General features: G+C 42.7%; 46 protein-coding genes, 1 tRNA gene, 3 pseudogenes and 1 CRISPR repeat array (2 of these 51 cut by a window edge). Of the genes and pseudogenes, 21 read left to right on the plus strand and 29 right to left on the minus strand.

Annotated features, from left to right (window positions below; genetic code table 11):
• On the plus strand, positions 1-531 hold the 3' end of the coding sequence (locus tag CDG79_RS02445; RefSeq protein WP_094340275.1) for an amino acid permease. It extends 780 nt beyond the left edge of the window; only the last 531 of its 1,311 coding nucleotides appear in the window; its start codon lies off the left edge, out of view; the stop codon is at positions 529-531.
• 61 nt (positions 532-592) lie between these two features.
• Entirely contained in the window at positions 593-1,138 is a 546-nt protein-coding gene (locus CDG79_RS02450; RefSeq protein ID WP_094340277.1) for an RNA 2'-phosphotransferase, read from the plus strand.
• On the opposite strand, the gene CDG79_RS43330 is transcribed toward CDG79_RS02450, so the two are convergent.
• From CDG79_RS43330 to CDG79_RS02470, 4 genes and pseudogenes are all read right to left on the minus strand, one after another.
• Complete coding sequence (locus CDG79_RS43330) at positions 1,124-1,348, minus strand: SDR family NAD(P)-dependent oxidoreductase (protein ID WP_223277993.1); 225 nt, start codon at positions 1,346-1,348, stop codon at positions 1,124-1,126. The two genes, CDG79_RS02450 and CDG79_RS43330, sit on opposite strands and share 15 nt — an antisense overlap.
• 225 nt (positions 1,349-1,573) lie before the next feature.
• A complete protein-coding gene (locus tag CDG79_RS02460) occupies positions 1,574-2,392 on the minus strand; it encodes an NADPH-dependent oxidoreductase (RefSeq protein WP_094340400.1) in 819 nt (272 codons plus the stop codon).
• A gap of 103 nt (positions 2,393-2,495) precedes the next feature.
• On the minus strand, positions 2,496-2,675 hold the full coding sequence (locus CDG79_RS02465; RefSeq protein ID WP_223277982.1) for a hypothetical protein: 180 nt from the start codon (positions 2,673-2,675) through the stop codon (positions 2,496-2,498).
• A gap of 97 nt (positions 2,676-2,772) precedes the next feature.
• Positions 2,773-3,426: pseudogene (locus CDG79_RS02470) on the minus strand (IS5 family transposase); the annotation flags it as partial.
• Positions 3,427-3,662: 236 nt separating this feature from the next.
• Between CDG79_RS02470 and CDG79_RS02475 the strand changes: the two are divergent.
• Positions 3,663-3,989 (plus strand): hypothetical protein, encoded by a 327-nt coding sequence (locus CDG79_RS02475; protein WP_189524853.1) that lies wholly within the window; start codon positions 3,663-3,665, stop codon positions 3,987-3,989.
• 378 nt (positions 3,990-4,367) lie between these two features.
• Here the strand turns inward: CDG79_RS02475 and CDG79_RS02480 are convergent, their stop codons facing one another.
• The 4 genes from CDG79_RS02480 to CDG79_RS02495 all read right to left on the minus strand — a co-directional run bounded on the left by CDG79_RS02480 (position 4,368) and on the right by CDG79_RS02495 (position 7,292).
• A complete protein-coding gene (locus tag CDG79_RS02480; protein WP_094340279.1) occupies positions 4,368-5,129 on the minus strand; it encodes a class II aldolase/adducin family protein in 762 nt (253 codons plus the stop codon).
• Positions 5,113-5,787, minus strand: a complete 675-nt coding sequence (locus CDG79_RS02485; RefSeq protein WP_094340284.1) for a hypothetical protein — start codon at positions 5,785-5,787, stop codon at positions 5,113-5,115. The genes CDG79_RS02480 and CDG79_RS02485 overlap by 17 nt, the downstream gene beginning before the upstream one ends.
• A gap of 39 nt (positions 5,788-5,826) precedes the next feature.
• Positions 5,827-6,036 (minus strand): RRXRR domain-containing protein, encoded by a 210-nt coding sequence (locus CDG79_RS02490; protein ID WP_094340287.1) that lies wholly within the window; start codon positions 6,034-6,036, stop codon positions 5,827-5,829.
• 134 nt (positions 6,037-6,170) lie between these two features.
• A complete protein-coding gene (locus tag CDG79_RS02495) occupies positions 6,171-7,292 on the minus strand; it encodes an LLM class flavin-dependent oxidoreductase (protein WP_094340289.1) in 1,122 nt (373 codons plus the stop codon).
• A 12-nt stretch (positions 7,293-7,304) separates the two neighbouring features.
• On the opposite strand from CDG79_RS02495, the gene CDG79_RS44695 reads away from it, so the two are divergent.
• Positions 7,305-7,427 (plus strand): hypothetical protein, encoded by a 123-nt coding sequence (locus CDG79_RS44695; RefSeq protein ID WP_262985770.1) that lies wholly within the window; start codon positions 7,305-7,307, stop codon positions 7,425-7,427.
• A gap of 31 nt (positions 7,428-7,458) precedes the next feature.
• Here CDG79_RS44695 and CDG79_RS02500 read toward each other — a convergent pair whose 3' ends face one another.
• Entirely contained in the window at positions 7,459-8,508 is a 1,050-nt protein-coding gene (locus CDG79_RS02500; protein WP_223277983.1) for an aliphatic sulfonate ABC transporter substrate-binding protein, read from the minus strand.
• Between the two features lie 414 nt (positions 8,509-8,922).
• Between CDG79_RS02500 and CDG79_RS02505 the strand changes: the two genes are divergently transcribed.
• On the plus strand, positions 8,923-9,990 hold the full coding sequence (locus CDG79_RS02505; RefSeq protein WP_094340291.1) for a trypsin-like peptidase domain-containing protein: 1,068 nt from the start codon (positions 8,923-8,925) through the stop codon (positions 9,988-9,990).
• 34 nt (positions 9,991-10,024) lie between these two features.
• A complete protein-coding gene (locus CDG79_RS02510; protein ID WP_094340293.1) occupies positions 10,025-11,287 on the plus strand; it encodes an SUMF1/EgtB/PvdO family nonheme iron enzyme in 1,263 nt (420 codons plus the stop codon).
• A gap of 38 nt (positions 11,288-11,325) precedes the next feature.
• Here the strand turns inward: CDG79_RS02510 and CDG79_RS02515 are convergent, their stop codons facing one another.
• The 3 genes from CDG79_RS02515 to CDG79_RS02525 form a co-directional block, all read right to left on the minus strand.
• Positions 11,326-12,660, minus strand: coding sequence for a DUF4041 domain-containing protein (locus tag CDG79_RS02515; RefSeq protein ID WP_094340296.1), 1,335 nt, complete (start codon positions 12,658-12,660; stop codon positions 11,326-11,328).
• Positions 12,661-12,758: 98 nt separating this feature from the next.
• The gene (locus CDG79_RS02520) at positions 12,759-14,426 is read right to left on the minus strand and encodes an RluA family pseudouridine synthase (RefSeq protein WP_094340298.1); all 1,668 of its coding nucleotides are present in this window, start codon (positions 14,424-14,426) and stop codon (positions 12,759-12,761) included.
• A gap of 116 nt (positions 14,427-14,542) precedes the next feature.
• Positions 14,543-14,845 carry an acylphosphatase gene (locus tag CDG79_RS02525; RefSeq protein ID WP_094340299.1) on the minus strand — a complete coding sequence of 101 codons (303 nt, stop codon included), beginning with the start codon at positions 14,843-14,845 and terminating at the stop codon, positions 14,543-14,545.
• 268 nt (positions 14,846-15,113) lie between these two features.
• Here CDG79_RS02525 and CDG79_RS02530 point away from each other — a divergent pair, with 268 nt between their 5' ends.
• The 10 genes and pseudogenes from CDG79_RS02530 to CDG79_RS02570 all read left to right on the plus strand — a co-directional run bounded on the left by CDG79_RS02530 (position 15,114) and on the right by CDG79_RS02570 (position 30,028).
• A complete protein-coding gene (locus tag CDG79_RS02530) occupies positions 15,114-19,781 on the plus strand; it encodes a beta strand repeat-containing protein (RefSeq protein WP_094340300.1) in 4,668 nt (1,555 codons plus the stop codon).
• Positions 19,782-19,940: 159 nt separating this feature from the next.
• Positions 19,941-20,318: a DUF1823 family protein gene (locus CDG79_RS02535; protein WP_094340301.1), complete on the plus strand. Its 378-nt coding sequence runs from the start codon at positions 19,941-19,943 to the stop codon at positions 20,316-20,318.
• Positions 20,319-20,656: 338 nt separating this feature from the next.
• Complete coding sequence (locus CDG79_RS02540; protein WP_094340302.1) at positions 20,657-22,315, plus strand: alpha-amylase family glycosyl hydrolase; 1,659 nt, start codon at positions 20,657-20,659, stop codon at positions 22,313-22,315.
• Between the two features lie 198 nt (positions 22,316-22,513).
• Positions 22,514-23,578 (plus strand): 3-deoxy-7-phosphoheptulonate synthase, encoded by a 1,065-nt coding sequence (locus CDG79_RS02545; protein WP_094340303.1) that lies wholly within the window; start codon positions 22,514-22,516, stop codon positions 23,576-23,578.
• 301 nt (positions 23,579-23,879) lie between these two features.
• Positions 23,880-24,260: a hypothetical protein gene (locus CDG79_RS02550; RefSeq protein ID WP_143855396.1), complete on the plus strand. Its 381-nt coding sequence runs from the start codon at positions 23,880-23,882 to the stop codon at positions 24,258-24,260.
• 525 nt (positions 24,261-24,785) lie between these two features.
• Entirely contained in the window at positions 24,786-26,465 is a 1,680-nt protein-coding gene (locus CDG79_RS02555) for a Mu transposase C-terminal domain-containing protein (RefSeq protein WP_094340305.1), read from the plus strand.
• Positions 26,466-26,500: 35 nt separating this feature from the next.
• A pseudogene (locus CDG79_RS02560) lies at positions 26,501-26,926 on the plus strand (hypothetical protein); the annotation flags it as partial.
• Between the two features lie 347 nt (positions 26,927-27,273).
• Positions 27,274-28,284: an AAA family ATPase gene (locus CDG79_RS02565; RefSeq protein WP_094340306.1), complete on the plus strand. Its 1,011-nt coding sequence runs from the start codon at positions 27,274-27,276 to the stop codon at positions 28,282-28,284.
• A 19-nt stretch (positions 28,285-28,303) separates the two neighbouring features.
• A complete protein-coding gene (locus tag CDG79_RS43335; RefSeq protein ID WP_223277984.1) occupies positions 28,304-28,825 on the plus strand; it encodes a hypothetical protein in 522 nt (173 codons plus the stop codon).
• Positions 28,826-30,028 carry a S8 family peptidase gene (locus CDG79_RS02570; RefSeq protein WP_223277985.1) on the plus strand — a complete coding sequence of 401 codons (1,203 nt, stop codon included), beginning with the start codon at positions 28,826-28,828 and terminating at the stop codon, positions 30,026-30,028. It abuts the gene before it with no gap.
• On the opposite strand, the gene CDG79_RS02575 is transcribed toward CDG79_RS02570, so the two are convergent.
• The 11 genes and pseudogenes from CDG79_RS02575 to CDG79_RS02620 all read right to left on the minus strand — a co-directional run bounded on the left by CDG79_RS02575 (position 29,993) and on the right by CDG79_RS02620 (position 39,841).
• The gene (locus CDG79_RS02575) at positions 29,993-30,277 is read right to left on the minus strand and encodes a hypothetical protein (protein WP_094340309.1); all 285 of its coding nucleotides are present in this window, start codon (positions 30,275-30,277) and stop codon (positions 29,993-29,995) included. The genes CDG79_RS02570 and CDG79_RS02575 overlap by 36 nt on opposite strands.
• Positions 30,270-30,581, minus strand: a complete 312-nt coding sequence (locus CDG79_RS02580; RefSeq protein ID WP_094340311.1) for a hypothetical protein — start codon at positions 30,579-30,581, stop codon at positions 30,270-30,272. Before CDG79_RS02580 ends, CDG79_RS02575 begins: the two co-directional genes overlap by 8 nt.
• A gap of 254 nt (positions 30,582-30,835) precedes the next feature.
• The gene (locus CDG79_RS02585; protein ID WP_189524854.1) at positions 30,836-31,132 is read right to left on the minus strand and encodes a hypothetical protein; all 297 of its coding nucleotides are present in this window, start codon (positions 31,130-31,132) and stop codon (positions 30,836-30,838) included.
• Positions 31,133-31,556: 424 nt separating this feature from the next.
• On the minus strand, positions 31,557-33,416 hold the full coding sequence (locus CDG79_RS02590) for an RNA-binding domain-containing protein (RefSeq protein WP_094340313.1): 1,860 nt from the start codon (positions 33,414-33,416) through the stop codon (positions 31,557-31,559).
• 85 nt (positions 33,417-33,501) lie between these two features.
• Positions 33,502-34,692 (minus strand): restriction endonuclease subunit S, encoded by a 1,191-nt coding sequence (locus CDG79_RS02595; RefSeq protein WP_143855397.1) that lies wholly within the window; start codon positions 34,690-34,692, stop codon positions 33,502-33,504.
• Positions 34,689-35,303, minus strand: coding sequence for a hypothetical protein (locus CDG79_RS43340; RefSeq protein ID WP_223277986.1), 615 nt, complete (start codon positions 35,301-35,303; stop codon positions 34,689-34,691). Before CDG79_RS43340 ends, CDG79_RS02595 begins: the two co-directional genes overlap by 4 nt.
• Positions 35,290-35,760 (minus strand): type I restriction-modification system subunit M N-terminal domain-containing protein, encoded by a 471-nt coding sequence (locus CDG79_RS43345; protein WP_223277987.1) that lies wholly within the window; start codon positions 35,758-35,760, stop codon positions 35,290-35,292. The genes CDG79_RS43340 and CDG79_RS43345 overlap by 14 nt, the downstream gene beginning before the upstream one ends.
• 5 nt (positions 35,761-35,765) lie before the next feature.
• Positions 35,766-36,440, minus strand: coding sequence for a hypothetical protein (locus tag CDG79_RS02605; protein ID WP_094340317.1), 675 nt, complete (start codon positions 36,438-36,440; stop codon positions 35,766-35,768).
• Entirely contained in the window at positions 36,440-36,886 is a 447-nt protein-coding gene (locus CDG79_RS02610) for a hypothetical protein (RefSeq protein ID WP_143855398.1), read from the minus strand. The genes CDG79_RS02605 and CDG79_RS02610 overlap by 1 nt, the downstream gene beginning before the upstream one ends.
• Before the next feature lie 9 nt (positions 36,887-36,895).
• A pseudogene (gene hsdR / locus CDG79_RS02615) lies at positions 36,896-39,387 on the minus strand (EcoAI/FtnUII family type I restriction enzme subunit R).
• A 25-nt stretch (positions 39,388-39,412) separates the two neighbouring features.
• The gene (locus CDG79_RS02620) at positions 39,413-39,841 is read right to left on the minus strand and encodes a MerR family transcriptional regulator (protein ID WP_094340322.1); all 429 of its coding nucleotides are present in this window, start codon (positions 39,839-39,841) and stop codon (positions 39,413-39,415) included.
• 68 nt (positions 39,842-39,909) lie between these two features.
• Here CDG79_RS02620 and cas12k point away from each other — a divergent pair, with 68 nt between their 5' ends.
• Positions 39,910-41,820, plus strand: a complete 1,911-nt coding sequence (gene cas12k / locus CDG79_RS02625; protein ID WP_094340324.1) for a type V CRISPR-associated protein Cas12k — start codon at positions 39,910-39,912, stop codon at positions 41,818-41,820.
• 458 nt (positions 41,821-42,278) lie between these two features.
• Positions 42,279-42,780: a CRISPR direct-repeat array (repeat unit 38 nt; unit sequence GGTTTCAACACCCCTCCCAGCTAGAGGCGGGTTGAAAG).
• 314 nt (positions 42,781-43,094) lie between these two features.
• Here cas12k and CDG79_RS02630 read toward each other — a convergent pair.
• Together CDG79_RS02630 and CDG79_RS02635 are read right to left on the minus strand one after the other, a co-directional pair.
• Positions 43,095-43,167, minus strand: a tRNA-Arg gene (locus tag CDG79_RS02630).
• Positions 43,168-43,233: 66 nt separating this feature from the next.
• Positions 43,234-44,430: a murein hydrolase activator EnvC family protein gene (locus CDG79_RS02635; RefSeq protein ID WP_094340327.1), complete on the minus strand. Its 1,197-nt coding sequence runs from the start codon at positions 44,428-44,430 to the stop codon at positions 43,234-43,236.
• Positions 44,431-44,940: 510 nt separating this feature from the next.
• Between CDG79_RS02635 and CDG79_RS02645 the strand changes: the two genes are divergently transcribed.
• Together CDG79_RS02645 and CDG79_RS02650 are read left to right on the plus strand one after the other, a co-directional pair.
• Complete coding sequence (locus CDG79_RS02645) at positions 44,941-48,297, plus strand: efflux RND transporter permease subunit (protein WP_094340331.1); 3,357 nt, start codon at positions 44,941-44,943, stop codon at positions 48,295-48,297.
• Between the two features lie 87 nt (positions 48,298-48,384).
• On the plus strand, positions 48,385-49,716 hold the full coding sequence (locus tag CDG79_RS02650; RefSeq protein ID WP_094340333.1) for an efflux RND transporter periplasmic adaptor subunit: 1,332 nt from the start codon (positions 48,385-48,387) through the stop codon (positions 49,714-49,716).
• Between the two features lie 382 nt (positions 49,717-50,098).
• Here the strand turns inward: CDG79_RS02650 and CDG79_RS45355 are convergent, their stop codons facing one another.
• On the minus strand, positions 50,099-50,347 hold the full coding sequence (locus CDG79_RS45355) for a hypothetical protein (protein WP_442946163.1): 249 nt from the start codon (positions 50,345-50,347) through the stop codon (positions 50,099-50,101).
• A gap of 249 nt (positions 50,348-50,596) precedes the next feature.
• Between CDG79_RS45355 and CDG79_RS02660 the strand changes: the two genes are divergently transcribed.
• Entirely contained in the window at positions 50,597-52,252 is a 1,656-nt protein-coding gene (locus tag CDG79_RS02660) for an NAD(P)H-hydrate dehydratase (RefSeq protein WP_094340337.1), read from the plus strand.
• 67 nt (positions 52,253-52,319) lie between these two features.
• Here CDG79_RS02660 and fdhD read toward each other — a convergent pair whose 3' ends face one another.
• Positions 52,320-53,168, minus strand: a complete 849-nt coding sequence (gene fdhD, locus CDG79_RS02665; protein WP_094340339.1) for a formate dehydrogenase accessory sulfurtransferase FdhD — start codon at positions 53,166-53,168, stop codon at positions 52,320-52,322.
• 142 nt (positions 53,169-53,310) lie between these two features.
• On the opposite strand from fdhD, the gene CDG79_RS02670 reads away from it, so the two are divergent.
• A complete protein-coding gene (locus CDG79_RS02670; RefSeq protein WP_094340342.1) occupies positions 53,311-54,492 on the plus strand; it encodes a serine hydrolase domain-containing protein in 1,182 nt (393 codons plus the stop codon).
• 213 nt (positions 54,493-54,705) lie between these two features.
• On the opposite strand, the gene CDG79_RS02675 is transcribed toward CDG79_RS02670, so the two are convergent.
• Together CDG79_RS02675 and CDG79_RS02680 are read right to left on the minus strand one after the other, a co-directional pair.
• Positions 54,706-55,395, minus strand: coding sequence for a Uma2 family endonuclease (locus CDG79_RS02675; RefSeq protein WP_094340345.1), 690 nt, complete (start codon positions 55,393-55,395; stop codon positions 54,706-54,708).
• Positions 55,396-55,451: 56 nt separating this feature from the next.
• Positions 55,452-57,671, minus strand: the 3' portion of a protein-coding gene (locus CDG79_RS02680; protein WP_094340348.1) for an FdhF/YdeP family oxidoreductase. Its footprint extends 6 nt past the window's final position; the window shows 2,220 of its 2,226 coding nt (coding positions 7-2,226); the start codon falls outside the window, past its right edge — the gene reads right to left on this strand; its stop codon occupies positions 55,452-55,454.

The following is a 57,671-nucleotide window of genomic DNA, read 5'->3' on the forward strand; positions in this document are numbered from 1 at the left end:
CTAATTATGTTCTTGGCGTGGAATGCCGTAATTTTAGGAAGCGTCACTCCCGATATGCTACATGGCACATCTGACGGTAGAACTGTTCTCGATCCATTACAAATTCTCCGAGCAGGTGGAGCGGGAGAATGGTTAGGAGTGCTTGTATCCATTTTTTCAGAGTTTGCGATCGCTACATCATTCATTGGATTTGTGTATGGTTTGCTGGATTTGTTCAAAGATATTTTCTCCATCACACAGGGCAAATTTTCTAGTCGCCTCCCTCTATATTCCCTAGTTCTTTTCCCTCCGATGACTCTCGGAACGCTCAATCCCAGCATCTTTTTTACTGCCCTAGATTACACTGGAACGTTCAGTATCTCAGTTCTAGGTGGAATTATTCCGGCGTTAATGAGTTGGAAGCAAGGTCAAGCACAAGAAAAATCAGATAGTACAAATCAACCACTCGTCCCTGGTGGAAAGGTGACGCTGATTGTGATGATTGGAGTGGCATTAGCGATGATGGGAAGACAAATTCTGTCAATTTACTAAAAATCTAGATGTAACATCATAAATATATACTTGTAGTATAATTCCGTCCAACCACAATCTTATGAGTGATACTCGCCTCGTCAAAATCAGCAAATATCTCAGCAAATATCTGCGACACACACCAGATGCAATTGGAATTAAACTTGCTCCCGGTGGTTGGGTTGCTGTTGATGAACTACTTACCGCTTGTGCTAAAAACAAGTTTCCCATTACCCGTCAGGAATTAGAGGTGGTAGTTGAATACAACGAGAAACAACGCTTTTCTTTTGATTCTACAGGTACTCTAATTCGTGCTAACCAAGGACATAGTGTAAAAGTCGATTTACAGTTAGAACCTGTTACTCCCCCAGATCAGCTTTATCACGGTACGGGACGCAAATCTGTAGAGTCAATTTTGCAAACAGGACTTTGCAAAATGTCACGACATCATGTCCATTTATCGAAGGATATTGCAACAGCACAAACTGTTGGTGCAAGACATGGAAAAGCAGTAGTTTTTATTGTAAATACTGCGGCAATGCATCAGGCGGGTTACATCTTCTATTGTTCTGCTAATGGTGTTTGGTTAGTAGATCGTGTGCCACCTGAGTATCTAGAAAGAATTTGATTTTTTAGAGAAAGTAAGAATCACTGGTGCTGGAGATTGGCGTAAGTGAGGTAAAGCGTACTTTACCAAATGTACCGCACTCAGCAAAGTCAAGTCGATCGAAGTTTCCCAGGATGCCAAATCGATATCATCAAAAGTACCTGCGGCATTGGTAACAAGGATATCCAACCCGCCGAATTTTTCCACTGTAGTATTAACTACCCGCTCAATATCTGCTTAACTAGTAACCTTTGCACGCAGAGATAGCACCTCTGTACCTATTTCGCTTGCAATTTCCGCAGCAGTTTGGTCAATTAACTCACTGCGGGCGCAGATGGCAACTTTTGCACCCTCACGGGCAAATTGCCTCTTTGCCTAAACCTTTCCTTTACTAGCATCTGTCACTAAGGCGACTTTGCCACGGAGTTGCAAATCCATAATCTTGATTCTGCTTGTTTAGAGTAACTTGAAGCCAAGGTGATTAAGAACTTCACGCAAGCGATCGCGTCCTTTCAATGATTCAACAGTGGCGATCCTTTGGGCTGAGTGTTCTGACCAATCACCAGCAACATTCATCTGTTGTTCAGTATAGAATTCTTTGATGATGTCATTGTAATGAGCGATCGCTTCTTCTCGATCCGCCAATTTATAAGTTTCACGGTGCAGCACAGCTGATTGTGGCAACCTTGGCTTAATCGCTGCTTCTACCTCTGGATTCGGATAGCCTACACACAGCCCAAACACAGCAAATACAGAGGAAGGTAAATTTAATATCTCTGCTACCTCTTTCGGGTGGTTGCGGATTGCGCCAATATATACTGTTCCTAAACCGAGTGACTCGGCTGCGGCTGTTGCGTTTTGTGCCGCCAAAGCTGCATCAACTGTTGCCGTCAAAAACATTTCCAAATATTCCAGGGCATCATGAGATATGCCGCGACTGTCAGCAACGTAACTTAGACGCGCCAAGTCTGCTAACCAAACCAAGAATAAAGGAACCTGTTTAATATGTGCTTGGTTCCCCGCTAATCTAGATAACTTCTCTTTGCGTTCTCGATCTTCGACTGCTACCACACTCCAGGTTTGCAAATTAGAGGAAGTAGAGGCAGATTGGGCGGCTGCAATGAGTAACTCCAGAGTTCCTGCTGGTAAAGGATCGGATAGATAAGACCGGATGGAACGGTGAGATAATAGTGTTGTCAGAGAATCATTCCATTCTTCGGGATTAAAGGGAATTTCACCGTAGCGCGATCGCAGTAGTTCTGTAGGATTAGTCATAATCAACTCCCAAATTTTCAGATATTTTATTACTAACACCAATTCCATCTGTAGAGGCATACATCCATTACACCTCTACAGCCGATTTATGATTCTGATCTATCTAAATTTTTGGTGAAAATGCTGCATATTGTTCTTTCGTTAGCACTCCATCTCTGACATTAACTTTTTTAGGAATCAGCTTCAACTGATAATATGTATCAGCTACCTTTTGTTGTAAATTGATGAGATTGTCATCAATTGGCACAATCCCAAAATTTCTCCTATTAGTAGCTTTTCTCATTGTTACTATATCAATTGCTAGCACAGATGATAGAGTTTGCGCTACTTCTTCTCGATGCTGTTTAGAGGTTGTTTGAAAAGTTTTGAAAGGTCAAATTTTATGCTAATCGCCTCACCACGATCCGGATCGTGGCAAGGTAGATAAACGTTTCCGATGTTTCCGGTAATAACTCATAGTCTCTGACCAAACGCCGACATCCCATCAGCCAACCAAAAGTGCGCTCGACTACCCAACGTTTTTTGAGCAACACAAAGCCCTTGGTTTGCTCAGGTCGCAGAACCACTTGCACAATCCAACGGCAAAAGTCCATCACCCACTGCATGAACGGCTCACCGTCAAAGCCGCCATCAACCCAGAGGGTTGTCAAACGAGATACCTGCTCCCCGCAAGGTGTTTGACCCGTTTGAGAACTTGTTTACCCCCTTCACGCTCACCCACATTGGCTGCTGTTACCAAGACCCGCTGTGACTTTCCCCAAAGTATCAACTGTCATAAATCGCTTGCGTCCTTTTATTTTCTTGCCCGCATCAAAGCCCACGGATTGACTAACCATTGCCGCACTCTTAACGCTTTGACTGTCGATGATTCCTTCCGATGGACTTCGATGGCGCTCCTGTTCAATCCGTGTCCACTGCCGGAGACTATCGTGAATTTTCAACCACGTTCCATTTTTACGCCAGTTGCGAAAATATGTGTATACTGTCTGCCATACCGGAAAATCTCCTGGCAGCGATCGCCATCTAACTCCTTCTTACGGATTTCCATTAGTCGGTAATACCTGTGATATTGCTCATATTCATCACCCACCCTCTTAAGTATTTACTCGTAAAGTAAATAGCAAGATTTAGTACTGATACATATATTACAAAATGAAGTGCGGAATGTGGGTTAAAAACAGCAGAAGCAAATCTCCATTCTACTGAGGCTGCTTGGAATGCAGCGAAGTCAAAGCAAAACCGATATGAGGGTGTAGCCCAAGCAGGAGCTTTGTCTAGGGATAAATTAGAGGAAGCGCGGTTAGCTACAAAACAGCAACAACAAGCTGTAGCGGCACAAAAAGCAGTTGTAGAGGCGCAAAAGCAAACAATTGAGCGATTAAAACAAAGTATATATGCAGCGATCGCTAAAAAGCAACGTGCGAAAGCCGCCTTAAATCCCAGTCATGCAGATGTAGAAATTGCTACTGAGCGGATAGCCCAAGAAAAAGCCGCAGGTGAAAGCAACAAAGCAGCTTTAGACAAAGAACTGCAAGGAATGATCAAGCAAGAGTGGATATTATTTCCCGTGAAGAAACGGTACTGCGATTTTTCTTGAGAAAAGCGAGGTTAATTGCAGATTTCTAATTTTATCAAAACAGAATTCAGGAGTCAGAATTCAGAATGGATTGGAGTCCGACTAGTGAATAGCGCAGCCTAAAGCTAACGGAACAGCTTCTCTACGAGACGCTGGGCGTAGCTTGCTTCCTCGCAGGGGTACGCTTAGAGCGAGTCCGCAAACGTCGAGAGCAACGCGAAAAAGTGAGATCATCGTTCAATGAGCAGGGGGAGCAGGGGAAGAAAAGAGGAGTATCAGTAATTTTTACTACTAAAATAACCTAAAATACACTTAATTTATTTTTCTCCCCCTGCCTCCCCTGCTTACCCATTTTACAAAATCGCATTGCTCCCATGCCCAATCCCCAATCCCCAATCACTAATTGAGGAAATCAGGCTCCTCACGGACAATTCTGTCATAAAGGGGCTGGAAACCGAACCATCCACTTGTACGTGACCCCACTTGAGTTTGGGTTAAACGGGCTGTTTCGTGTTTGATAGTTGTTGGTCTACCCGCAGCTTCTGCCAGCAGTTGGGCTTGGCACGATCGCTCTAAGCTAATGTACCAATAGGCAGCTTCATCTACCGTATGTCCCACAGTTAAAATACTGTGGTTACGGAGAATTATCGCTTTATTTGGCCCCAAGGCTTGCGCCAGTCGTTGACCTTCAGAAGTTTCTAAAACCACACCTGTGAAATCGTCAAATAGCGCGTGATCTTCGTAAAAAGCACAGGAATCTTGAGTCAAGGGGTCAAGGAGACGACCTAAACTAGACCAGGCTTTACCATAAAGTGAATGGGCGTGAGCCGCCGCAATGACATCAGGTCGAGCTTCATGAATTTGAGAATGGATGGCGAAAGCGGCTCGATTTACTTCAGCATCGCCTTTAACCACCTCACCTTCTCTGTTAACTAAAAGCAGGTCAGAAACTCGAATATGACCGAAATATGTTCCTAATGGATTGACCCAAAAATGGTCTGTAAATTCTGGATCGCGAGCCGTAATATGCCCTGCGATGCCTTCGCTGAAACCAAACTTACCAAACAGGCGAAAAGCAGCAGCTAGACGTTGTTTGCGGTGGAGACGTTCGTCTTCAACTCGCTCGAATATCGGAGGTTGTGGTCTATCGTACCTGGGCATGTTCTTTTTCTTCTTCCTCTTTACAGGGAGCGTTAGAATATCCAGAGCGAAAGGATTTGACGCTATGAGATTCTGGGATGAACTGGTGACGCAAAATGCAGCCAGTATCATTACCCAAAATATGAATAGATACAGATGCGCTCTGGGATGTAGTTTTGACGGCGTGGATATCACCGTCTGGGGGTAAGAGGCGGTAGATATCCCCTGGTTGAAGCCTACGCACTTCAGTTATTTGTAATTGTGCGTGTCCTTCAGCATCGCCGTTATCTACACGGCGATAGACTGTTTCTTCTTGATTGCCTTTGTATAAACCAATCAATCCCCAGGCTAAATGGTCGTGGACAGGAGTCGTGGAACCTGGGGGAATCACCAAACTAAAGACTGACAGAGAACGGTCTTTAGCGCGATAAAGTAGCCACTGACCTATACCGCCACCCATCTTGCTTTCAGGATTAATTTGGGCAAACTTTTCAGGTAGCCATTCCTGTTGGGCAAGGAGTTCTTGGAAATATGGTTCTAATCTGGCGAGAGTTTGGGAGCGATCGCTAGCAGTGATAGCGCTAATTTCTCGCACTGTTGCTACAAAGGATCGTAATTCCTGGCTCTGAATAAACCATTGGTCTTCTGGTAATGGTTCCAAAGTGGTCTGGTTTGTCATCTATATTCCTCGATTTCGGAGGTGACTAAGATTAACTAATTACGGATTACGAATTATTTTAATGCTGGGGTGAATCTTGAAGCCAAGTTGCTCAAGTTTTAGATGAGATAGAGACTCCTTGAGAATGATAGTAAAGGGATATCGTTGAAATACAGTAGCTTTACCTTGTGACAATAGCAGCCTAGCATGGCTAATGCGTACTGGATACAACGGTTGTTGGTTGGCATCAAGAATTAATACTTTAGTCATGCAGTTTGGAAATAATCAAATTATTTACAACAGTTTTCAGGTATTTAAGCTAGGAATGGCGAGTAGTTAAATTGCTTGAAAAGACTCTGCGTACCTCTGCGTTTAAAAATACTACAATTTTCCGCAAAGCTTTACTAAGCAATAACAGCTGCTTGTCGCTCCCGCTTTTGCACTTCTGCCCGGACTAGGGGAATCACATCACGACCGTAAGCGATCGCATCTTCTAATGGATCGAATCCCCGAATCAATAGAGTCGTTACCCCCGCATCATAGTAATCTACAAGGGACTCTGCTACTTGCTCCGGCGTACCAACGAGGGCGGTAGTATTACCATAAGCGCCAGTCGCGGCAGCAATTGGAGTCCACAAACGCTTATCAAAAATTTCGCTTTCTTGGGCAAACTGTAATAAGCGACTCGAACCCACTGCTTGCGGACGCGCTGAATTCAAGTAGGGAGTTAACTGCGGTTGATTGTCTGTTTTTGCCGCCCTAATTTCCTTAACACGCGATAGAATCAAGTGCGCCCGTTCCCAAGCCTTCGCTTCAGTATCACCCAAAATCGGCCGCAAAGATACACTGAACCGTGGCGATCGCCCTAGTGGTGTTACGGCTTTTACTTCACGTATCCGTTCCTTAATTGCCGCAATGGGTTCTCCCCACATAGCATATACATCACTGTGCTTTGCCCCCACAGGTACTGCTGCACCAGAAGCACCGCCAAAGTACACGGGTACATGGGGCTGTTGCAGAGGCTTCACATCTGAGTAAGCATCTTTTACCCGATAGAATTCGCCCTCATAGTCGAAGGGAGTATCACTTGTCCATACCCGACGCACAATGTCAAGGTATTCATCTGTACGGCGATAGCGAGTATCGTGGTCAAGCCAATCACCATCGCGTTGTTGTTCAGCATCACTACCACCCGTAATAATGTGTACGGCAATGCGACCATTAGTAAAATGATCCAAAGTTGCTGTCTTGCGTGCAAACAGCGTTGGAGCCACGAAACCAGGGCGATGAGCGATTAAAAATTTCAACCGTTCTGTTGCTGCCGCCGCAAACGATGCCACAGTTAAGCCATCGGGGCCAGTTGAACCGTAACCAACCAGCACGCGGTCAAAGCCACCATCTTCATGTGCCTGAGCAAACTTGCGAACATAAGCGGCATCTATGGAACCACCAGTAATTGCAACTGTTGGCCCATCTAACTCAGATATTTGTCGCGTTCCAATCATTCCAATAAATTCAATCGGCATGGTGCATCTCCATTGGGAATTGGGAATTGGGAATTGGGAATTGGGAATTGGGAATTGGGAATTGGGAATTGGGAATTGGGCATTGGGAATTGGGCATTGGGAATTGGGAATTGGGAATTGGGAATTGGGCATTAATTTAGTTATTCTTTCTTCCCCTGCCCCCTTCCTACTTAGCCGTGGGGCAGATAGTCGCGGCAACATCTACCCTTTTCGATAGAATTTTTTGCTCTAGCATCCAGTCAGCAGTCTTCTGAATTTTGGCAACATCATCAGCATTAGGTGTTACAAGTAGCTGTGGCCCTTGATTCTCAGTTACCCGCTTGGCTACGGCTGGGGAAATTTTGATGTCCTTGACTAGAAATTCCTCTGATTTTGCTGTATTTGCATTCAACCAATTGTATTCCTCGCTTAAACCACTAAAAGCTGCTTTTACAGCCTCTGGAGATTTAGCCGCAGCCTCGTTACGCACCAGCATTACACTGTAGGTTGGCGCTGGATGGGTTGTAGTGATTCTTCTAGCACCATGCTCTAATTCAGCAACAGAAACATAAGGTTCCCAAACTGCCCAAGCGTCTACAGTCCCTTGGTAGAGGGCGGGTGCAGCATCAGTTGGAGCTAAGAAGACACGCTGAACTTTATCTTTAGGAATCTTCTCTTTTTCTAATACTTTTAATAATAGATACTCACCTGCACCAGCCTGATTGACCGCAACTTTTTTACCTACAAGGTCAGCAGGCTTACGGATAGGAGAATTACCACGCACTACGATCGCATTTGCCAATGATTCTGCTCTGGGACGCTGGACAGCACCAATGCAAAGCTCCTGACCGGCAGCGATCGCTGACAATCCAGGAATGTCCCCACACCCGCCTATATCGGCTTGATTAGCGCTAATTGCTTGGAGTAAGGTAGCACATCGATCGAAGGGGCCAGCCCATTCAACTTTGATATTCTCAGCTGCCAGCCTCTTTTCTAGCTCTCCTCTTTGACGTGCAATTGGTACTACACCTCCTTTTTGGTATCCCAACCGAATCAAACTGTTTTTCTCTTGAGTTTGGTTACTGACAGGAATGGCAGTGATATTAGTATTTGTAGAGTTACTTGCAGCGCAGCCAGAAATCGCTAAACCTAACCAGGAAGTAGCAACTAATAAGGCATTAAGGGACTTAATTGAGTGTTGTGGCAAGAAAAATAATAAATTTTTGAACTCATTCAACAACTTTTTTATTACTCCTTTGATTAAAGAAAAGATAAGAATGAGAGTCTAAAAGTAAATTCCATAACTCTCGTTCTTATCACTCACTAGGGATTTTTAAGGAATAAATCATCCAATCTTGTGAGGTAATCTCACAAGAATTCGTTGGATATTTTTATTAGGAAGTCTTTTAGCTGTGATATTGATTCTTTTAAATACGGCAAGTCGGTCGGATAACTGTTGAATTAACTACAAGCAAAAATTATCACATCCAAATTAAAAAAGCAAGTCGATTCTTAGTATCTCCAGGTGAGAACAACGCGAAAAAGTGGAATTGTCCATCTCAACTACAGTTTATCGTTCGTTTAGAATGCCAAAAAGCAAGGAAAAGCTTTATTCGTACCAACTTATCAACTTCACTCAAAGACTAAAAACATGCTCAACTTAGAAGTAGAAGATCGCAAACAATTAATAACTCTCCTAAAAGATTTACCTGAACTGGCTACAGAGCGATCACGTCAGCAAATTTTGGAGCTAGCAGGTTTGAAACAGGTAATACCCATGATCAATCTTTCGGGTGCTTCATTTGTGGCAGTTAGTGAGATCGTTAGCTATCTATCTAATTACGGGCGTTTAACCTATGACCATGAGGCGCTGGGACTGTTATTGAATACTTTGAAAAGCCTTATGGGAGTTCAGCAGCAAGAGTTTTTGGATATGCTGCTGACTAAGTATGACATGATGACCCCGATCGCAAGATTACCTGCTATCAATGAGTGGCAAGGGGGAAAAACAACTTCAGATGTATTAGAGAAAATAATTGGTGAGAATACTCTACGCCCAATCTCATTTTTACAGCAGGGACTTCAGGTAGCGCGGTCAGTTGCCTATATTGGGGTAAGAACTAGCCAAGAACGCTGGTCAGGAACCGGATTTCTTGTGGCTCAAGATTTATTATTGACTAATAATCATGTTCTGCATAGCTCAAATCTACTGGCAGATACAATTTTTCGTTTTAACTACGAAGAGAATTTTCAGGGAGAAGCTCAACAAACTGATGAGTATCGCCCTAAACCTAATGGAGCTTTTCATACTAGCCAAGCACTTGATTACACTTTAGTTCAACTCGGAGGAGAACCTGGAAAAAAATGGGGTTGGTTGCCACTTGTATCTAAACCAATTAGTGTTGGTAGTCGAGTTAATATAATTCAACACCCATCAGGACAATCTAAGCAGATTTCGCTTCAGAATAATTTTGTTCAATACGTGGGTGGTAATGTGGTGCAGTATATAACCTCTACTTTACAAGGCTCCTCTGGTTCTCCAGTTTTTAATGATGGTTGGCAGATTGTGGCTCTACACCATGCTGGGGGTAATATCCCTGAACCAACAACTCAGCAGCGTTACTTTAGAAACGAGGGGATACAGATAGAAAGCATCTTAGCCGATTTACCCCTGGAGCTTGTAAACTTGCTTAAAGCGGCAACTAATACCTCATTTTAAAGAGCTTCTACAAGTATCTAAAGTTCAATAAACTATGAATATCAAATCCCAGTTGCTACAGTTACTAGTAAAAATGCCAAATACTCAAACTGTTGGAGAGCGTAGAGCGCTATTGACTTTCACGGGATTTGATTATCTAAATACTAGGATAAATGAAATTCAAAGCAGTAATATTGCCTTTTTTAATGAGTTGATTGAACTTATATTTTCGGAAGGACAAGATAAATTATTATATTTCATTAAAACACTTGCAGATAGTGAATTTATTGGGTTAGAAGTTAGGCAAAAACTCAATGATATCATTACAAAAATTTCGTCTTTAGAACATCAACAATGCAATACTGAATTTATCGAGCAGAAGAATACTCAATCAGTTAGTATTATTTATACTAGCAGCCGAAATGAGGAAAGCTTAGAGGAACAACAAGATAAAAAGTTGCTTGTTCCACCAATTCTGGGAACTCAGCCTTTTGAATTTACAGTTGTGATAGTAGATTCCCAAGGCAAAGAGATTAAACGTAGTCGAAGGCAAAACTACTACTTAACTCAAGACCTTGGTAACGGGGTAACTTTAGAAATGGTCTATATTCCAGGTGGAGAATTTTGGATGGGTTCACCAGAATCGGAGGGAAAGCGATACTCCAACGAAAGACCTCAACATCAAGTAACAGTCAAACCATTTTTGATAAGTAAGTACGCGATTACACAAGCACAATGGAGAGAAGTTGCTACTTTGCGAGAAGTTCGTCAAAACTTAAAACTTCGCCCGTCACGTAACGGAGGCAAAAGCCATCCTATTACCCAAGTTTCTTGGTTTGATGCTGTTGAGTTTTGCGATCGCTTATCTGAAAAAACAGGTAAACAGTATAGTCTTGCTACCGAAGCAAAGTGGGAATATGCTTGTCGTGCTGGAACGACAACTCCTTTTCATTTTGGGGAAACTATTACTTCCGACCTAGCTAATTATGATGGTAGTTACTCTTATGGGTCAGAAAGAAAAGGAATTTATCGTGAAATAACTACTTTCGTAGGTAGTTTGCAGGTTGCTAATTTCTTTGGACTATTTGATATGCACGGTAACGTTTGGGAGTGGTGTTTAGACCATTGGCATGAGAATTATCATAATGCACCGAATAATGGAGATACTTGGTGGGATCGCAGTGATAATCAAACTCGTGTAATGCGTGGTGGATCATGGCGCAACGACCCGCACCTGTGCCGATCAAGTTCACGCTTACAAAAAAATGCGAGTGACATGTCCAACCATGTTGGTTTTAGAATTGTTTGCTCTCTATAGACTGATGTATTGTAAACTTTTGTGAATTTATTCATAACTTATGCTAGTTTATCCTCCTCTAAAGATGAATTGTCGATGGTGAGGTGTTGATGCTTTTTGCGTGCTGCAAGAGTTTGGCGATATTCGTATGCTTGAGGCGCTGGTTCAAATATATCAATCCTCAAAACGCCAGTTGCTTTCTGAATTTCTTTAACAGCTCGCTCAATCTCATCCATTGAAACTTTGAAAAAATCTCTCTTTGGGTTAACTGTATTCACCTTTTTATCATCAAAACGTTGATGCAAGCGCTGCAATGTATCAAAAGCATCTTCAGAGAATATTTTGAAGTGAATATCAAATTGAAATGGAACTGCGGGGTTCATATCCCTAATATATTCATCTTCTTTATTACGAATAGTTCTACATATTCGGTATACATCCCGCTCAAGAGAGCCTATATTAGAAATTATATAAATGTATCCCGATTTGAGTCTTCTAGATTCAGAAAGAGCATTTTCTTTATCATTTCGATCTTCAGCAACTTGTTGTTCTAGTTCCTGAATTTTCAAATATAGTTGTTGTCGTTTTTCGCCTTCAGTCAGTTCTATTTCTTGTCTAACTTTGTCAAGCTCTTGTTGGTGAAGTATTTCTCTTTCTTCAGCTTCTTCAGCTTTCTGTCTTACCTTGTCAATTGACTCACGCTCTTTGTTTTGCTTTTTATCTTCTAATTCTCTCTCACGCTCTTGCTGTTTTTTATCTTCTAGCTCGTACTGTAAATCTAACTCAATTAATTTCAATTGTAAATATTCTTCTGATATTTTGAAATTTAAAGTTTTTAAACATTTATTGTATTTATTAAATGTATTATTTATTCTCTTTTTCAAAGAATCAACATTGTTATATCTAACTTCTTTTACCGCATACTTACATCGTTCTTCAAACGCAAGCTCAACCAATTTGAGAATGTCGTTTATCATTTTGTCGCCTTTTCTTTTACTATCACCAACAGTCCATTGAGTATCACAAATATAGGCTTGGTTATTTTTTACCATATTTTCCTGTTGTAACTTGATATTCTTCAGCCTATGTATGTAGTCTTCAGAACTGATAAACTCATACTTTGGCTCATAATAATCTATAGATTGAAGATAGACTTTTGCATCAAGTTCAGAAAATTGCTGCTGAAGATTTATGATTTGGGTATTAAGAGATTTCTGTTTATTTTCAAGTAAATGAATATTTGATTCCAACTGCCGTTGATACCCCTCTTTGTCAGCTAATGTATCATATTTACGTAACTTATCCCTCACCTGAGACTCTGCAATTAATGCTTGTACTAATGCAGCAATCAGTCCGGCTACTAATACCACTAATCCTAGAAGTGTTAACGACATAGAACCTAGTATTCACACTTGTGTACCCTTTAACTTAGCTTAGAGTATTTTTTTAGACGTGTGGCAAAATAATTAGTCATAGCCGATGAGATATTTTATCAAAAGGGCGTAATTGCTTGTAAATGCAAGATTTTTTCTAACTGTGGATGCTCGAAGCTAAGTTCTCTAGCGTGCAGATATAACCGACTGGTAGCTGCATCACATCCATAAAGGCGATCGCCTAAAATAGCAATCCCAAGTCCTCGTGGATCAGCTGCATGAACCCTCAATTGATGGGTGCGTCCTGTTAGCGGCGTAAATTCTACGCGGCTGTAATCTTGTTCTCTCGCCATTACTTGGAATTGTGTCAAGCTGGGTTTACCATGTTGCCAATCAACTTTTTGATAAGGGCGATTTTCAGGATCTCCCCACAATGGCAAGTCAATTACACCTTGTTCAGCGATCGCAACACCTGAAAGTATGGCTTCATAAACCTTGTGAACCTGGCGTTGCTGAAATTGCTGGCTGAGTTGTCGGTGGGTTTGGCGATCGCGTGCTAACAACAAAATCCCAGAAGTTTCTCGATCTAGGCGATGCACAGATGCAAGCGCCATACCATCCGGTAACAGATGACGTAAGCGACTCAAAACACTATCTTGGCGATCGCTATAACGCCCAGGTACTGAAAGTAGTCCAGCAGGTTTATTTACAGCAATCAGCCATTCGTCTTCATAAAGAATGGGTAAAGTGACCTCTCCCCCTTCCCTTGCAGAGAAGGGGGCTGGGGGGTTAGGTTTCAAGCCAGATAGTAAAAACCCCATCAATGGCTGACATCGTTCAGCACACGCGCCATAAAATTCTCCTTGAATTTTATCTTGATTTATTGAAGATGCACCCCACCAAAACTCTGCCATTGCTAGTGGTTTTAAATTATGTGTTGCCGCATAATGTAGTAACTTTGGGGCACAACAGTCTCCAGTGCCAGTGGGTAAACCTGTTGGCATCAATTGCTGTAACGATCGCGATCGCCTCGAAAAATTAGTCAGGCTGTAGCTAGCGTGCATCTGAGCTTGTAATTGACGGGATAGCGCTTTACGCTGTTGTTTCAGTTCGCTAATTCGCGCATCCGTTGCTGCAATTAACTGCTGAAGGGGCTGTAATACTTCATTTTGCTGGCGTTTAAGTTGTCGTCGCTCAATTCCCTGCTGACGACTTTCTTCATCGAGTTGTTCAAGGGCAATAGTAAGTGCTTCTGTAGTGAGTGGATTGCAGATTTGCTGACGTTTTTGCTGTCGTTGATGTTTGCAATGACGATGGCGATCGCTCATTGCTTGCAACTGCTGTTCAAATTCATCAAACAGAGTTTCATACTGCTGGCGTTCACTTAGTTGCTTCAAGCTAAGGATTTCCTGCTTAATCGCGTCTAACTGTGCTAAAGTGCGGGTTTCCTCCAAAACAACTTCATCTCGTCCTGGAATTGGTGGAATCCAGCCTTCAACCACACTGGAACCATTCAAAAGACCGGAAAAGGCTTTTAGTACTCGTTGTTCGCCATTAGGCAGTTCAACCAACAGTATTCCATACATCTTGTCTTCACGAGAATAATAGTCATTGTTAGCAAGCTGTTGCATTAGTCCGTGGGCGATCGCTTCGGAAATTGAAGTGCGGGGTAATTTTAGGCGATGGCCACTTTCAAGAGAACGCCCTTCGTACCAATAACTCGGAGATGAATCGCTGACAGCAAAATCGCAGTCGATGAAATCTGAAAGTGCGTACAGAACTACCATACAAAGTATGATTGCGAATTTAGCCCGATCGTAATATTGTAATTAGCGATCGCTGATTTATATCATTTTAATGCCCAGTAAATGCAGTATCTAAAGCTGCATATTAGCATGACTTTCTATTCAACCCGCTTAACTTCAAATCTTTGTAACCCTTCAGGGACTTCATACTCAACCACAACATCTTTAACCACAGCAGCAGGTGGCCCAGAATGACACCAGCGAAGCATATCATCTACAACCTCTCGCGCCCCTTCAAAGACTGCCTCTACTCGACTATCGGGGAGATTCCGCACCCAACCGGTTAATCCTAACTGTCTAGCTGTATCCACAGTGGAATAGCGATACCCCACTCCTTGAACTCGGCCAGAAATGAATACATGGGCACGGGTAATTTTTGGCAGTGCTGTAGAATTCTGCATAAACTGGTCTAATCTTTGTGTTTCCAGTCTACCTAATTTAGGTGTGAGGCAGGAGCAAAAGAGAAGAGAATTGCCCTAAAAGCTTACAGCATAAAGTTTTAAAACTCTTGCAACTCGCCGAACTTCTCTCGGCTCAATACGATGTTCATTCCCAACCGGAAGCGGGAACTATATTTCTAATCGCCCTTCGAGTGAAATCGCTATTTGAGTAGTAGTTGGGAACCTCTCACTCAATCCTCCCTTTTGTTCTTGCAAACTCCAACTTAAGATGCAAAATTCAGTTTCTCGGCTGTGCCAGTTTAGTAGTATCCTACTTACCTGTCTGATTTCCACTCCCGGACTCGCTCAAATTGTTCCCGATTCTACACTTTCAGTAAATTCTCAGGTAAGACCTGGCTGCACAAATTGCACAATTGATGGAGGCACAATCAGGGGTGTGAATTTGTTTCACAGTTTCCGTGAGTTTTCTGTTCCCACAGGCGGCGAGGCGTTTTTCAATAACCCGGCTGCAATCCAAAATATCCTAACGCGGGTGACTGGAAGCAATTTTTCTAGTATTGATGGGCTGATTCGTGCCAATGGGATTGCCAATCTGTTTTTGATCAATCCCAACGGAATTATTTTTGGTTCCAATGCTCAGTTAAACATCGGCGGTTCCTTTGTTGCCAGCACTGCTAGCAGTTTTAAGTTTTCCGATGGTAGTGAGTTCAGTGCCACCCATCCCCAAGCACCACCACTACTAAGCATCAACGTGCCATTAGGATTACAAAGGGGCAGCATTCCATCCGGTTCTGCGATCGCTAATCGGGGTAATCTCACTACCGGAAAAGACCTGACTCTGGAAGCAAACCACCTCGATTTGCAAGGGCAACTGATAGCAGGTAGAGATGTCACCCTGAAGGCTCAAGGGACGGTACAAATTCGGGATAGCGTCACCACTCCATTTATTGCTAGTGCAGGCAGAGACTTAACGATTCAAGGGAATCAGGGCGTTGATATTTTTACCCTGAACCATTCCCAATCGCAGTTTCAGAGTCTCGGCAAATTGAGTCTGGTTAGCGATCGCACGATTTCAGGTGATGCACATTTTTTCAGTGGTGGTGAGTTCCAAATTCGCAGTCAATCAGGACAGCCCGCCACTTTTGTCAGTCTGTATGACCCCATTATTAGTAGTGCAGGGGATGTAGATATTGCAGGTAGCTACACAGGTGCATCGTTGTTAATTGAGTCATTGGGCAGTGTGCGTATTCAGGGTAAGATTAACATTGCAGCCCCCGATACAGTCTCTACATTTATGGGGAGTGATGGGATTTTGAGTACCCATCCGGGGTTAATCATTCGGTCTGGGCAGACGAATCTGACTTATGGCGGCAGCAATCAAAACAATCCACCTACTTACACTGGGGTCACAGTTCCAAGTGGAATTACGCTGATGGGTAATGTGCTGGTGCAACCTTTTAATAAGGTTGCGGGAGTCGTTAGCCTAATCGCGGGCACTGGAGATATTAACGTTGCCAGTATCGATGTGTCCAATCAAAGCGGGGGAGATGGCGGGGCGATCGCTCTCTCTACCAACAATGGCAACCTCACTACCAATGGCTTGTTGTACTCAGCTTCAACCTCAGATAGTGGCAACAGTGGGAATGGGGGGATGATCGCTCTCTCTACCAACAATGGCAACCTCAATGTCAATGGCACGTTGTACTCAGCCTCAACCTCAAATAGTGGAAACAGTGGCAATGGCGGGGCGATCGCTCTCTCTACCAACAACGGCAATCTCAATGTCAATGGCACGTTGTACTCAGTCTCAACCTCAGATAGTGGCAACAGTGGCAATGGCGGGGCGATCGCCCTCTCTACCAACAACGGCAACCTCACCACCAGTAATGGCGTGTTGTATTCACTCTCAACCTCAGATAGTGGCAACAGTGGCAATGGCGGAGCGATCGCTCTCTCTACCAACAATGGCAACCTTACCAACAATGGCACGTTGTACTCAGCATCAGGCTCAACAACTGGCAACAGTGGCAATGGCGGGGCGATCGCTCTTTCTACTACCAATGGCACTCTCACCAACAATGGCTTGTTGTACTCATTTTCAACCTCAGATAGTGGCAAAAGTGGCAATGGCGGAGCGATCGCCCTTTCTGCTAACAATGGCGACCTTACTACCAATGGTTATTTGTACTCAGCCTCGCGTGGCACGAGTGGAATGGGGGGAGCGATCGCCCTCTCGACGACCAAGGGCAACCTCACTAATAATGCCGTGTTGGACTCAAGCTCAACTTCAAATGTTGGTAATAGTGGCAATGGTGGTGCCATCGCCCTCTCGGCAACCGATGGCAATCTCACCAACAATGGTTACTTGTCTTCATACTCAGCCTCACCAACTGGCAGTGGCAATGGTGGGGCGATCGCTTTTACCAGCACCAACGGCAACCTCACCAACAATAGCGTTTTATACTCACTCTCATACTCAAAAACTGGCAATAGTGGCAATGGCGGTGCGATCGCTCTAACCAGCACCAACGGCAACCTCACCAACAATAATTACGGTTACTTGTCCTCATTCTCAACCTCAGACAGTGGCAATAGTGGCAATGGCGGCGCGATCGCTCTAACCAGCACCAACGGCAACCTTGTTACCAATAGCGATTTGTCCTCATTCTCCTATTCAACAACTGGCAATAGTAGCAATGGCGGCGCGATCGCTCTAATCGCACAGAATGGGAATATTACTGGAGGGGGAAGTGGCCTGTATACCTTTTCGGTTGCGCCCCAAGGAACCGCAAACGCTGGCGGAAATGTCATATTAGACGCAAAAAACCAAGTGTCTGGACTGCAAATGTTAACGGCATCCTCCTCCGCACAGGCAGGGGCAGTTGCGGTGAATGGGCAGGAAGATTTGGCGATCGCTGATACTGTAATTTTGACCGGAAAACAGGTGACAATAGACACCCCATTTACAGGGAAAATCTCAATTCCGGTTAGTGGAACAGGGCGATCGGGGGATGTCAGCATTAATAGCGCTGGGAATCTCACTCTCACTAACAGCCGGATTGAAAGCGACACTAAAGGCAGCGATCGCGCCGGCAATGTCACCATCACCAGCGCTGGTGAAGCGACGTTCAACCAGAGTCAAATTCTCAGCAGTACTAGCAATAGCGGCAATGCCGGGAATATTACCGTTACTACTGGGCAGGGTATCAGCCTCACCAACGGTAGCAGTCTTGCTGCCACCACCAGCAGTACTGGCAAAGCGGGCGACATAACCCTCAACAGCCCTACCGTTGTCGTTGCTGGAGATGCACAGATTACCGCCGCCACTCAGAGCAGTGGGAAGGGTGGAACTATCACAGTGAATGCTCCCACATCTGTAAACATCGCACAAATGCAAGGCGCTGCCCCTGTTGTTTCGGTAGCAGCCACCGATGCAGGCAAAGCTGGCGATATTATCATCAATACTCCCAGTCTTAACTTGTCTGATAACGCCCGCATTGTTGCTACAGCAAGCGCCACGGCAACTAATACCGAAGGTGGTGGTAGTATTACCCTCAATGCTTCCCAAATGAATCTGGCGGGTATCGTGGGAGTTTTTGCCGATACCCAAGGACAGGCCCCTGCTGGCACGCTGCGGCTCAATCCCTACGCCAATGACCCGACTTTAAATGTGTTCCTCGCGCCTCAATCCCAAATCTCTGCGTCCACCAATGGTAGTGGTAAGGGCGGCGACTTGATTCTCACTGCTCCAGACACGATTACTCTGAGAGGTGCAGGTAAGTTAACTGCCGAAACTAGCAGCAGTGGCAATGCTGGAAATATTAGCGTGACAACTCGGCAACTTAATATTAATGGGGGGGTGGAACTATCTGCTTCCACCTCTGGTAGTGGTAACGCCGGAAACTTAACTATTGCTGCCGATCGCGTCAACTTGAGCCAGGGAGCGCGAGTATCTTCTAATACAAATAGCAGTGGAGCCGCAGGTGATATTACATTTAAACTAACTGACCAATTGATGCTCACTGGTGCTGACACTGGACTGTTTGCTACCACATCTGCGGGTTCTACGGGCAAAGGCGGTAACATCACCGTGGGAGCAAAAACAGCTTTATTCCAGGATGAAGCAGCGATCGCAGTCGGAAGTTTTGGTAGTGGTGCAGGGGGCAATATCTCGGTTACAGCCAATCAGCTTAAGCTTGATAGGCGTGCCTCCCTTACTGCCGAAACTGCTAGCACTCAAGGGGGCAACATTACCCTGGATGTAGGCGATCTGTTGTTGCTACGGCGCAATAGCTTGATTTCGACTACCGCAGGTACAGCCCAAGCGGGGGGTAATGGTGGCAACATTTCGATTAATATTCCTAACGGGTTTCTGATTGGGGTGCTCTCAGAAGACAGCGATATTCGCGCCAATGCCTTTGCTGGGAAAGGTGGCAAGATCGGCATTACTTCTCAGGGGATTTTCGGACTCCAGTTTCAGCCCAAAAACACACCCAATAGTGACATTACCGCCAATTCGCAATTTGGTGTGAGTGGGACGGTGCAGATTAATAATCTTGGTGTCGATCCAAGTGCTGGAGTTGTTCAACTGCCTGTAAATTTCGTAGACTCTAGTCAGCAAATTGCCACAGGATGTAATGCTCAAGGCAGTAGTTTTGTGGCTACAGGACGAGGGGGATTGCCGTCTAATCCAAATGAATGGGTAGGGAGCGATCGCCCCTGGAGTGACATTCGCGATGTATCTGAATTTCAAAGGCAAGGTAAATCCATCGCCTATACCCCATACCCCATAACCTCCTATCCCACTATCATCGAAGCAACCGCATTCATTCGCACAGCTACCGGAGAAATTCAACTCATAGCCCAGTCTGCATCTGAAAATACTGGCGTTGGCGATGTTCCCGTTACCTGTGCGAGTGCGATCGCTAAACCATAGAAATCGGTCAGATAATTACCACAAGATTGTTAACAAAACATTTTTGAAAAAACTCACTACCATAAAAATAGCTTTCTTTCCCATTACCTTTTGCATTTTCCCTCTTTCCTTTTAAACTAAATTAATCCAGAAATCAAAGCGTATTCCTAGATATGTGATATGTCTGAACTGCCACCACTCAATACAGAAACAATTTGGGCAATTATTAATGATGAACTTGATGATGCCACAGTCAACCACTTGCTATGGCATTATTTAGGATATCGCTATGATTCCTCAACTGCACAATGGGACAATAGCCTAGTTGCACCAGAATGGCAAGATGAGTACCCCCAACCACCAGATTTCATAGAGTCTCGCCCTGCAATAGTCAAGTTGACCCGTTCTATTCCTGCTGAAAATAAACAAATGCTCAAAGAGAAACTGGGTTTCAAAGGTTACAAAATTGGAGAATTTGGGCCTCGGCAAACTCGCAGAGCGACGGCGGCAAATTGGTTTTTAAGTTATCTACAACAAACTAACGGCAAAATTGATTAATCTGAAATAGCAGGTATTTAGCAATAAATATCTGCTATTTCAGAAGTTAATCAAAAGCCATGAGTTGATTTGTTAAAACTTTGTAAATTGATACAAAAATATTTTGAGATTGGTAGTATCGTTAACAAAAAATATCTAATATTGAATTGATATATAAATTCAAAAAACCAACCCAAACGATAGTCCAAAATTGCCAAATAATAATCTTTATAAAGTATTCATAAATTCATCCTGAAGATAGAAGCGCTATTTATATAATTATTTCTCTAGAGCGATTTGCTAATTCAATTGAACATTAGAGAATACTTCTATGACCCCTTGATATTACAAACACTTCTATGGCAAAGCCAATTGAATTTAATTTATTTGCACCTTACAACAAAGGAGCCGCATTAATTGGTTCTTTTTCTGATTGGCAAGAAATTCCAATGGAAAAAGGTGATGATGGTTATTTTCGTACAAGTGTTGAACTAGAAGATGGCGATTATAAATATAAATTTCGTGTCCAGTCAAATTCATGGTTTTTTGAACCAGAACAATGGGTTGATGTTACAGACCCCTGTGCAACTGATATAGATGAACTGAGTGGAAAAGATGATGGTGTTATCCATGTAAAAGATGGAAAAAAGATTACTGATACATACCATTGGCAACATGATGATAAACCTTTACCTGCTGACCACGAATTAGTAATTTATGAATTACACGTTGGTGACTTTTCTGGTGGTGAGGACGATCCTTATGCACGAGGCAAGTATAAACACGTCATTGAAAAGTTAGATTATTTATGTGAACTAGGAATTAATGCTATTGAGTTAATGCCACTCAAAGAATATCCTGGTGATTATAGTTGGGGTTATAATCCCCGCCACTTTTTTGCAACAGAATCAAGTTATGGTTCTACTGCTGAATTGAAAAATTTGATTGATGAGTGTCACGGCAGAGGCATTCGTATAATTATTGACGGTATTTATAATCACTCAGAAGCATCTGCTCCTTTAACACAAATTGACCACGATTATTGGTATCATCATGAACCTCGCGATCCTGATAATAACTGGGGGCCTGAGTTTAATTACGAACATTATGACGAAAAATTAGAGATTCATCCAGCACGGAAATTTATTAGTGAGGTAATTCGTTTTTGGATTGGAGAATATCATCTTGATGGTATTCGCTATGATGCAGCGCGGCAAATTGCTAATTACGACTTCATGCACTGGATTGTTCAGGAAGCTAAAAATACCGCTAGCATGAAGCCTTTTTATAATATTGCCGAACACATTCCTGAAACTACCAGTATTACTAATATAGATGGGCCAATGGATGGTTGTTGGCATGACAGTTTCTATCACTGCATTCTAGAACATATCTGCGGTGATACATTTGATTTAGAGCGTCTCAAAGATGTCATTGACTGCAAACGCCAAGGCTTCTTGGGTGCTACGAATGTAGTAAATTACCTCACCAACCACGACCATAACCATGTCATGGTAGAACTGGGGAACCGTGAGATTTTTGACGAAGAAGCCTTCAGGCGGGCTAAGTTAGGAGTCGCCATCCTAATGACTGCTGTTGGTGTACCTTTGATTTGGATGGGAGAGGAATTTGGAGAGTATAAACCGAAACAACCTGAATCATCCAAAATTGACTGGACACTATTAGGTAACGATTTAAATCGTGGTTTATTTGAATCATACAAAGGCTTAACCAACCTGCGTAAAAGTAATCACGCTCTCTACACAGAAAATATTGATTTTATCCACGAGAATGCAGATGCAAAAGTATTAGCTTATACTCGTTGGAATGATGAAGGTTCTCGTGTAGTCGTAATAGCAAATTTCTCAGAAAACTTTCTAGGTGGCTATCATGTTGCTAATTTAGGAAGCGGTGGAACATGGCACGAGTGGACAGGCAATTATGATGTCGAAGCTGTTGAAGATGGCATCACAGTTGATTTGGGGCCATACGAAGCCAAAGTCTTTGTATGGCAATAATGATATACATCATGACTGAGCCAGTATTACAATAGTAAAAGAAAAAGGGGAAAATATTTCCCTTTTTCAGTTATTTTTTTAATCATATACAGTTTAACTATAAATTTGTCAAGCCAGAAAGAAGCTGTTTTAAAATCTCATGGGTTTATGTTACACTTCTGAGTTGAAGTGCGTATATAAAATTGTCAGAGCATCCCCATGCACAACAAATTATTTAACAGTAATATCGACAACGCTAATATTGAGAACGATCGCATTTTATTAACTCCCAATGAAATAAAATCAAAATTACCTTTAACACAATTAGCCGAACAAAGAGTTTTAGCATACAGGCAGGAAATAGAAGATATCCTGGATTTTCAGGATCGGAGAAAATTTATAGTAGTTGGGCCATGCTCAATTCACGATCCAAAAGCAGCGCTCGAATATTCTGAAAGGTTGAAAGCGTTATCCGAACAAGTTCAGGATAAGCTGCTACTAATTATGCGAGTGTACTTTGAAAAACCAAGAACAACTGTTGGTTGGAAAGGATTGATTAACGATCCAGATATGGATGATTCTTTCCATGTAGAGAATGGTTTATTAATTGCACGGGATCTGTTATTAAAAATTACAGAATTAGGACTACCTGCGGGTACAGAAGCACTAGATCCAATCATACCTCAATATATTAGCGAACTGATTACATGGTCTGCCATTGGGGCACGCACAACCGAATCCCAAACTCACCGCGAAATGGCAAGTGGACTTTCGATGCCTGTGGGTTTTAAAAACGGTACTGATGGCAATATCCAAGTAGCTTTGAATGCCCTGCAATCTGCTGGAAACCCGCATAACTTTCTGGGAATTAATCAAAACGGACAAGTCAGCGTTTTTCAAACTAAAGGTAATGGCTACGGGCACGTAATTTTAAGGGGTGGTAGTCAACCTAACTTCGATCCAGCAAATGTAAAATTGGTAGAAGAGAAGTTAAAACAGGCAAATTTACCACCGAGAATTGTTATCGACTGTAGCCACGGCAATACCAATAAAGATTACAAATTACAAGGTGCTGTCTTAGAAAATATTGTTCAGCAAATAGTGGATGGTAATACATCAATAGTTGGCATGATGCTGGAATCACATTTGTATGAAGGTAGTCAACCAATTACTGGGAAACAAGAAGAATTAAAATATGGTATTTCTGTAACTGATAAATGCATTGGCTGGGAAGAAACCGAAAAAATTATTTTGGTTGCTCACGAAAAACTTAGGCATTGCTGAATAATGTTTCCAGAAGATATCCAAGGTCTGTTAGTTGATAAGTGGAATCGATGGGCAAGAGAAAGAGGACGGCTATATGCTTTTTTAAAATGTGTTTTTCCCTGGTAGATATGCTCATAATTCCTGTATCTTCTATATCATTGCGGAAGTTTAAAAGGAAAACCTCATCAACTCAAGTTTCATTACAAAGAAAGGGCTGATGCGTCAACATCAGCCCTCCCTACAAGTTGACTTATGATTTCCTGCGTCAACAGGAAAAATGTCAATCTCGCTTTTGTTTTTACTCCAGAAGGAGGAGTCTATGTTTATTTTAAACGATGGGAACGATCAAAAGCCACAACCTCCTAACCTTGTCGGCTTTTTAATTAAAATCTTTTGTATTGGGATTACACTTGGTTCAGGTATGGGGTATGGCTTTAAACAAGGAACAGATTTAATACCTTCTAAGTTTACTAGCGCCGTTACCCAAAGGGAAAACCAAAACTTTGGGCTTGCCGAATATATTAGGCTTGAACATGGTATGACCTTAGCGCAAGTCGAATCTATCCTTGACCGAGGTGTTGAGGTCGAAAGCTCTGAAACAAGCACAACTTATATTTGGAGAAATACCAGTAGTTCTAACATTACCGTTACCTTCAGAAAGGGCAAGCTTGTTAAAAAAACTCAACTTAACCTGAACTGATTCACCACGAGCAAAGTAATTGGGGTTGACTTCGCATTCACTAGGAGCGATGGGGCGAAAAACACCAACTTGTAGCAGTTATAAGATGTCAAGGATGGGCTGAAGAGTGGTCTTTGTGAGAGACAATAACTCTACTACGTCAGCCCTACCTCTTCATACTCTTATTTTGGCTAAGGTATTGATAGGGTTAATTGGGTTTATCCCTTGAGAGAAAATGACCTCTCGATTTTGTGGTTAGTCTTGCAAAGGTAATGTCGATTGCCAAATTAAATGACTACTTGACAAATTAATGTCTTCAAAATATTTAGCCTAAAACCCTTACTTGATAAGGGTTTTACTATTTTAGGCTGAAAATAGGCTACTAGAGGCTTATTGCCAAAATACTTGTCCTCTTTTGGAATTTTGACAAAATATCTGTCCTTTCCTGAAAAACGCTGTGAGCCTACATTTTTATGAAAATTGACAAAATAAATGTCCCTTTCATAGTACAATACAACTGCGTTTGTATTAAACAATTATGTAAAAATGCTGGACAATCATACCAATAGGGATCAAGAGGCAGAAAAGGATGAGATTGTGACGGAACTCTCAGCAGATGATAGGCATTTGCTGGATATGATTCAGCAATTACTAGAACCATGCGATCGCATCACCTACGGAGAAAAACAAAGGGAGGTAGCAGCAAAGCTAGGCAAGTCTGTGCGGACAGTACGGCGGCTAGTAAAAAAATGGGAACAGCAGGGTTTAGCTGCACTCCAAATCACAACACGGGCTGACAAAGGCAAACATCGAATAGATTCTGATTGGCAGGACTTCATTATCAAGACATATAAGGACAACAATAAAGATGGTAAGAGAATGTCTCCCCAACAAGTTGCGATCAGAGTTGAAGCAAAGGCTGAGGAATTAGGGCAAAAAAAATATCCTAGTTATAGGACTGTGTATCGAGTTCTACAACCGATTATTGAGGAAAAAGAGCGAAAAGCGAGTATCAGAAGTCGGGGTTGGCATGGTTCTCGGTTATCGGTTAAAACCCGTGATGGCAAAGATTTATCAGTAGAACACAGTAATCATGTTTGGCAATGTGACCACACTCTTGTAGACCTATTACTAGTGGATCAGCATGGTGAACTTTTGAGTCGCCCTTGGCTGACAACGGTCATAGACACTTATTCTCGTTGTATTATCGGGATTAACTTAGGTTACGATGCACCAAGTTCTCAGGTAGTAGCCCTTGCACTGCGTCATGCAATCTTACCAAAGCAGTATGGGTCAGAATATGCACTCCATTGTGATTGGGGAACTTACGGGAAGCCAGAACACTTTTATACTGATGGCGGTAAAGATTTTCGCTCCAACCATTTGCAACAGATTGGTGTGCAGTTGGGATTTGCTTGTCATTTACGCGATCGCCCCAGTGAAGGTGGCATTGTTGAGCGTCCTTTTGGCACTTTTAATACTGATTTATTTTCCACTTTGCCAGGGTACACAGGCTCAAATGTACAAAAACGTCCAGAACAAGCTGAAAAAGAGGCTAGTCTCACTTTAAGAGAGTTAGAACGTCTGCTTGTACGCTACATCGTGGACAAGTACAACCCAAGTATCGATGCCCGTATGGGCGACCAAACTCGTTATCAACGGTGGGAAGCAGGGTTAATAGCTGCTCCTAATTTAATTTCAGAAGAAAATTTGCGTATCTGTTTAATGAGGCAAACTCGGCGCTCAATCTACAGGGGTGGATATCTGCAATTTGAAAATCTGACCTATCGTGGGGAAAACTTGGCAGGTTATGCAGGGGAAAACGTGGTACTGCGATTTGATCCCAAAGACATTACAACTGTTTTCGTTTATCACCAAATAGGTTCTAAAGAAGATTTTCTAGCTCGTGCCTATGCTCAAGATTTGGAGACTGAGCAATTGTCTCTGGATGAGGCTAAAGCAATGAGTCGCAGGATTCGGCAGGCTGGGAAAGAGATTAGTAATCGTTCGATTTTAGCAGAGGTACGCGATCGCGACACTTTTGTAACTCAAAAGAAAACCAAAAAGGAACGCCACAAAGAAGAACAATCTGTAATGCAAAAGGCTAAACAACCTTTGCCACTTGAACCAGAAGAGGAAGTGGAAGTGGCTTTTACTGAAAGTGAAGCAGAATACCAGATGCCAGAAGTATTTGATTACGAACACCTTATCAAGGAGAAAGTCTAAGCCACTTTTTAGGACGTTTTCGACAGGCAAATGATTTAACCCCTACTGGGTTAGGTAAAGCCGCAGGGCTTGGCAGTGCGATCGCTCGTTGGGAAAAGTTTCGGTTTAATCCCCCTCCTTCTCACCAGCAGTTAGAGGCATTAGCTAAGGTTGTGGGGGTTGATGTCGATAGGTTATTACAGATGTTACCACCTGCTGGGGTGGGAATGAAAATGGAGCCTATTCGCTTATGTGCTGCTTGTTATATCGAGTCACCATGTCACAGAATTGAATGGCAGTTGAAGGTGACACTGGGATGCGTAGGCGAAGCCCGTCGCACACATAGCCACAACTTAAGCTTGCTTTCAGAATGTCCCAACTGTGGAGCTAGGTTTAAGGTTCCAGCTTTGTGGGTAGATGGTTGGTGTCAAAGGTGTTTTATGACGTTTCCTGATATGGCACAGTATCAAAAGCATTATTGACTGCCAAACTTGTAAGCCTAATACCATTGTTCCAAATGTCAGTCACCCATGATCCCCCTTTGCCTCTTGAAATGAAGAGCAAGGTGAATGAGGCGTAGACGCATAGCAGCTTGTCGGATACATTGCTTATGAAAGTACTGTGAACTAGAAAGGAGATGCAGCAAAAACAAGGAGGCAATCTCGTAGAAAAAGCTGCCTCAGTTAGAGAGCTTGAGGAATGATTTCTTTCAGGTGTAATATTTCAGTGCTAGCATATATAGCCTTTTGCATTTCCAACCTTTATTTAATAGTACAAATTTACTACAATAAATTAGGGTACATAAAATATCCAATTCCGGTTCTAAAGTATGGCACGTGGTGAAATTCTCAGAAAACTCTTCAAAAGTTTCTCTCGCAATGAGAGAGAAGAGTTTTTGGCTGCCGCTATGGAACTTATTGAAGAAGAAAAGAATAAAAACCACATCCTGCTTGCTAGAGATTTGGAAAAGCTGCTCCAAAATGACAATGGATACACCAAGCCCCTAGCTACGAACCAGGCTCCCTGGAACCAGTTTTCTGAACCCCCTAAAGATAAGGATACTGGGCTTGCCTTGCTTGAGGTAAAACAATTCGATCTGACATGGGATCACATTGTCCTCAGTGAAAAAATTTTTGATACCCTGCAAGAAATCATCCTCGAAAACCGTAAGCAGGACATACTTGCAGCTTATAATCTCAAGCCTAAAAACAAATTACTATTCTGTGGCCCACCTGGGTGTGGCAAAACTCAAACCGCAAAAGTTCTTTCCAGCGCACTGGGGCTGCCGCTGGTTTACGTGAACCTAACAGCAGTATTCTCTTCTTACTTAGGTGAAACTGCAACCAATCTTCAGAAAATTTTTACTTACATCGAAAAGGGAGAATGGCTTGTTTTGTTTGATGAGTTTGATGCGATCGCCCGCGATCGCGACAACTTAAATGAGCATGGTGAAGTCAAACGCTTAGTGAATAGTTTGCTACAACTCATCGATAATGCAACCAATCAAAGCATATTTGTCGCGGCCACCAATCACGAGAAACTGCTGGACAGTGCTGTTTGGCGACGATTTGATGAAGTTATTTTCTTTGATAATCCATCGATTGAACTGCGGACGGCTCTTTTTAGTCGTTACTTATCTGCTATCCGTTATACTGCTATTAATCTGTCTACCTTTGCTGATCGACTTGATAGTGCTACTGGAGCAGATATAGAGCGTATATGCTCTGATGCGATTAAAGCCGTAATTCTACGGGGTGAACGTACCTTGACTGCTGATGATTTAGAGGTTGCGATAGGGCGTTTCTTAGAAAGGCAAAGTACAATAGCAAACTCAAAATAATTATTGACGTCGAACCACAATGGGGAATCAGTTTGAACACCTGAGATTACCAAGAATAATAAACATTGAATTACCTCGACGATCTACTGGTGGTGGTTTTGGTGGTAAGAAACGTACTGATGTCAGTGAACACGGTAAGCAGCTATTAGGTCAAATTTCTAGCCTTATTGAGCCTGTTAAGCAAAAGATCAGCCCTTTCCATCTTGACCCCAAATTGATTTTTAAGATCAAAGTTGCTGAAAAACACTCTTTTTCAGACAGTTTGGTAACTCAAATAGGACTAAATGTTTTAGCACGCGAACCCAATAAAGCTATTGTTGTCTTCTCATCCGACAATGAGCTAGCAGAATTCAAGAAGCGGTTAGAAAATTATAGTCAGATCAAAGATGGGCCAAAATATGAACATTTAGGGGCAATCGATGAGCTAGTTCCCCTCGAACCTGAAGATCGAATTGGTCGTCTGTTAGATATAAACCGCGTACAGCCCGGTGAACTTGCTGCTTTAGATTTAGAACTTTGGCACACAGGCAATCGCAAATAAATGCGAAAGTATTTAGATGATATTGCCGATGTCCTAGAAAGTTTAACCAGTGATACTGCTCCTATGAGAATGAGTGATAGCTACATAGGTGACTACCTCTGTATTGCTCGGATTAAAGTGACTAACGAAGTTTTAAATCTTCTGCTGCTAGAGGAAATTGTTAAAGAAATTGATCGCCTTCCCCAAGCTGCCTTTGAGAGAGCTGGTGATTATAATCTGCCCATTTCTAGTTTTCCCGAAGTTGTTCCTCCACCTGAAGATAATTGCGGCATTCTTGTTATCGACTCTGGCGTACCGCGTGGTCATCCGTTGATTGCTCCGGCGCTGGGTGAAGCTGAAGTATTCCCAGATGCAAAACGGAAATTCATAAAAGGTGGCCTTGACGATGTACATGGACATGGTACAAGTGTCGCTGGAATTGCTATCTATGGAAATATTGAGAACTGCATTAAACAGCTTTCATTTGAGCCAACAGCTTGGCTCTTTTCTGCTCGTGTAACAGACGAGAATGGCAAATATGATGAAGATATTCTCGTAGAAACTCAACTTCATGAAGCCATTCGTGCTTTTGTTGAACACTATCCAAACTGCAAAGTCATCAATATCTCGCTAGGTAATGATGAACAAATTTACCGAGATGGGCTAAAGCAGTTTCGGCTAGCCGCCAAAATAGATGAAATTGCTTATCAATACCAAGATAAAAACATTGTGTTTGTAATTTCAGCCGGTAATGCTTTTTATGAAGAGGCACAGTCAAATGAGCAACTACGGACTGAGTACCCAAATTATCTGCTGAACAAGAGCGCTCGAATTATTGACCCAGCAACTTCAGCAATTGCATTGACCGTAGGTTCTTTATCATTTGGTCGTGGTAGTATTACAGAACCTTCTGATGTTCGTCGTCAGCCAATTGCAAAACTACCAGGACACCCATCTTACTTCACTAGAACTGGCTTTGGGGTAGATGGAATGATTAAGCCTGATGTTGTGGACTATGGTGGAGCTTTGGGTCAATTCAATACTGGAGGGCAGGTAATAGGAGTCATTGGTGGAGCGGTTCATGGAACAGTGGGTAGGCTGGTGACGATAAATTGCACCCTACTACCTATTTTTTATGTCAGTCAAGGTGATAAAGAAAAGTTTTGTCAATTTGCAAAAACTGAAGAATTAATTTGGTGGTGGAGAATTATGCCACTGTTCTAAGAGAGGATTAATTACTTCGGCGTTGGCGAAAAGAAAATCAGCTACAGCCATAATTCTCTGGTAAGGTAATCCAGCTTCTCGGCGGCTGGCTTGTCCACCCAACCAGTGATAAGCCGTTGATTTAGAGATGGCACAGATTTTTGCTAATTCTTCGTAACCCAATCCCCAACGATAGCTAAAATCTTGGGGGGACATGAACATTTGGTTGTGCAGTTCTAGCAACTGCTGATGTTGTTGCGCTTCAGACATGATTGCTCTGAAGCCTTTGCAATAATGAGTTATCCAGGGGTTCGATATCTTCCTCGAAAGCGAAGTCACAGCTACAGGTGTCACGAGAGGGACTGCGCTCATCTAACAAAATCAAGTAGTGCAAGCCAGTGGCGATGCAACTAGCTTGTTGGGTGTAGATTACTCCGATGACACGACCAAAATCGCCATTGAGTACTTGAAACCAGCGCACCCATTCACCGAGATGATATTTCTGCTGGGGTAATTCGTTAGGAACTATCTCTGGTAGGGCTACTGGCGGAATTTGGGGGAAGATATCAAGCATAAAAATCTACTTAGTTGCAGATTAACCAAGAACAGTAAAGATCAGGAATAATTCCGTTTTGTAAACAGAAAGTTTCCAGCAGAGTGAACAATAGTTCCCGATGTCAAGGTTAAGACCTCACTGTTTTCCTTTGAATCACCAAACCAAATCCCCTCAACTTGGTTGCAAGTCAATACCGGAGTTGGTTGTTGTGCTTAATCATAGTTTACTCGCTTTTAATGGTAAAACTACCTGGATACACGAAAATTTATGATTTACTTGTGTTTCTTGTAGGGTGCTACTGCTGATACCTGTTCTAAAAGCTCTGTAATTGTCGGTTGAATTACCTCTAGTTTGATGGCTATAAGGTTAATAGTGTGAGCAACTTCAAGAATTTGTAGCACTGTATCTGGTCGTTTCTCAAATTGAGAACCCCAGTTTTTATCGATTGTTTGGTACGAGTAGACCCCAAAAGTTGCTTCTGTGAGCGTTCGCACGCACGCGGCTCTATACCCTCTTTTTTCTGGCTTTGGGCTTTTAACGTACAAACGGCAGTATTCTAGTGGTTCCATTGACGGTTTCTTCTGATTACGTCAATTAATGATTTTGTCGCCTGTAGTACCATAAATAATACCCACTGTATATGGTAATTATCTAAACTGATTTTCGTTAGCTATTTAGATGTGATACCCGCTTCTACAAGGCTTATTTTTCTGAGCTAAAATCAATACAGCACAAGCCCCCGGCTTAGGCTTAGGTCAATGGAGAAAGAAAATTAGCGCTACTAGTGGGTATCAATGGAGCCTATGGGATTATATGCTGCTAGTTATGCTAGTTACCTTGTCACAAAATTGAGTAGCAGTTTACGGTGATAGTCCCTGCGATCGCTTCATGAATTTCTCTTCCAAGTACCTACTCGACTAATAAACTTATAGCATTTTTAAACACCCGTAGTCTCAGCAATGAAACCACCCTGAAGTGGCAAGAAGCGTTTGACTACAGTAAATTTGTATTTGGTGAAGATACCGTTTTGTATGCCTGCTGAGGGTGATTTAGTTGTTCGGGGTATCGCAGTTCTATTAATCCCCGGTCTAACATTAGGCTTAAATAGTGGTTTCTAATGCTGTCCGGTTTACGGTTGAGTAAGTCAGCTAATGTTCGGAGTGCTAGATAATGTTCGGAGCAAAGTTCTAAGATCACACGCTCGACTAATTCTTGATCCACGCGACCTTTCTCACGAACAGGGACGGCAATATCTTTTAAACGCTTGTAATGTTCGGAGCTTAGTCCGTAATGTTCGGAGCTTGGCTCGTAATGTTCGGAGCTTGGCTCGTAATGTTCGGAGCTTGGGAGCAACGCAAGTAAATCCGATTGTTGTTGGTTGACTAAAGCGTAGTACGTCCCACGACCGCGACCAGAGCGTTCTAACCAACCATTATTTACCAAGCGCTTGAGGCAGTCTCCTATGTCTCTGGGATGTTCGCGTCTGTAACACTGAATATCACTGTTACAAATATCTCCAAATTGATGCGCTAGTACCAAGATAATGCAATCTAGCTCTGTTAGTTCACAATAGTCATCCCCTATAATCTCCCTTAATTCTTTCTCGACATTTTCGGGAATTAGGCTCACCATTGGTAATGTCACTGATGTCATTTCTAAATCTAATTCTTCTGATACTAGAGGGTAAAACCATTGCTGCTCTTTCCAAGCGCGGAGAATTTTCCCAAAACCTGAGCCTGCCTTCTCACCTAAACCAAGCATTTGAAACATCTTTTGCAGGTTGGGATTCCGAGGATCGCTAATACCACCATCATAAAGTTGTTGAAGAGAGATTCTTAGGCGACCGGGATTATAAAATAAAAAACTATTTGTGAATTTGGTAACTACTAAAGGGCGAGTAGATACATGATCTGCGTGGATAAGGGAATTAACTAGAGCTTCTCGAAGTGCCTCGTGTACGTGAGTTTCACCTCGCCGCACAGCATCCCTATCAAGTTGAAATGGAACGTTTATATCGTTGACTAGACGACTGTAAACGCGATAGTAGAAGTTGAAAAGATTAGGCTCCCATTTGCCATCTAGCGTTAACCGATAAGTCCACCGGGTTTCTGGATCTTTAGAAAGCTGTTCCTGATAATCAAGTTGGTAGTGAGGAAGTGCGTCTAAAATGCTTCGTTCACGGCCAAACATCAGTAAACCTGCTAGTGTTAGTCCTTCTTTGGCTGTAAGGCGATCGCAACGCCAGCCACCTAACTGAATTAGCAAATCTTTCTCGTCTAACGCTAACCAAGGGTGATCGGGTTCCCTAGAACTAAACCTTTGACGAAATGATTTAAGCGTTTCTAGGTCAAGATCGGTGAGATTAAACCCTTCTAAAATCTTTATGTCTTGAGGTTCGTTACTGGCATCTTGAAACATCTGCTGCACTTCTTCTAAGGTGCAACGGTAATCTCCTTCAAAATTCCGCTTGTATATGCCAGTCATTGGGTTGTTATTTATGTACACGGGACGCTGTGTTCGTGTAGCTCTAGGTACTTTTATAACTACCAAATTGTGTGCTTCAACCTTTAGAATTTGTACCTCAGAGTTGGAACATATTGGCTTATTGAGTTTTTGTGGGTTGTTATGATTATTCCAAAAGTTTTTTAATAATCCATCTGGGTTGCGTACTCCAGAAATGGCAAGTCCACCTTTGCCTTCGCTGACACCTAGTACAATGTAGCCTCCGTCTGTATTCGCAAATGCGGATACTGTTTCCCATATATCATTGGGTAATCCCCCATCTGCGGACTTAAACTCAATTTCTTGGTCTTCTCCAAGGTTGATGCGTTGGAGTAGTGTTTCTAAGTCCATTCACAGACCTCTGTTAGTCAACTTTATTAATTATGGCTTAGTTAAATTTACTAACTATGGGCAAAGTTTACACCTTTATTTTTTCTTAAAGTTTACCTTTGAAGGCTTTGTCTAGGATGGAAGGTAGTAGCGCATCAAGTTCTTTCATCGCCTTTTCTCTTTGTCGTTTAATTGTGTCTACTTTGGTTTGTAGTTCATCGAGGTAGTTGACAATACGATGTTGTTTAGGGAGGGGTGGGAGAAAAAAATTAAACTTACGTAAGGCTCCTATATTTAAATGAGGTGATGCAGAACCTTTGCAACGTGGGATAATTTGGTCTTCGTAGACTGAAGGAGACAAAATTTGATAAAGAAAAAACTTGGGTCTAACCTTGTTTTTATCTGGACGAAGCATCATAACACGCTGACCAAGGCTAAATCTTTGCCCTTCCAAAACAATAGCAGCTTTACCAGTTCCGCCACCTTCTCGAACTAAAACAATATCATTTGGTATGGGTTCGCCTCGCACAGTCCGTCGTTTATACTCCTCTTCACTGGTACAGCGTGCAGTATGTAAGTACAAAGCACCCCAGCCAACATCTGATGAACGAATACAGGGAACGCCGTTATCAGAATACACAGGATTTGAGTGCAAATTATCAATGATGGCAGCACACACACTTTCAAGAGATACTTCTTGATAATTCTCATGTGGCTTAAAAATCTGGCGCATTGCAGCTTTAGTTAAGGCTTCGCTTTCCTCAAGTGCTTTTTGACGTAGCGATCGCACTTCCTCAAACTTCCCCACAAGTTCCTCAAGCCGTGCTACAATCCGTCGCTGTTCCTCTAGCGGTGGTAGAGGAATTTTTATTTCTAAAAATCTCTCAGGTCGAATACGATTTTTACCGCTAGTACCTCGTGATTTTTCGTCACACTGCTCCCAAAAATATTTTGTTTTAGTTAGCCAGTAAAACCAACGAGGTTCTAGATATTCTCTAATAGGCGCAAAAGTAGGAAACTCACCTGAAGCATAGCAACCAGCAAGAGTGGAAGAAACAACTGAAACGCTACCATTTCTTGCCCAAATCTTGTTCACAATTATGTCATCAGCTTCAACGCGTGATAATGTTTTATATTGAGTTTGGCTACCATCTATTGATTCTCGTTCATAGCCTCCTTCGCCCCACAACTTTACACCGATTTGACGGTATTTCTTGCCAAGAATAGGTATCTCTGGACGTTCCACAGGTAAAGCAATATCACGCAACGGGACTAATGAAAAATCTTTTCTCATCATTCTGCTCCCGCTAATAATTGCTGAATCTCCCCCATAATTTCAGCGATGCGCCTATCTTTCTCTAATATATCTGCCACTAACTGCTTAGGCGGTAAATGCTCAAAATCCTTCTGATTATTCGGGTTTTTGCGGTCAAGATTATAAATTGCCCAGTAAATAGCATCTCCTTTAGCATTTTCATCTTTAGCAATCTCGCGCTGACTTTGCTCCTCAGTTTGAGTCTGTTTCACATCATTCTTAACTACCTGAATCTGATTTTTAATCTGTGCAACTTCTTTCGGTGGCAAAAAGTCCAAAATTGAATTTTGTAAATATTGGATTTTCTCAGTTAATTGCTTAACTGTCTTTGCAAGCTGATTAGCAGTTTCCTCTGCTTTCTTACCAGCATTCCAATGAGGCGTTGCATCTTTTATCGCCTGATTATAAGCTTCCCTAAAGTTATATTTATAAGCTTGTCCATTCTCTTCTCGGTTCTTCCACCATGCCACACATACAGCAAAATCTTCATCCTGTATCGGCTTAGTTTTGGTATAAGTTTTCCGTCCTTCTGGCAAAGGTAACTCATAGTACCAAATCTCATCCGTTTGTCCAGAACGGTCAAAAAATAACAAATTTGTGGGAGCTAATCATGCGGTTAGTGACATCTTTAAACACCTTGGCGATCACATCAGCGCGATCGCGTCCGGTTTTGCTTTTGAGATTCCGCAAATAGGCGAGTAACCCTGAACCTTTCGTGCCATCTGGTAAAATTGCCTCATCATTGTTGATGAAACTTTTCAGGCGATCGCCCGTAAAATTTTCATTAGCAGCCCAATCTCGCCAGCGATAAGGCGGTTGAATTGTTGGTTTATAGGATATTCCCTCTAATTCTGCTTCTACCTCATGCAGTTTCTCGGAATCATCCAAAAGTTTCAAGAACATAATCCAAGTCAACTGGGGAAGCCGATCTAATTCTCCATTTAATCCCTTATCCGTCCGCATGATGTCACGCGCTGACTTAACCACGCTTCCCAATTTTTGGGCTGTAGTGACGGGTTTATCGTTTTGTTTAGTAGTGCGTTTGGGCATCCTTATTAATTATTCTTTGCTTTAAAATCTTTGAAATTTCGCTGAAAAGCGTACATTAATCGTTTAATTTCATTTACTTGTCTAGGGATTATATTATGTTCCCATTTCTTACGATGATTACTTAGCAATTTTTCAATATTATCTGATGTTCTGTTAGATATAAAATATATGTCTTCTTTTACATTTAAATCTGAAGCTAATCCAATGAAACTTCTACCTAAATGTAATTGCAAATCTGATGTATAATGCTTGCATTCAATTGCTATGATTACTTTTGTATGTCTAGGTTCATAGGAGATATTTCTACAGCTTCTAGCCTCTTCTTGTAATAAGACACATAAATCGCATTCATGAGAAACTTGTGAGCGCCCTTGAATTCTAATTCCTACATGAGCTTCTAATACGGGTTTACTATTAAATTCTATGACAGCATGAGTGTAGGGTTGCGTTGCCACATAAATTTGCCCTGGACTACGACGAAAAATTAAATATTGAGCATCTTGTTCAAGCGCGTTTTGAAACCTGATATTTGCTCCTTCGTTTTGCGCTGCTCTAATCAAAATACTAAAAATATAAGCTTCGTATAAATCTGATAAATCAGTTGACTTACCAAATCCTAGCTGAACCAAGCTTCCTATTCTACTTCTAATTCCTTGAATTAGAGATGAGTTAATAGGCATTATTTTTCAAGCTCCTGGCGAAGCTCATTAAGTAAATTTTGTATTTCTCTAACTTCTTGCTGACGTAAGTTTATTGTTTCCGATGAGAAAATAAATTGATGACTATTTTGTTCCTCTTCGGAATAAAATTTGATTTGTGGCTCTAGTTGTGAATCACTAATTTCTTCCGTCAAGAATCTCCCTACTTCTTTTTCTAGCTCTATAGTGTTTACAACTGCTGTCTCGAAAGCATTTAATAAAAGCAATACTTTTTCCTTAGCGGTGTAATCTTCTCTTTTAATCCTGGGTGTTTTTTCTCGATTTTTTTTAGCTAATCTATCTTCTATACTAACTATTTTGCCTTCATAAATAGAATTATTTACTTGTTCTATAATCCAACCTAGTTTATAGTCATTAATTATTCCTTGGATTTCAGAATATAAGTTCTGATATTCATTAGCGTTCATAACTATCATTTATGCAGTATAAAGTAAGTTTTGTAACTGATTTACTGCTCCCTTAAGCTGTGCCACTCCACCAAACCGTTGAGCAATTTCAGCCACATTGCCATATTTATCAAACTCGCGGTTAGCCTTAAATGTGGTTGGGATATTAAACTCATCAACTCCTTTCTGTGCATACTTGTCCAAAATAATTTCTAAAATTGCCCTAGCATCTTCCCCATATTGTTCAAAAAAATCAGCTTTGCGACGACGCAACCTTTCAGCCCGTTGCTTGCAAGTCAGCACCGGAGCATCAAAGGCAATATGACATAATAAATCAAAAGGATCAGCTTCGGGAAGCTTAGTAACTTGTTTTAACTCATCAAAATCAATATCCCTATCCGCCAACAAATCAATAATTTCTGAACGCTGTTCTGGATCTGCCCAGCGTTGCTGTATTTCTATAGTGGAACGATACAGGATGCGAACTTGTTCTCTGGTGTAGTCAATTAATCGAGACAAGCGCAGTTGATTATCTGGATTTAAATCATAAATTTTTTCTTCAACAATCTCTTCGCTTCCCCCGTCAGCGTAATATTTCCGAGGTGGGATGTTATCATCATCTGGAAGTCCCGGAAATCCAGACCTTTCATCGTCTTCCAAGTCGTCTGCTTCCTCTTCTAACTCTTCTGACTCTAATTCCTCTTCATGTTCAGAGAGTATTTGCCCATTATCATCTATCTCTGATTCATTAATAAGGGCGGGTTCACCGTCAAAATCTCTATCTTCAAACAATACCGTGCTATTGGTGTAATCGAGTATATTAAACGATCGCTTCCCCCGTTCTTCTCGTACACGGGTTCCCCGTCCAATAATCTGCTTAAAGTCTGTCATTGAACGAATAACACGGGCAAGCACAACATTTTTACAGGTGGGAATATCTACCCCTGTTGTTAGCAACTTAGCAGTAACAGCAATAATGTGAGTTTCATCCAAGACATCTTTAAATTTATAGAGATGTCCTTTACCCACATCACCAGCATCAGAGGTAATGCGAGTTATGTAGTCAGGATTTGTTCTGGTGATATCGCTGTTGAGGTTGCGTAATTCCTTGATCATTGCCTTAACGTGTTCCTCATCCACGCAAAAGACAATGGTTTTGGCATAGCGATCGCCACTTCTCAAAAAATCAGTAATGTGTTGTGCGATCGCCTTTGTCCGGGCTTGTCTCACCAATTTCCGCTCAAAGTCTGGAGTGAGATAAACTTCATTGGGAATTGTTCTTCCATAGCGGTCAATCTCTCCAGCGTTAGGTCGCCATCCTTCGCGATCGGAACGGGTAGTAATTCGATAAACTCGATAGGGAGCTAAGAAACCATCATCAATCCCTTGTTTGAGAGAATATGTATAAAGGGGATTGCCAAAGTAGCGATAGGTATCAACATTATCATCGCGTAGCGGTGTTGCTGTCAGTCCTAACTGATATGCAGGTTCAAAATGTTCTAGAATTTGTCGCCAGTTACTTTCATCCCTGGCGCTACCTCGGTGACACTCATCAACAATAATCAAGTCAAAATAATCAGAACTATATTCTCTGTAAAGTCCAAAGCTATATTGTGTATCACCAATTGCTTGATAAATAGCAAAGTAGAGGTCACGTCCTTTTTTCGCTTCCCCCTGAATTTTGTAAATTTTCTCCTGATTAAAGGCAGAGAAATCCTTATTCATCGGGTCATCTACCAAAATATTCCGATCTGCCAAAAACAGAATTCTAGGAGAACGAGATTCTCCAGAAGTATTCCACTCCAAACTTGACAGTTTCCAAGCTATTTGGAAAGCAACAGTAGTTTTACCTGTTCCTGTTGCCATTGTTAGCAGTAGGCGCTTTTGACCTTTGAAAATTGCCGCTAGTGCAGCATTAATAGCATTTCGTTGATAAGCTGATGTGCATCTAAATTGTATAGTACGAAAACGTAAAATTATTGTAGTGCGGGCATCTTGCCCGCATCGCATATACAAATTAAATACGCAACAGCTTAGTAGCGCAGTGGTTTATCTGGAATTGGATAAAACGGAGTTAACAGTTTTTCTGCTATGTCTATTCTAATTTGCTCCTTCGCTTCCCCAGTTAATCGTCGCCACAGTTCATCAGGACTAGGAAACGATTCCATCACATCAGACTGCTTACCCGTGATGAAATCAAACTCTACAATTCCTTGTCCGTTAGTCGAGTAAGCAAACTTCACCCCTAGAAGATTGGCATAGTCTATTGCCTGTTCCAGTCCCTCATCAGGAGTTTTGCGCTTCCTTTTCGCCTCTACTACCGCTAAGGGAAATTCTCCGTTGTATAACAGCAAATAATCTACAAATTTACTTTTACCACGGGGCTGACGCTTGTTTTTGGGACGAATCTTGCCATCAGTGAAGTAATACTGCTCAGTATAATCGTGTGGTTCCTGTTCCCACCCCGCATCTCTTAGTTTTGGTTCAACATACTTACGGCAGGTATTAGGTTCATTGCTCATTTCTTATTTTTCTTGACTTCATCGTTTATTTGTCCAATTTAACCGCCAACCTCTGATAAATCTCGTCCAACCACACCGGAATTACAGGCTTACCTGCATCTAAAGATGCGATCGCTTTTTTTCTGTCAAACTCCACAAGCTCAAGCGATCGCTCCTGCGCTTGGGACAACAACATAAACCGCTTACCTTTACCTGAAGTAAATAACTCCGGCTCTTGGTCTTTCAGCTTTTTCAACGTGGTGCTGGCTATGTCAAAACTTAACCCCACAGATAGCCAATATGACATTGCAGCCAGTTCCAGCAAATTAGACTTTGAGTAATAAATACTACGTCCTATCCCAGTATCACTAATGACAGGAACAATCACCCCTCTCTCTCGCCAATACTGTAGCTGACGAAGGGTGCAGCCTGTGATTTCAGCAGCTTCCTTGCTTGTAAAAAATGTCTCCTGCATACAATTTATTTTACAGAAGACTTGTTTAATACAATCATGTTAGTATTAGACAATATTGTTTTAAACCGATGAGCCAAATCACTATTCAGTGTCGTCTTGTAGCCTCAGAGTCATCACGCCACCAACTATGGAAGTTGATGGCAGAGCTAAATACGCCACTGATTAATGAACTATTGCATCGGGTAAATCAACATCCAGAGTTTGAAACTTGGCGACAAAAGGGCAAACACCCGACTAGTGTTGTCAAAGAACTCTGCGAACCTTTGAAAACTGACTCTCGCTTTATTGGTCAGCCTGGACGGTTTTACACGAGTGCGATCGCATTGGTGAACTACATATATAAATCATGGTTTGCGCTAATGAAGCGATCGCAGTTCCAACTAGAAGGTAAAAATCGCTGGTTGCAAATGCTCAACAGTGATGTTGAATTGATAGAAAGTAGTGGTGTCAGCTTAGATAGTCTTCGCACTAAAGCTGCTGAAATTTTGGCTCAATTTGCTTCCCTCAATACTGCTGAAACTCCATCAACAAATGTAAAAAAAGCTAAAAAGCGCAAAAAAGCTCAAAATTCAGATAGCGATCGCAATTTATCAAAGAACTTATTTGAGTCCTATCCTAAGACAGAAGATAACTTGACTCGTTGCGCCATCAGCTATTTGCTCAAAAATGGTTGCAAAATAAACGATAAAGAAGAAGACGCTAAAAAATTTGTTCAGCGCCGCCGTAAACTTGAAATTCAGATTGAACGCATCAGAGAACAGCTAGAAACACGAACTCCCAAAGGTCGAGATTTAACCGCTACTAAATGGCTTGCAACTCTTTTCACTGCTACTCACAACGTTCCAACCAATGAAGCCGAGGCAAAATCTTGGCAAGATAGTCTTTTAAGGCAATTTAGCAAAGTACCTTTTCCGGTAGCTTACGAAAGCAACGAAGACATGACTTGGTTTAAAAACCAGTTTGGGCGCATCTGTGTAAAATTCAACGGTTTGAGTGAGCATAGTTTTCAAGTCTATTGTGACTCTCGCCAACTTCACTGGTTTCAACGCTTCCTAGAAGATCAACAAATTAAGAAAAATAGTAAAAACCAACACTCTAGCAGCCTGTTCACCCTCCGTAGTGGGCGTCTTGCTTGGCAAGAAGAAGAAGGCAAAGGCGATCCTTGGAAGGCTAACCACTTAACCCTCTACTGTTCTGTGGATACTCGCCTATGGACGACTGAAGGAACCAATCAAGTAAGGGAAGAGAAAGCTGAAGAAATCGCTAAAATTATCACCAATACAAAAGCCAAAGGCGACCTCAATGAAAAACAGCAAGCCCACATAAAACGGAAAAACTCCACCTTAGACAGAATTAATAACCCTTTTCCTCGCCCCACTAAAACTTTATATAAAGGACAATCTCATATTCTTGTTGGAGTTAGCCTCGGCTTAGAAAAGCCTGCAACGCTAGCGGTAGTAGACGGCACTACAGGTCAAGTAATTACCTATCGCAGCATCAAACAACTACTGGGTGATAATTACAAACTGGTAAATCGACAGCGAAAGCAAAAGCATTCCTTATCCCACCAACGCCAAATAGCTCAAACGCTTGCTGCACCAAATCAGTTTGGAGAATCGGAGTTAGGGGAATATATAGACAGATTACTAGCGAAAGAGATTATTGCGATCGCCCAAACATACTCTGCTGGAAGTATTGTTCTACCCAAATTAGACAATATGCGAGAGCAAGTTCAAAGTGAGGTTCAAGCCAAAGCTGAACAAAAATCAGACTTAATAGAAGTTCAAAAGCAGTATGCCAAACAGTACCGAGTTAGCGTTCATCAATGGAGTTATGGCAGATTGATGGCAAATATTCACTCGTCAGCTGTTAAAGCTGGAATTGTTATAGAGGAGTCAAAACAGCCAATTCGAGGTAGTCCACAAGAGAAAGCGAAAGAATTAGCGATCGCGGCTTACCATTCCCGCAAAATAAACTGATTGACAAAACACCGAACCTTGATAATAAAATAAGAAAATTCAACAGCGCCGCAGTTCATGCTTGTTATAAGCCTCTGTGCTGTGTAAATTTGGGTTAGTTTGACTGCTGTTAAACAGTCTTGCTTTCTGACCCTGGTAGCTGCCCACCTTGATGCTGCTATTCCTTGTGGATAGGAATTAGGTGCGCCCCCAGTAATAGAGGTGCGGGTTTACCGCAGTGGTGGCTACTGAATCACCTCCGAGCAAGGAGGAACCCACCTTAATTATTTTTTGGCGAATCGAAGCGGGGTCAATTTCCCTGGGGATCTGCCAAAAGTTCAAATCGCTTATTGATTAAGGCTTGTAGCTTTTCTGGTGTCAGTTAATTTACTTTTTTAAGTGTTAACAGACAGGCGATTTTGGGAGACTTGCCAAAAATGCATTCAGAACTGTTGGCAAATCAAGGGTTTGGAGCGCAGGGTTTCAACACCCCTCCCAGCTAGAGGCGGGTTGAAAGTTCTCGTTCCCGAATGGCAGATGAAGTGGGACGGGCTTCGCCCTACAGCGCAGGTTTCAACACCCCTCCCAGCTAGAGGCGGGTTGAAAGCCCCAGATATGGAAAGCTTTTTGCGGCTGTGCGATTGGCTAGGTTTCAACACCCCTCCCAGCTAGAGGCGGGTTGAAAGAATGAAGTTGTGAGTTTGTGTGATGGGAATGCCAACGGAGTTTCAACACCCCTCCCAGCTAGAGGCGGGTTGAAAGAATTTGAAGAACCTGCTGAAATTGCTGCAAATGCTGAGTTTCAACACCCCTCCCAGCTAGAGGCGGGTTGAAAGTAGAGACTTCTGGACTCTCTGATGCTGAGGTTGGGTTTCAACACCCCTCCCAGCGAGAGGCGGGTTGAAAGTGCCAATGAATGAATCCGATCCCGGTTCGATCAACTGGTTTCAACACTCCTCCCAGCGAGAGGCGGGTTGAAAGTCGCTACGACTTTGGCTGTCAATGGGTATGTCCTAGTACATTAAAAGCTTTATTGAGTTTTGGAATTTTTCCAGTGTTCATAGCAAACACTTTTTAGGTGGGTTGAAAGGATAGAGCAACAGATTCTTCGTTTGAAGAGCTTGATTTTAGCTCTAATATTGAAACCGATTAGTTACCCTATAAAAGAAGAGTTCTGCCATACTTTAGGTATGGCAGGGTGTTGTAATGATATACAATTTGTCAACGCGGACAATAATTTGGCAAGACGGACAATAATCTGTCAACGCGGACAAATAATTTGGCAATCGACAACACGAGCGCGGAGGGATTTGAACCCCCGACCCACAGAACCGGAATCTGTTGCTCTATCCACTGAGCTACGCGCCCTTAGTCTTAAACATTATAGCATGTCTGTGATAAAATTTGCAGCCTAGAGAAACTTGGTTTTTGGGTTCACAGATAGTTAGCTGGGTCTACGGGTGTACCATTCCGACGGACTTCAAAGTGGAGGTGGGGGCCAGTTGAGAAACCTGTGGAACCGACAGCACCGATCGCTTGTCCGCGTTCAACTGCTTGTCCTTCGGTAACATACAACTCGCTGGTATGTCCGTAGAGTGTAGTCATGCCATTGCCGTGGTCGATAATTACCGCTCTGCCATAACCACCATACCACCCAGCAAAAATTACTCTGCCCGAATCGGCTGCTCGAATTTTACTGCCATAGCTAGCGGCAAAATCCAACCCGGCATGAAAGCGACGATAGCCAAGGATTGGGTGTATCCGCCAGCCGAAGGGACTGCTAGTAGGAGCATCGCTAGGATATGCCATTACACCAGTTCCCCGAATGATGATGCTTGTCCGGCTGTTAGTTTTTGCTTGCGCCTCTTCAGCTTCTGCTACCTTTTGTTGAATCAAGACTTCCAGATTTTTGGAATCTCTTTCTAGCTGATTTTGCGCTGCTTCCAAGGCGAGGCGATCGCTATTGAGGCGTTGAATCATTTCTGATTGTGACTGCGCCTGAGTTTGATAATCGGCTTTTTGTGCCAGCATTTGCTCACGAATTAAAGCAATTTCGTTTTTTTGCTGTTCTACATCCGTTTTTTGTTTATTGAGCAGGATTGCTTGGGCGTTGAGTTTTACCAAAATTTTCTGGTCTGCCTGATACACTAACTTCAACTGATGACGGCGACTGATAAAGTCGCTGATATTTTGACTTTGGAGCAAAACAGCCCATCCTACAGATGCTGGCGATCGCTGGAGATAACGCAATCGTGCTACTGTTGCTATTTGCCGCTCCTCGTAGGAACGTTGTGCTACAGCTAAATCAGTTTCCAACTGCTGGAGGCGTTGGGTAGCGAGTTGTAATCGAGATTCGCTCTCTTGAATATAGCTATCTGTGGTTTGCAGATTTTGCTTTAAACCAGTGAGGTGTTTTTGAGCCTCTTGTTGAAGATTTGTTAAACGATCGCGCTCGTTAACCACACTCTGATGTTGCTGGTTCATTTGTTGCTGCTGTTGTCGCAGAGTATCAATAGAACCGATAGACGTTGCGTAGGCTGGAATTAATGCCGAACATATCCACAAAATCCAGCAAAATATAATAAATAAACAGCCAAAAATCCGCTTTTTCCCAAGAGATAGCGCTCTCATAGCGTCAGCCTAACTAAAACGATGCTTTCAAACACTATGAGGATTATTCCCAAAATCTGATTCACTCACTCCATGTATCAAATTGATCTGCCAAGTTGTAACACAAAGATTCTAGCGATGTCAGCATTGAGCAGATAACGATGAATAAACTTTGGTTTTTCCGGGGTTGGCTGTGGTGGGAATATCGCTTTAGAGTGTTCAAAAAAATAAATGATCCAAAACCCGTCATTGCTTCGCTTCGCTCGCAATGACGGGTTTTGGGATTGCTTCGCTTCGCTCGCAATGACAATTGGGCATTTTTTTACTTGGAGTACTCTTATTGGTTTACCTTGATTATGCATACTCCTAAAACTCCACAAAAAGAAGAGGCTCAATTTAGCTGGTGATTTTTGCGAGGCAGAGAATTGTCATATACAATATCTTGAGAAAAGTTACTTGTAAAAATAAAGATTCTAAATTATTTTTTCGCAACAGTAGATAGAGCGCTAAACCCATTTAAAAGGAAATTGCATGTGGATCGTAAAAATTGCTTTACGTCTTCCCTATACATTCGCGATCGCTGCCTTGATGATTGTGATCTTGGGTGTAATAACAATATTTGGCACGGCGGTTGACATTTTTCCCGCAATCAATATTCCGGTTGTCAGTATAGTTTGGACTTATACTGGCACAACATCTGAAGAAATGGCAGAGCGAATCGTGACCATTAGCGAACGCGCCATGACAACAACTGTTAGTGACATAGAACACATTGAATCTCAATCCTTAAGTGGTGTTAGCGTCGTCAAAGTTTTTTTCCAACCGAGCGTCAATATAGCCTCAGCAGTCGCTCAAATTACCTCTGTCAGCCAAACAATTCTCCGCCCTTTGCCACCCGGTATTACACCGCCATTCATCATTCAATACAACGCTTCTAGCGTGCCGATTATCCAGATGAGTGTCAGTAGCAAAAGCTTGCCAGAACAAGCCCTCAACGACTATGCTACCAACTTCGTCCGCACCCAACTAGCAACAGTGCAAGGAGCGAGTGTACCTTTGCCTTATGGTGGTAAAGCTCGGCAAATTATGGTTGATATCGATCCCCAGGCGATGTTGGCTAAAGGTATTTCTGCCCAAGATGTGACTAACGCTGTCAGTGCCCAAAACCTGGTTTTGCCGGCGGGCGGGATGAAGATAGGCACTCGTGAGTTCGCCGTGCAAATCAATAATAGTCCAGACGTGGTGGAAGCGCTCAACGACTTGCCAATTAAGCAAGTTAATGGCAATGTGACTTACATTCGTGATGTCGCGCAAGTCAGAGATGGCTTTGGCGTGCAGACGAACATTGTCCGTCAGAATGGGAGACGATCGAGTTTACTTAGTATCCTTAAGAGTGGCAGTGCCTCGACAATTGAGATCGTCGATCGGGTGAAAAAAGCTTTGCCTCGCATCCAATCCACCTTACCCCCAGAACTGAATTTAGCGTTTTTGTTCGATCAATCTCTATTTGTGAAAGCTTCCATTCAAGGCGTTCTCAAAGAAGGATTAATTGCAGCAGTTCTCACCGCGCTGATGATTTTAATTTTCCTGGGAAGTTGGCGCAGCACTGTAATTGTCGCCGTATCGATTCCCCTGTCGATGCTGGTTTCGATTATTGCAATGAGTCGTTTGGGACAAACTTTCAACATTATGACTTTGGGTGGTTTGTCCTTAGCTGTTGGTATTCTTGTCGATGATGCCACAGTAGAAATTGAAAATATCCACCGAAATCTCGGACAAGGTAAAGCAATCAAGCGAGCAATCTTAGATGGGGCGCAGCAAATCGCCACACCAGCATTCGTCGCCACATTATGTATTTGTATAGTCTTTGTGCCGGTGGTGTTTCTCAGTGGAGTGGCAAAGTACCTATTTGTGCCACTAGCGATGGCGGTAGTATTTGGTATGCTTGCTTCTTATGTGCTATCTCGGACTGTAGTCCCGACAATGGCCAGCTATCTGCTACCTTATGAAGCTCACTTGCACAGAGAAAGCGAGGATCGTAATGGTCATAGCGATCGCCACACCGAAGTCTTAGACCATAATGGTAATGGTCATAGCGATCGCCACACCGAAGTCTTAGACCATAATGGGAATGGTCATGAAAACCACCAAACTACAGCCACAACCACAAATAAGAAAGATTGGATATGGCAGCAACACGAGAAGTTTAACCGAGTATTTGAGAAATTTCGCAGTTGGTACTACGATGTCCTGACCTCAGCATTAAATTACCGCCGCATAGTTTTTGTGCTGTTTGGCGCTTTTATAGTCAGTGCCGGAGTTTTGCTACCGTTTGTCGGTCAAGACTTTTTCCCTCAAGTCGATGGTGGTCAGTTCAGCCTTCACGTTCGTGCCTTACCTGGCACTCGTTTAGAAGAGACAGAAAGAATTGTCAGCCAAGTCGAAAATGTTATCCGCCAGACAGTACCAAAAGAAAATCTCTCGATAATTCTGGATAACATCGGCTTACCCAACAGTGGTATTAACCTTACTTATGGCTACAACGGAGCCACAATTGGCCCGGCTGATGCTGATATTCTTGTGTCCCTAAAAGAATCTGGTTCAACTTTCGCTTACGTCAAGCAACTCCGCCAGAAATTAAAAGCGACATTTCCCAACTACACCTTCTTTTTTGAGCCGGCTGATATTGTTACTCAAATTCTGAATTTTGGTTTACCTGCTGCTGTTGACGTGCAAATATCTGGGCCTCTAAAAAACTCAAAGGGCAATTTTGAAATAGCCCAACAAATTGCAGCCCGAATGACGCGCGTTCCTGGGGCTGTAGATGTACACATGCAGCAAGTTGTCGATGCTCCAGAGTTACACCTGGATGTAGACCGCACCGAGGCTCAACAACTGGGAATGACGCAGCGTGATGTTGCTAATAGCGTCCTCACTTCCTTAAGTTCAAGCGGTCAAGCCGCAATCAACCAATGGCTCGATCCCAAAAAAGGCGTGAGTTACACCCTTGCTGTCCAAGTTCCCCAGTACAAAATTGACTCTATTGACAGCCTGAAGAATATGCCCGTTGGCAACGGTCAAACCGCACCCCAACTTTTGGGTAATTTGGCTACTGTCAGACGCGACCGAGTAATGCAAGTTGTTAATCACTACAATATTCAGCCGGTTTTCGATATCTACGCTAACTCCTCCGGTCGTGACTTGGGTGGAGTTGCCCGCGATGTGAATCGAATTATCGCTGATTATCAGAAAAAATTGCCTCACGGTAGTCAGATTAATATTCGTGGGCAAGTGGAAACGATGAACTCTTCCTTTCTGGGACTAGGTTTCGGACTTGTGTTTGCAATCGTGCTGGTTTACTGCTTAATGGTGGTAAATTTCCAATCTTGGCTCGATCCCCTAATTATCATGATGGCACTGCCAAGTGCCTTGGCTGGTATCGTTTGGATGCTATTTGTCACCGGCACGACCTTCAGTGTTCCTTCCTTAATGGGGGCAATTATGAGTATAGGTGTGGCGACATCAAACAGTATTCTGATGATTACTTTTGCTAATGAACAGCGTCTAGAAGGACAAAATGCCTATCAAGCAGCGCAAGCGGCGGGATATACGCGGTTGCGTCCGGTGTTAATGACTGCCTTAGCCATGCTCATCGGTATGGTGCCAATGTCTCTCGGTCTTGGTGAAGGTGGCGAGCAGAATGCACCTTTGGGTCGCGCTGTCATTGGCGGTTTGTCCGCTGCAACAGTTGCTACTCTGATTTTTGTACCTGTGGTGTATAGCATATTCCGCCGTCAACAACCTCGTCCTATTGAGGATGATGACGATTTAAATTTCTCCGATCCACACACTGCATACTCCTTGTCATCATCCCAAGGCAAATCATAAGCAACTGACAAAATAGTCATTACCATCATTGGTAATGACTCTAGCTGCTGAATGTATGCAAATTAGATAATATGGGACAGCTAAACTATGGATTCTCAACATCCTCCATCTCCTGATTCTGAACAAGAAACGACTTCTAGAAAACAAAGACGCGGCATCGGTGGAATTGGTTGGGCTGTAATTGGTGTTGTTTTTTTTGGTACTCTCTTAACCATAGGTATTCTGCCCCGGTTAACCCAAAGGTCAGAATTACAAGCAGCAGTCAAGGAAGCTAGCACTATCCCCTCAGTTAACGTTATGACTCCCCGTCGTGCTACTGGTATTAGCAATTTGGAACTACCTGGGAGTGTTGTAGCCCTTAATCAAACCACCGTCTATGCCCGCAGTACGGGGTATTTGCGGCGATGGTATGCTGATATTGGCGATCGCGTCCGCGCTGGTCAGTTGTTAGCAGAAATCGATTCACCAGACATAGATCAGCAAGTTTTGCAAGCAAAGGCAGAGTTAATCCAAGCACAAGCTAACGTGCTTCAAAGCCGTGCTAGTTTAGCTAAAGGTGTTTCTGATTTGAAGCAAGCCCGCGCTAATTTATTAATCGCCCGTCAAAGCTGGGAGCGCTGGCAAGTTCTTGTCAAGCAAGGTGCAGTAGCTCAACAAGACGCAGATACAAAGTACGCCACATATCAGGCGAACCTGGCCAACGTTGAAGCCGCACAAAATACTGTCAGTTCTGACTCTGCCAATGTGAAGGTAGCCCAAGCTAACACCTACGCCATTCAAGCAAACTTCCAGCGTAATACCATATTGCAGTCTTATAAGAAAGTCACTGCTCCCTTCGCAGGAGTAGTCACAGCACGTAACGTAAATACAGGTGTTCTGATTACAGCAGGTAGTGGCAGTACAAATACTGGAAATACCAGCCTTTATACCATTGCTGCTTACGATGCCCTAAATGTGAACGTGAATGTCCCACAAAGTTCATCAGCTTTACTTAACACTGGACAAACAGCACAAATTACAGTCAGAGAGTTACCACAACGAGTATTTACGGGTAAAGTAGTACGTACTAGCAACGCCATAGATCCAAATACTCGTACTTTGCTAACACAACTAAAAATCGATAATTTGGACGGGGCGCTGCGACCTGGGATGTATGCCAGTGTCAAGTTTGCCATTAACCGCACTAATCCTCCCTTTGTTGTGCCTGATAGTGTTTTAGTCATTGATGCCAAAGGTACACAGGTAGCAACTATAACTAAAAACCAAACAGTGCATTATCAAAAAGTTGCCGTTGGGCGAGATTATGGTACTGAAGTAGAAATTACATCCGGTCTGACAGGAAATGAATCGCTGATTGCCAATCCTACGGTTGATGAGACGGAGGGTTTGCACGTCCAGCCAATTGCAGAAACAAAGTAGACTCAACAAATAATTTTTAATTACAGCTATTTTCAGGTAAATATACCACGTGGTAAGGGCATAACAATGCTCATATAGGACTAGTATTTGATTTTTGAAATCTTAGGTAGGGTGCGTTAGCGTAGCGTAACGCACCATCCCAAGCTGATGGTGCGTTACGACGTTCCGTCTAACACACCCTACAAATACTTATATTTTTTCAAAAATCAAATATGATTCCTATAGGTGTCAACTTAAGGTGGTAGTTGAATTACCCCCCTTAATCCCCCCTTGTAAAGGGTGGAAACAGAAAATCCGGTTCCCTCCCCTTTATAAGGCTACGGTGTACACACAAGTATGACCAGTATAGGTTTCAACTCTTCTAGTAGTTTCGTAGGGTGTGTTATGGATACGCCGAAATAACAAATGAGTACCCCGAAATAACAAATGAGTACCCCGAAATAACAAATGAGTACCCCGAAATAACAAATGAGTACCCCGAAATAACAAATGAGTACCCCGAAATAATAAATGAGTACCCCAAAATAACAAATGAGTACCCCAAAATAACAAATGAGTACCCCGAAATAATAAATGAGTACCCCAAAATAACAAATGAGTACCCCGAAATAACAAATGAGTACCCCGAAATAACAAATGCGTTTTAGCTTTGTCACGCCAGCGTAATGCAGCGCGAATTTTTGGTGGATGAAGTTTTTGCGACTTGTGTGTACACCGTTGCCTTATAAAGGGGAGTTATTTGAAATAATTTCCTTGTCCTGATACTATTAACGGTTATTTTGTATGAAGGGTTTTGAAATCTGCTAAGGTTTCAGTTATCTTAAAACTCATAACTCAGTATGGTCTAAAGGCCCCGCTACCCTTAACCAGAATAAATCTAATGCAGAATAGGCAAGAAAAAATTTCGCAAGTGGTAGTGACTGCTGGACAGATGCGCGATATTGAAGATCGCATCTTTGCTGCGGGAATGCCTGTAGTAGCTTTGATGGAAAAGGTGGCGGGATTAATTGCTCGTCGCATTCAAGAGATCCCCCCAACCCACGCCAGTCGCTCCACTTGGAGAGATCCCATCGCCCTTAGCGTCTCCCCTTGGGAGAAGACCGCGCTGGCTTCCCTTAATAAGGGGGGCTATGCTCCTTCAAATATCTCATTAAAAAGGGGATATCGTGTCGGAATTCTTGTTGGCCCCGGTCATAATGGCGCGGATGCTTTAGTAGTAGCCCGTGAATTATACTTTAGCGGGGATGAGGTTTGGATTTATTCTCCTTTCTCTAAGTTTAAGGAATTAACTTCGCAACATTTGCAATATGCTCAGAGTTTAGGCATTTCAATTTATCAAACAATTGAGCAACTACCAGATTCTGATTTGTTGATTGATGGCTTGTTTGGGTTTGGTTTAGAAAAAAACCTCACCGATCCCATCGCTTCTGCAATTAATCAGCTAAATGAATTGTCTGTGCCAATTTATAGTATCGATTTACCTTCAGGTTTACACACCAACACAGGTGAAGTATTAGGAACTGCCATTCGCGCTACTCATACTTTTTGTTTAGGTTTATGGAAACTAGCTTTCTTCCAAGATCGGGCGCTGGAATATCTCGGCAAAGCTGAGTTAATCGATTTTGATATTCCTTTAACTGATGTAGAAGCTGTTTTAAAAGACGCACCCAGGATTAAACGCATTACGCCAGCAATGGCACTCGCTACTCTACCCCTACCTCGTCCACCAGTTACCCACAAATATCAGGAAGGACATTTACTGTTGATTTGTGGTTCGCGGCGCTATGCAGGTGGAGCAATTTTAACTGGTTTGGGTGCTAGGGCTAGTGGTGTGGGGATGCTTTCCATTGCCGTACCCGAATCGTTGAAATCTCTTTTGGTGTCACACTTGCCAGAAGCACTAATTGTCGGTTGTCCAGAGACGGAAAGTGGAGCCATTGCTCACCTACAATTACCAGAAAACACCGATCTGAGTTCCTTTAATGCGATCGCTTGTGGCCCCGGTTTAACACGAGATGCTACTCCCATTGTCCAAGAGGTAATTAAGAGCGATCGCCCTTTGATTCTCGATGCCGATGGTTTAAATATCCTCGCACAAATGGGAGCGATCGCCACTTTAAAAAAACGTCTTGCCGTAACCGTACTCACACCCCACACTGGCGAATTCCAGCGATTGTTTCCTGATGTCGCCGATGCCAAAGATGACAAGGTGAAAGCAGTACAGGAAGCAGCAGCGCAAAGTGGAGCAGTGGTGTTGTTGAAAGGGGCAAGAACTGCGATCGCAAACCCTCAAGGTGGTGTTTGGATCGTTCCTGAAAGTACACCCGCCCTGGCGCGTGGCGGTAGCGGTGACGTGTTAACTGGGCTACTGGGTGGATTGTTGGCACAAGCAGCAACTAAACAGATTCCCGTAGAAGATATTGTAGCAACTGCCGCTTGGTGGCATTCCCAAGCGGGTATAATAGCCGCCCAAGAGCGGACTGAATTGGGTGTAGATGCGTTTACATTGACACAATATTTGATGAAAATTCATTAGTCATTAGACCAGTCCTAAATATAATCTTAGGTACAAAAAATGGTTGATTGAATGAAGGTTTGAGAGTCTACCGTTGCTCTAGGCTGTTTATTCTTTGTAAACCAGTGTAAATATTGAACCGTTCTCCGCGCAGAAATCCAATTAGGGTAATCCCAAATTCTTTGGCGACAGACACTGCTAAACTACTGGGAGCGGAAACAGAACAAACAATGGGAACTCCAGCAGTTGTAGACTTTTGCAAAATTTCAAAACTAGAGCGTCCGCTCACTAAGACAATACAATTATTTAAAGGCAACTCGTCACTGAGAAAAGCTGAACCAATCAATTTATCCAAAGCATTGTGTCGCCCAACATCCTCCCGCAGGTTCAACAAATTTCCTTGAGGATCGAAGATAGCCGCAGCGTGCAAACCTCCTGTAGCCCTGAAGATACCTTGAGCCGCGCGGAGCTTATCAGGTAAGCTGTATACAATTTCAGGTGTTAGCGTTGGCCCAGAAGGAATCATGGGACATCCCCGCAGACGCAAAGCCTCAAGGCTAGCTTTACCACACACCCCACAGGCGCTACTAGTGTAAAAATGACGTTCCAAAGGCTGTAAGTCTGGAATCAACCCATCCCGCAATTCTACATTTACGATATTATGGCGTTGCTCGCCATCTACTAATTCATCAACGCAGTAGCTTATCCGTCGGATATCTTCTCTGCGGCTAACGACTCCTTCACTGTAGAGAAAACCAGCTGCTAGTTCAAAATCTGCCCCTGGTGTTCGCATTGTTACAGCTACCGTCTTCTGGAAAGGGGTAAGGCGAATTTCCAAAGGTTCCTCAGTGGTGAGATGATCTAAACGAGGCCGTACTTGACCTTTTTCCATTACCCAAACAGTGGCTTGGGTTTTGCTTTTAGTTTGCATTGTCATATTTATGAGAGTTGGTAAATTGAAATTTTGATACTAATCTGGAAACAGAGTAATGCTATTTGTATATCAGATGTCTCTTTGATGTTCACCAACTACTTTGTTCAGTTGAACTAAATTGCTAGGTTTCTGTTTAGGAAGTAAAATGAACCTAAAATTTTTGGCTTTCAGGAAAATTTTATTTGCAATAGTCTTTGTGATTTCCCTTGGTTTAGCAGGATATCTAGTGGGTAATAACATTAGTCAGAGAGTAATTGAAAAATCTTTTGCTAAACAAATCACGTCTACCTCCACCGTCGGAAAAAGTTCTCAACTACAGACACTCTTAAATGAGATAGTTGTTGAAGAAAAAATTCCTGGTGCAGTAATGTATATTTCTACACCCAAAGGTTCTTGGGTGGGAGCATCTGGTGTCAATAGCTTGTCAACAAAAACCCGGATGAAAACCACAGATGGTTTTTCCATCGCCAGTATGAGTAAAACTTTTATGGCGGTGGTTGTGCTGAAATTAGTGGAGCAAGGGAAGATAGGATTAGATCGGGCGATCGCAACATACTTACCAAGAGACATCACTCCTCATATTGTCAACAGCGATAAAATTACAGTTCGTCAATTGCTCAACCATACCAGTGGTGTTGCGGAATACTTAGATACAAAAGAGTTTATTCAAGCTACTGCAAAAAGAAGTCGCTCACAGCCTTGGACAGCCAGAGAAGCTATTCCGTATATGTACCAAGAACAACCGCAGGCAAATCCCGGAGAGAAATTTATTTATACTGATTGCAACTACATTCTTTTGGAACTGATTGTTGAAAATATAACTAGGGGAACTCTCGCCCAAGCAATCCGCAGCCAGATTTTAAAACCATTAGGATTAAAACATACTTTCACAGAATTGCGCGAACCGACAATTGGCGAAGTAGCTACAGGTTATGGCGATCGCAATAAGGATGGTAAGCTAGATAGCTACGCCGAAGTAAATGATGGCAATGGTTTGGGAGATGGTGGATTGGTTTCAACAGCAGAGGATTTAGCTAAGTTCGCTAAAGCGCTATTTGTCAAAAAAAGCTTACTTTCCTCGAAGATGATGAAAGAAATGCTGAAATTTAAAGATAATGGCGAAAGTTATAGCTATGGGTTAGGTGTAGAACGCTTCTCATCTCCTATGGAAAAAGCAATTGGCCATAGTGGTATAGCTTATGGCTTCACAACATTGCTGGCATATCTCCCCAATCAAAATACCACTATAATAGTGCTGCTAAACGCTCAGGGTGTTGATATTAAATCAGTCGCTAGGACAGGTATAGAAGTTGTTGAGAATAAATGATCCTAATATGAATTTGATGCCAGTGGAATAATAATTGCTAGTCGTAATAGAGTAGTAAATCTAGGTTTGCCATGACTAATAATAAACAACAAAAATGTTAAATTTACTGAACTTAACCGGATTGGTTTATGCCTTGGAAATAACTCTAGTATCAGCTTTCAAACAAGCCAATTTTTGTTAAATAAACTTCACATCACTGAGTAAGCACCTTTATTAGAAATTTTCTGGGTCAATATTCAGTTCTCGTAATTTGGTTGCTAGGCGTTCAGCGCGTTGTCTTTCTTGTTCGGCGTGTTCCGTTTCCCACAGTGCAATTTCTTCAGGTGTAGGCATTAACTGTCCTTCCGCATTGAAATAGCGTAATTGATTTTCATAAACGCCCAAGTACAAACTTAGCTGCTGACTCCACAACAATCCTTGTGGGTTGGGTTCTATAGGTTGATACGTACCACCCAACAAAATAAACCCAGTAAATTCTAAATTCTTGGGGTCAAACCAGAAATATTCAGGAGTGCGAAAGATATCTTGGTAAATTTGTTTTTTTAAGCCCTTGTCAGTCGCTGCGGTTGACTTTGAAAGTAGTTCTATAATCAAATTCGGATATTTGCCGTCTTCTTCCCAAACAACCCAACTATCACGGGGTTTGCGTTCAGTATCCAACACGACAAAGAAATCTGGCCCCCGAAAGTCTTGGGATTTACGCTGGCGTGGACTGTAATAAATGCTAAGATTGCCGGCAGCAAAAAAGTCGTTGTGGTCTCGCCACCACCAATCAAGGCATTTTATCAATAGCAGCATTTGCTGCAAATGTAGGTATGTTTCCAATGGTGGCTCATTACTTTCTAAATCCCCTGGTGGAAATATAACATCTTCTGGGGTTTCAAAATCTTTGGCGACAGACATGGCTGCAAGTTTTGGAGTTATATTAAGTTGAGCGTAGCAGTCGGAAAGCGTTAATATTAGGTTTGCTTTTCTAAGCGTACTATTGCATTATAATCAGGAACACCTTCGAGCGATCGCTTACTTTTATCTAGTAGCACATTCCCTTCTGGCCAATGTACTTGCAAGTTCCCTGACTGAATTGGCGCAATATACACTTGGCACAACAACTCACCTAAATCATTCTTGAGAATTACTTTATCTCCATCTTTCAAACCCAATAGTGCCGCATCACCAGCATTTATAAGTACCGCCTCTCGCACCGCCCCAGTAATTGCATCCTTGCGTTCCTGCACCATACTATTAAATTGTTTGCCTCGGCGCGTTGCTACTAAGAAATAACCTTCTGGTAGTTCTCTTTGGCGTGGCAATAATACCCCAAAGTGGGCTTTACCATCGGCTGTCGGGAAATTCCAACCAAAGCACAAATGTGAGCCACCATACTGAAACTGATCGCCAGCTTGCTGTAAGTGTTGAATACCTGCATATTGGGGGACGACTTGAGCAATTTCTTGACGGATAGCAGCTGTGTCAGCAAAAACCAGCTTATCTGCCAAATCTGGTTTTACCCGCCTTGCCAATTCTAGAAAAACTTCCCACTCGGGACGCGCTTCTCCAATGCGCGGCCCCACAATTTCTGGACTGAAAATTACCCGGCGTTCGGTGTTAGTTTCAGTCACTCCCCCTGGGATTTCATAGCGAGTCGTCGCAGGTAAAAGCACCACAGTATCAGCAGGTTCCACCAACATTTGGCTGGAGAGAACAATATCCGCATGTACCCGCAGAGGTATTTGCTTCAGCGCCGCTTCCACATAATCTGGTTCTGGCAGCACTTCTAAAAAATTTCCACCCACAGAAAATAACACATCTAATTCCCCCTGATGTGCAGCGCTAATCATTTCTGGAGCAATTAAACCTTTACTTGCTGGGACTTCAAAGCCCCAATGCTGACTCAATTGGGCAGCATTTTCTGGGGTGATAGGTTTACCACCGGGAAACACTGTCGCGTAACATCCCATCTCTGCGCCACCCTGCACCCCAGAATGACCGCGAATCGGCATTAAACCGCAGCCTTCTCGACCGACAAAACCTTTGGTGAGAGCTAAATTAATAATACTTCGCACGTTATCTTCACCGCATTCATGCTGGGTAATGCCCATACTCCAAACAAATACGGCTTTATTAGCTTCTTTGACCATTTTGGCAAAGGCGTACATTTCCTCACGGGATGTACCAGAAAGCCGTTCTAATTCTTCCCAAGATTGACTTTCTAAAGATGTTTTAAGTTTATCAAAGCCAACTGTGTGTAAATCTATAAATGATTGGTCTACCCAGTTGTGAGCAATTATATGTTTAATAGTGCCATTCAAAAATGCTATATCCCCGCCCATATTAATTAAGAAGAAGTCTTCGGCAAACTTTGTACCGAAAACGGCACTTTCCACAATTGAGGGAACCCAGTAGCGCTCCATTCCTGGCTCGCGGTAAGTGTTAATAACTACAATTTTAGTGCCAGCTTTCTTAGCGTAATGGAGATACTTAACGGTGACGGGCTGATTATTGGCAACATTGGAACCAATGAAGACTAATAAATCAGTACCAATCCAGTCTTTATAAGAACAAGTGGTAGCCCCTGCACCGATAGCAGCTTTCAGTCCCGCCGTACTGGGAGAATGGCAGATCCGGGCAGCGTTATCAACATTATTGCTGCCCATTGCCCGCACAGCTTTTTGGGTAGCATAATAGGTTTCGTTAACAGTACCGCGACTGGTAATATAAAAACTGAGACGGTCTGGTGTGGTAGCGTAGATGCGATCGCTAATCACTCCTAAAGCTTCATCCCAACTAACACGACGAAAGCCTTTTTCCCCTCGTTTACGAATCATCGGATAAGGGAGCCTTCCCAAGTCGCGTAGTTGGGCACTTTTTTGCTTTTGTAACTGCGAAACATCCTCCAATAGCACAGGGTCAAAAGCTGGCATAGTATTCATCCGCAACAGCCGCAACCGAACATTGCAGAGATGGATGCCTTCTGTTGTCCAATCCTTCATCCCGGTTGTTCCGAGAGCGCAACCATCGCAGACACCTTTATCGAGAATATTCCACGCATAAGGTAGTTTGTCACGAGACAGCCAAATTGCCCGAAATACCTCCCAATAATTGTTTGGATACTGTTCGCCAATGCCGAAAGGCTTCCAACTTGCCCAATTTGAAGGTGTCCAGTGTTTTTTGGGTTTAGG

The organism is Nostoc sp. 'Peltigera membranacea cyanobiont' 232, from assembly GCF_002245985.1.
Lineage (GTDB): Bacteria > Cyanobacteriota > Cyanobacteriia > Cyanobacteriales > Nostocaceae > Nostoc.

Excerpts from the sequence above, each read along its gene's own strand:
- cas12k (WP_094340324.1), top strand. The coding sequence starts at position 39,910 with ATGAGCCAAATCACTATTCAGTGTCGTCTTGTAGCCTCAGAGTCATCA.
- CDG79_RS02555 (WP_094340305.1), top strand. The coding sequence starts at position 24,786 with ATGCTGGACAATCATACCAATAGGGATCAAGAGGCAGAAAAGGATGAG.
- fdhD (WP_094340339.1), bottom strand. The coding sequence starts at position 53,168 with ATGACAATGCAAACTAAAAGCAAAACCCAAGCCACTGTTTGGGTAATG.
- CDG79_RS02460 (WP_094340400.1), bottom strand. The coding sequence starts at position 2,392 with ATGACTAATCCTACAGAACTACTGCGATCGCGCTACGGTGAAATTCCC.
- CDG79_RS02580 (WP_094340311.1), bottom strand. The coding sequence starts at position 30,581 with ATGCTTGATATCTTCCCCCAAATTCCGCCAGTAGCCCTACCAGAGATA.
- CDG79_RS02480 (WP_094340279.1), bottom strand. The coding sequence starts at position 5,129 with ATGCCCAGGTACGATAGACCACAACCTCCGATATTCGAGCGAGTTGAA.
- CDG79_RS02485 (WP_094340284.1), bottom strand. The coding sequence starts at position 5,787 with ATGACAAACCAGACCACTTTGGAACCATTACCAGAAGACCAATGGTTT.
- CDG79_RS02520 (WP_094340298.1), bottom strand. The coding sequence starts at position 14,426 with ATGGTAGTTCTGTACGCACTTTCAGATTTCATCGACTGCGATTTTGCT.
- CDG79_RS02575 (WP_094340309.1), bottom strand. The coding sequence starts at position 30,277 with ATGTCTGAAGCGCAACAACATCAGCAGTTGCTAGAACTGCACAACCAA.
- CDG79_RS02645 (WP_094340331.1), top strand. The coding sequence starts at position 44,941 with ATGTGGATCGTAAAAATTGCTTTACGTCTTCCCTATACATTCGCGATC.
- CDG79_RS02505 (WP_094340291.1), top strand. The coding sequence starts at position 8,923 with ATGCTCAACTTAGAAGTAGAAGATCGCAAACAATTAATAACTCTCCTA.
- CDG79_RS02635 (WP_094340327.1), bottom strand. The coding sequence starts at position 44,430 with ATGAGAGCGCTATCTCTTGGGAAAAAGCGGATTTTTGGCTGTTTATTT.
- CDG79_RS43335 (WP_223277984.1), top strand. The coding sequence starts at position 28,304 with ATGGGGAATCAGTTTGAACACCTGAGATTACCAAGAATAATAAACATT.
- CDG79_RS43345 (WP_223277987.1), bottom strand. The coding sequence starts at position 35,760 with ATGCCCAAACGCACTACTAAACAAAACGATAAACCCGTCACTACAGCC.
- CDG79_RS02535 (WP_094340301.1), top strand. The coding sequence starts at position 19,941 with ATGTCTGAACTGCCACCACTCAATACAGAAACAATTTGGGCAATTATT.
- CDG79_RS02605 (WP_094340317.1), bottom strand. The coding sequence starts at position 36,440 with ATGCCTATTAACTCATCTCTAATTCAAGGAATTAGAAGTAGAATAGGA.
- CDG79_RS02620 (WP_094340322.1), bottom strand. The coding sequence starts at position 39,841 with ATGCAGGAGACATTTTTTACAAGCAAGGAAGCTGCTGAAATCACAGGC.
- CDG79_RS02595 (WP_143855397.1), bottom strand. The coding sequence starts at position 34,692 with ATGATGAGAAAAGATTTTTCATTAGTCCCGTTGCGTGATATTGCTTTA.
- CDG79_RS02530 (WP_094340300.1), top strand. The coding sequence starts at position 15,114 with ATGCAAAATTCAGTTTCTCGGCTGTGCCAGTTTAGTAGTATCCTACTT.
- CDG79_RS02650 (WP_094340333.1), top strand. The coding sequence starts at position 48,385 with ATGGATTCTCAACATCCTCCATCTCCTGATTCTGAACAAGAAACGACT.
- CDG79_RS02495 (WP_094340289.1), bottom strand. The coding sequence starts at position 7,292 with ATGCCGATTGAATTTATTGGAATGATTGGAACGCGACAAATATCTGAG.
- CDG79_RS02660 (WP_094340337.1), top strand. The coding sequence starts at position 50,597 with ATGCAGAATAGGCAAGAAAAAATTTCGCAAGTGGTAGTGACTGCTGGA.
- CDG79_RS02450 (WP_094340277.1), top strand. The coding sequence starts at position 593 with ATGAGTGATACTCGCCTCGTCAAAATCAGCAAATATCTCAGCAAATAT.
- CDG79_RS02670 (WP_094340342.1), top strand. The coding sequence starts at position 53,311 with ATGAACCTAAAATTTTTGGCTTTCAGGAAAATTTTATTTGCAATAGTC.
- CDG79_RS02515 (WP_094340296.1), bottom strand. The coding sequence starts at position 12,660 with ATGTCGTTAACACTTCTAGGATTAGTGGTATTAGTAGCCGGACTGATT.
- CDG79_RS02590 (WP_094340313.1), bottom strand. The coding sequence starts at position 33,416 with ATGGACTTAGAAACACTACTCCAACGCATCAACCTTGGAGAAGACCAA.
- CDG79_RS02585 (WP_189524854.1), bottom strand. The coding sequence starts at position 31,132 with ATGGAACCACTAGAATACTGCCGTTTGTACGTTAAAAGCCCAAAGCCA.
- CDG79_RS02565 (WP_094340306.1), top strand. The coding sequence starts at position 27,274 with ATGGCACGTGGTGAAATTCTCAGAAAACTCTTCAAAAGTTTCTCTCGC.
- CDG79_RS02540 (WP_094340302.1), top strand. The coding sequence starts at position 20,657 with ATGGCAAAGCCAATTGAATTTAATTTATTTGCACCTTACAACAAAGGA.
- CDG79_RS02490 (WP_094340287.1), bottom strand. The coding sequence starts at position 6,036 with ATGACTAAAGTATTAATTCTTGATGCCAACCAACAACCGTTGTATCCA.
- CDG79_RS02465 (WP_223277982.1), bottom strand. The coding sequence starts at position 2,675 with ATGAGAAAAGCTACTAATAGGAGAAATTTTGGGATTGTGCCAATTGAT.
- CDG79_RS02675 (WP_094340345.1), bottom strand. The coding sequence starts at position 55,395 with ATGTCTGTCGCCAAAGATTTTGAAACCCCAGAAGATGTTATATTTCCA.
- CDG79_RS02570 (WP_223277985.1), top strand. The coding sequence starts at position 28,826 with ATGCGAAAGTATTTAGATGATATTGCCGATGTCCTAGAAAGTTTAACC.
- CDG79_RS02550 (WP_143855396.1), top strand. The coding sequence starts at position 23,880 with ATGTTTATTTTAAACGATGGGAACGATCAAAAGCCACAACCTCCTAAC.
- CDG79_RS02610 (WP_143855398.1), bottom strand. The coding sequence starts at position 36,886 with ATGAACGCTAATGAATATCAGAACTTATATTCTGAAATCCAAGGAATA.
- CDG79_RS02525 (WP_094340299.1), bottom strand. The coding sequence starts at position 14,845 with ATGCAGAATTCTACAGCACTGCCAAAAATTACCCGTGCCCATGTATTC.
- CDG79_RS02510 (WP_094340293.1), top strand. The coding sequence starts at position 10,025 with ATGAATATCAAATCCCAGTTGCTACAGTTACTAGTAAAAATGCCAAAT.
- CDG79_RS02545 (WP_094340303.1), top strand. The coding sequence starts at position 22,514 with ATGCACAACAAATTATTTAACAGTAATATCGACAACGCTAATATTGAG.